This is a genomic window from Enterobacter cloacae complex sp. IR5403, assembly GCF_049238705.1.
GTDB classification, from domain to species: Bacteria; Pseudomonadota; Gammaproteobacteria; order Enterobacterales; family Enterobacteriaceae; genus Enterobacter; species Enterobacter hormaechei_C.
In genome coordinates, this window is record NZ_JBMKHP010000002.1 from 287,088 (window position 1) to 344,304 (window position 57,217).

Below are 57,217 nucleotides of genomic sequence, written 5' to 3' on the forward strand. Positions count from 1 at the left end.
ATCGCTGGTGGTCCCTTCAATATCCGTCACAATCGCGCGAATCATACTCTCTCCCATTGTCGTAAACGCATTTCGCATTCAAATAAGAATTCTAAACCTTCCAGATGACGGCGGGCTTCGGCCACGTCGCGTCCCCAGCAGGTTAAGCCATGGCCGCGCAGAAGAAAACCATAATTAAGCGGGCGTTCCTGCGCGTAATGGGCGATGCGTGAGGCGAGGGCGTCGATGTCCTGGTCGTTATCAAACACCGGGATGGCCACCGTATCCCGGTGCGTGGTCTGCCCGGTAAGGGATTTTTGCATCTCAAAACCGGTGATCTTCAGCTCGGCCTCGTTGACCAGACGCGACAGTACCGTGGCATTGACGGTGTGAACGTGCAGGACGGCGTTAGCCTCGGGGAACAGGCGATAGATGAGGGTATGCAGCCCGGTCTCTGCCGACGGTTTACGGCCAGACGGCGCACGGTTGGTGGCGATTTCAACCTGTAGGAAATCGGCGGTGGTCAGGCTGCCTTTGTCTTTTCCGGATTCGCTCAGCCAGCACAGGTGTTCATCCTGACGCACGGACATATTGCCGCCGGTAGCGGGCGCCCAGCCTTTAGCGCCAATCCAGCGGCAGGCCTCGACCAGGTGTGTGAGTTGCAGGTTGTCTGTCATTTCCTTTTACCCTCTCGGTCAGGAATATTTATATCGTTTAGACGTCTAAGCGTCTTGATTGCCAAAGACTAACATCGTGTTATAGTGTCAGCAACATAAGTATTACAGGCAGGCACACTACAATGAGCAATAACCCGTTGATCCCGCAGAGTAAACTTCCGAATCTCGGCACGACGATTTTTACGCAGATGAGCGCCCTGGCGCAGCAGCACAACGCCATTAACCTCTCACAAGGTTTCCCGGATTTTGACGGGCCGAAATATTTGCAGGAGCGTCTGGCGTACCACGTGGCGCAGGGAGCCAACCAGTACGCGCCGATGACCGGCGTGCAGGCGTTGCGTGAGGCCATTGCGGATAAAACGGCGGAGTTATACGGCCATAAGCCTGACGCGAACAGCGATATCACGGTAACCGCAGGGGCGACCGAAGCGCTGTATGCGGCGATAACCGCCCTGGTGCGTACCGGCGATGAGGTGATTTGTTTTGACCCAAGCTACGATAGCTACGCCCCGGCGATTGAACTAGCCGGCGGCGTGGTGAAACGCGTGGCGCTCCAGCCGCCGCATTTTCGTCCGGACTGGCAGGCGTTTGCCGCGCTGCTGAGCGATAAAACCCGGCTGGTGATCCTGAATACGCCGCACAACCCATCGGCGACGGTGTGGCTGAAGAGCGATTTTGCCGCCCTGTGGCAGGCCATCGCCGAACGTGAAATCTATGTTCTGAGCGACGAGGTGTATGAGCATATCTGCTTCGCCGAAGAGGGGCATGCCAGCGTGCTGGCGCATCCGCAGCTTCGTGAGCGTGCAATCGCGGTATCGTCATTTGGCAAAACCTACCATATGACCGGCTGGAAGGTCGGGTACTGCGTGGCGCCCGCCGCCATCAGCGCTGAGCTGCGTAAAGTGCACCAGTATCTGACGTTTGCGGTGAACACACCCGCTCAGCTGGCGCTGGCGGACATGTTGCGCAGCGAACCCGGACACTACCGTGAGCTACCGGATTTTTACCGTGCGCGTCGGGATCGGTTTGTGGCTGCGTTGAGCCAGAGTCGGCTGGAGATTTTACCCTGTGAAGGGACCTATTTCCTGCTGGCCGACTACAGCGCGATTTCCGATCTGGACGACGTGAGTTTCTGCCAGTGGCTGACGAAAGAGGTGGGTGTGGCGGCCATCCCGCTGTCGGTGTTCTGCGCCGATCCCTTCCCGCATAAGCTGATCCGGCTTTGCTTTGCGAAGCAGGAATCGACGCTGCTGGCAGCGGCTGCGCGGTTAAACGCGCTCTGACTATTTCACCGTCCAGGCTTCAGAAAAACGACGGTCTGCGAAGAGTTCGAGCAGACCGTTGATCTGCTTCAGACGCAGCACTTCATCGCTGTCCATACCCAATTCCTGACCAATTTTCTGCTCACTCCAGCCCATAAGCACCAGCTCGCGCACGATTTCTGACATGGCGTTGATCTGGTGGCGTCCGCGCGCGCGGTTGTGGCGAATGGTCGCAGCCATGCGGTCGAACTTTTCCTGCCGCGCTTTACGCAGGCAGGTGACAGGAAGGTAACCCTTAAGCTGGCGCTTCAGGGTCGCCCGGTTACTGCCGATATCATGACGATGAAAACCATCGACAATTTCGTAGTGCTGTGGCGCATTTTCCGTCACAACGATAGGCTGTGTGAATCCATCCAGCTCCAGTGACTTGCTGAGCAGCCGCTTTTCCGGCGGCGCGACGTTATTTGGGTTGTAATCGTTAGCGGTGATGTTTGTCTTTTTTATCCACAATACGCAATCGACGGGCTGATCGCGAAAAGGGCTGATTTCATGTAATGCCTGACGAAACGCATTAATGGCGGCTATTTGCTCTTCTTCAGAAAGTGCCTGAAGGTACGTTTCCATTTCGGTGATTATTCGTTGTTGCATAAAATCCCCCATTCCTTGCGTTTTGCTTTCACTCTGTCGCTGTAGCGCTGATAGTGTTTAGGCTTATTTGGGCTAAACGAAAGTGCCCGGCACCAATAGTCATTGTTGAGTAAAACCTTACAAATGCGTCGCCAGGAAGGGATATCTTTTGCACCAATGTCACCCTCCTGCGTATCGGGAATATCGTCCATGCCTCGCTTTTGATACCAGTGGAGATAAACCGCGATTTTATTGCGGTAATGTTCCGCCGTATTTTGCGGCATGCTGTCGAGTAACAGCATGGCGTATTCGCGCCAGCCAAGATGATCGGGTTTCAGGATCTTCCTGTGTCCATAAAAATGGTTATCGTGCCCGGCATAAATACCGCCGCTGCGCACCCCGCAGGCGCGTTCACACATCGCCGCCCAGCGTTCGGGTTCAATGACATGATAGAGCCACAAGCCCTGACGCTGTTCCGGGCCAAACGGTTCGCAGATGCGCATATAACGCGGCGGCACCCCCGCCTTGTACATCAGGTCGTATAACGGGTTATAGCAACATTTTGATTTCGCGAACCACGTCCAGATGTCGGCGGTTTTCCAGTCGTACAAAGGGTAGATATACCAGGTATGCCCGCCCGGTGCGACGGTCGTCCAGGGTTTATCGTCAGAAAAGCGCTGCTTGCGTGCCGACGCGATAGCCAGAAAGCGGTTGTAGGATTCATCGGCGCGAATGCCTATCATCATGGCTGCCGGACGATTGAGGGAAAACCAGTCAGAGAAGCTGCGAACGAAGGTTTCGAAGGTCATTCCCGGCTGGTAGAAAGGAAAAAAAGCGGGATCGGTAATGGCGTCGTCAGGGGGCTGTCGCACCCACGGCGTGTCGGGTTCCCAGCATTGCCACTCTGGTTGAAACTGCGACAACGAATTTTGCGTGGTGAGGGGAAGGGCCACCCACCAGAAGTGATCTATCACATCGCTGTAGAGTGAGCGCATATGCTCGATATGGACAATGGTATAGGTGAACTGCGCTTCCCAGTCTATAAACAGCACGTCAATTTTTCTTTTCATCTGCCTGGCGCGCAGCGCCGCGAGATGCAGCATGACGGTAGAATCTTTACCGCCTGAAAAGGAGACGCAGACCCGGGATATATTCTCAAGCGTCCACGCTATTCGTTCCTCGGTGGCGCTGAGGACATTTTGGGTCAACGGTATTTTATAGATTGACATGATCATTCTCTTCCTGAGTAATAATTACCTGAGACGGAGTCAATATGCGAAAGGATACAACAAGCTGGGGAAATAAAGGGAAATAAATTGTATGATTTTTTTAATTATCATTTTGATGAATATTTAGGGAAGTGTTCTGGCCGCACAGAAAACGGCCAGAATTCATTACTGTTGCAACTGTGATAATTCTTGAATAAAGCTGGAGAATACCGGGCTATTCAATGCGGAGCGATTATACATTGCGTAGAGTTTAACAGTTGGCAAATTTATATCGGTCTCGATTATCCGCAGGTTGAGAGCCTTGCCGTATTGTTCAAACGCTGGTATTGGGATTAGACCAATAATATCGCTGAAGCTGATCATCGACAGCAGTGATATAAAAGAATCACTGCGGAACACAATATTTCTTTCAGGAAGCACCATTTCTGCACTTTCCTGATAACTTTTCACGCTGGCTTCATCGCTTAAATAGGCCGTGAAATTTTCACGCAGGATTTCTTCAGTCGTCGCGTTAAGGCCGAGTCGCGGATGATCCTGATGGCAAACGAGCACAAAAGGCATCTCATAAAACAGGCTACAGGCCGTAGAACGACTGTTTAAAGGAGAGAATGAAAAGACAAGATCTGCCTTTCGATAGGCCAGCAGGTCTTCCGCTGAGTCTGGTGCGAGAAAAACATCATGCAGTTCAATATGATAATTATGCTTTTCCATTAAAAGCAACATCGGGCCAAGCATGATTTTTGGCGTCATAAATTGCGGACAGTAGATCACGAAACTTTTCTTCAGCCCGCTGGTATGCATCATGTTAATAGTCTGTTCCAGCTGGTTGAGGTTCTGTTCCAGATGATGATGCAGATTAACCCCCACGGTGGTTGGCGTAATGCCTTTGCCTGAACGAATGAACAGAGGGTCGTTAAGCTGCCCGCGCAGGCGTTGCAGCGACTGGCTTACGGCAGACGGCGTAATATACAGCGTCTCTGCCGCTTTACTTATGCTGAGGTGTTGATAAATGCATTCAAATATGACCAAAAGGTTAAGGTCAAATTTTTTAAGGTCGTAGAGATTTGCCATGATTCGTCCTGATGCTGCCGTGTCTGCTGAAGTTACCACATCACTGATAACTATAGATTGAAATTAGCCGTTTACAATCCGTGTGGCTAACTTACTTAATTAGTTTTTAAAACCACCTTAATATATCACGGTGTCGGATTAATGAAATAGATCTTCAAAGGAAGTTAAGATAATTTTATCTTTAGCAGTGTGACAGAGACCGGAAAATACAATTGACATCTATATTTCGATAGAGATATATAAACCGAGTGGATTTGTTCGCATTAATATTCATTCATTGTTCGATAAAACCTATCACAACCATAGGCAGGAATGCCGTCAGGGCGCATTGCCCTTCCTCTTCACTGGTGTTGTAATCAAAGCGCTGTTACGGCCTTGATACAAGGTATGTAGAGCGCAACGCAACGCCAGCTTCGGCTGGCACTGAATGTACCTGCGGGGGATTCAGGTATCAGGGCCGCCCGTTGAGGCGGCCTTTTTACTTTCAGGCTTTCCTGTAAAAGGTTCACCTTGCTGTCTTGTTGCTGTTGTAAGGTTTGGCTGATTGATTTGATAAAGCATACGCATTAGCCCCGATGAACAAAGTTGGTTACCTTACATCTCAACGAAAACACGGAGGAAGTACAGATGTCCTTGATTAACACCAAAATTAAACCTTTCAAAAACCAGGCGTTCAAAAACGGTGAGTTCATCGAAGTAACTGAGAAAGATACCGAAGGCCGCTGGAGCGTGTTCTTCTTCTATCCGGCTGACTTCACCTTCGTTTGCCCGACCGAACTGGGCGACGTGGCAGACCACTACGAAGAACTGCAAAAGCTGGGCGTAGACGTTTACTCTGTTTCTACCGATACCCACTTCACCCACAAAGCGTGGCACAGCAGCTCTGAAACTATCGCGAAAATCAAATACGCGATGATCGGCGACCCGACTGGCGCCCTGACCCGTAACTTCGACAACATGCGTGAAGATGAAGGCCTGGCTGACCGTGCGACCTTCATTGTTGACCCGCAGGGCATTATCCAGGCGATCGAAGTTACCGCTGAAGGTATCGGCCGTGATGCATCTGACCTGCTGCGCAAAGTGAAAGCGGCTCAGTACGTTGCTTCTCACCCAGGCGAAGTGTGCCCGGCGAAATGGAAAGAAGGCGAAGCGACGCTGGCTCCATCTCTGGACCTGGTCGGCAAGATCTAAATTTCCGTCGTCTTTCACGCCATAGCTGCGTTGGCGTCGCCTGCTCACCCCGGTCACTTACTTTAGTAAGCTCCCGGGGATTCTCAGGCTAGCCGCCTTGCTCTGACGCGAAATACTTTGGAAATTGTTTCAGTCATGGGCGCTCCCCGCGCCCATTTCATTCCAGCACCATGATGCAAGTTGCATTCAGGCAGCCCGTATAAGGCGGCTTGCATGATGACGTTTTAAGAGAGGGAAGAATAATGCTCGACACTAACATGAAAACCCAGCTCAAGGCCTACCTTGAGAAACTGACCAAACCTGTTGAGCTGATTGCCACGCTGGACGACAGCGCGAAATCGGCAGAAATCAAAGCACTGCTGACAGAGATTGCTGAGCTGTCGCCGAAAGTGACCTTCAAAGAAGACAACACCTTGGCAGTCCGTAAGCCTTCTTTCCTGATCGCCAACCCAGGGTCTGACCAGGGGCCACGTTTCGCGGGTTCTCCGCTGGGGCACGAATTTACGTCCCTGGTGCTGGCGCTGCTGTGGACCGGTGGTCATCCGTCAAAAGAAGCGCAGGCGCTGCTGGAGCAGATCCGCGATATCGACGGTGATTTTGAGTTTGAAACCTATTACTCACTCTCCTGCCACAACTGTCCGGACGTGGTGCAGGCGCTGAACCTGATGTCAGTCCTCAACCCGCGCATTAAGCACACGGCGATTGACGGCGGTACGTTCCAGAACGAAATCACCGAGCGCAACGTGATGGGCGTTCCGGCGGTTTACCTGAATGGTCAGGAGTTCGGCCAGGGGCGTATGACGCTGACCGAAATCGTCGCCAAAGTAGATACCGGCGCAGAAAAACGCGCGGCGGAAGAGTTGAACCAACGCGATGCGTACGACGTACTGATTGTTGGCTCCGGCCCGGCGGGTGCGGCAGCGGCGGTCTACTCCGCACGTAAAGGGATCCGTACCGGTCTGATGGGCGAGCGTTTCGGTGGTCAGGTTCTGGATACCGTAGACATTGAAAACTACATTTCCGTGCCGAAAACCGAAGGTCAGAAACTGGCCGGGGCGCTGAAGGCGCACGTCAGCGACTACGACGTGGATGTCATTGACAGCCAGAGCGCCAGCAAACTGGTTCCGGCCGCGGTCGAGGGTGGTTTGCACCAGATTGAAACGGCCTCCGGCGCGGTGCTGAAGGCGCGCAGCGTGATCATTGCCACCGGCGCGAAATGGCGCAACATGAACGTCCCGGGCGAAGATCAGTATCGCACCAAAGGCGTGACCTATTGCCCGCACTGTGACGGCCCGCTGTTCAAAGGTAAACGCGTCGCGGTGATCGGCGGCGGTAACTCCGGCGTGGAAGCGGCTATCGATCTGGCGGGAATTGTTGAACACGTTACCCTGCTGGAGTTCGCCCCGGAGATGAAAGCGGACCAGGTGTTGCAGGATAAAGTACGTAGCCTGAATAACGTCGATATTGTGCTCAATGCCCAGACGACAGAAGTGAAAGGCGACGGCAGCAAAGTGACCGGTCTGGAATACCGTGACCGCGTGAGCGGCGATATCCACAGCGTAGCGCTGGCAGGGATCTTTGTTCAGATCGGCCTGCTGCCAAACACCACCTGGCTGGAAGGTGCGATTGAACGCAACCGCATGGGCGAGATCATCATCGATGCGAAATGCGAAACCAGCGTGAAGGGCGTATTTGCGGCGGGCGACTGCACCACCGTGCCATACAAACAGATCATCATCGCCACCGGCGAAGGTGCGAAAGCGTCGCTGAGCTCGTTTGATTATCTGATCCGCACCAAAACTGCATAATAAAAGAAAGCAAGACGACACCTGCAATGCCAGAGGCCACCAAAAGGTGGCCTCTTTTTTTATCTCACGACCATCACCGGAATGTGGGTGTGGCGGATCACGCTTGAGGCGTTCGACCCCAGCAGGTGAGTGGTGATGGAAGGGTTACGTGAACCAATCACTACCACGTCGGCATTTAATTCCCCGGCAAGCTCATTAACGGCGTCGCGCACGCTACCGAACCGGACGTGGGTTTTGATGCGGGAAGGATCGATGCTGAAATGCCCGACCATGGTTTGCAGGCGTGTCTCGGCTTCATGCTGTAAATGCTCTTCAAAACGACGCACATCAGCAGCGAAACGATGCAGGCTCAGGCTGGCAGAGCCCGGTAAAACATGCAGAAGGTGAATAATTCCGTCCTGCTGCGCGAGAAATTCCGCGTGACGTACAGCCTTATCACTCAGTTCCATTTCGAAAACATCAACCGGCATAATGATTGTTTGATACATAACCGTTTCTCCTTGTTAATAAACGCTGAAATCATTCAACCACAAAATATAAATGGTTTCTGTAATCCCGACAGCACTTTTTTATCTCGCCAGGATAAATCTCAAAACAGCCGGATTCCGGGGCAGATCCCGAGAGGTAGCTACCCTTTTATAAGCTTACCCACACCCTTTCGGAGGTTGCATGAAAGCTCTCACCTATCACGGTCCACATCATGTTCGGGTCGATAATGTCCCCGATCCGGGTATCGAACAGCCTGACGATATCATCCTGCGCGTAACCGCCACGGCGATCTGTGGTTCTGATTTGCATCTTTATCGCGGAAAAATTCCCAAGGTCCAGCACGGCGATATCTTTGGTCATGAATTTATGGGCGAGGTGGTGGAGTGCGGGAGCGAAGTGAAAAACGTGCAGAAAGGTGACCGGGTGGTGATCCCGTTTGTGATTGCCTGCGGTGACTGCTTCTTTTGCCAGATGCAACAGTACGCGGCCTGTGAAAACACGAATCGTGGACAGGGCGCGGCGCTGAACAAAAAGCAAATTCCCGCCCCTGCCGCGCTGTTTGGCTACAGCCATCTTTACGGCGGCGTGCCGGGCGGACAGGCGGAGTATGTGCGCGTCCCGAAAGGCAACGTGGGGCCGTTTAAAGTGCCCCAGCTGCTGTCTGACGACAAAGCGCTTTTCCTGTCAGATATTCTGCCTACCGCCTGGCAGGCGGCAAAAAATGCGCAGATCCAGAAAGGCTCCAGCGTCGCCGTATTCGGGGCCGGGCCGGTGGGGTTACTGACCATTGCCTGCGCGCGGCTTCTCGGCGCAGAGCAGATTTTCGTGGTTGACCATCATCCCTATCGACTGCGGTTTGCCCAGGAGCGCTACGGCGCGATCCCGATTAACTTTGATGACGATAACGACGCGGCGGAGAAAATCATTGAGCAAACGGCCGGACAGCGAGGGGTGGATGCGGTGATTGATGCCGTCGGGTTTGAGGCCAAAGGCAGCACCACGGAAACGATCCTCAGTAACCTGAAAATTGAAGGCAGCAGCGGCAAAGCCCTGCGCCAGTGCATTGCTGCGGTGCGACGCGGCGGCGTGGTCAGCGTGCCGGGCGTGTACGCCGGTTTTATTCACGGCTTCCTGTTTGGCGATGCCTTCGATAAAGGGCTGAGCTTTAAGATGGGGCAGACCCACGTCCATGCCTGGCTGGGAGAGCTGCTGCCGCTCATCGAAAAAGGGCTGCTTACCCCAGAAGATATTGTGACCCACTATCTTCCGCTGGCTGATGCGGAACGCGCCTATAAGATCTTCGAAAAACGGGAGGAGGAGTGCCGCAAGGTGATCCTGGTGCCTGGCGCAGACACCCCGGAGGCAGCGCAGCAGAAAGTAAAGGGACTGGTGAATGCCTTCCCCGGCGGCGTTGTGTGAGGTTCCTCACTCACCAGTGGCGCTCAAGATACAGCACCGCCACGACGAGGATCGCCAGGATGATGAGAAAAACCAGTGTGATAACAAGTATCTCACCCATGACCGTCCCCACGGCACTACAACAGACTAAGCGTGGATTAAGCGGTTTTTGTCCGGTATAGCACAATAGGGTGAATTTGCGGAAAGAGGATGCGGGTGCATCCTCTGTGCAAAGCGGGGTCGCTTGTTCAGAAGGGATTAACGCAGGTAATCGCCAGCGGCTTCGGGCTGGTAGAGCAGCTCAAGCACTTCCAGGTGAGCTGAGGCGCCGCCCGGGAGTTCCCAGTGGATGGTATCGCCCGTGCGCAGTCCAAGCAGCGCTGCGCCCACGGGTGCCAGCACCGACAGTTGCATGCTGCTGTCGGTCATCTGCGCCGGATAGACCAGCGTACGGGTGAGCTCCTCTCCGGTGGTCAGGTTGCGGAACTTCACCTGGCTGTTCATGGTGACCACATCATGCGGCATGGTTTCAGGCGTACACATCTGCGCCCGGTCGAGCTCTTCGTTCAGCGCATCGGCTACCGGCAGCGAGGCGAATTCTGGTTTCTCCAACAGTCGGTCAATACGTTCTGCGTCGAGTTCATTGATGATAATCGTAGGTCTGGACATTTTTACTCCATGTCGTTAATGCTGCGTGTAACGCAGAAACCAATCCAAAAGAAAACCCTCGCCGTCTGGCAGCGAGGGTTTAACTTATCTGATGATACTGTCTGAAACCGTAAGTTTGAAGTGATGAAGGTCACAATCATGCGCCATATGAATTTTTGGCAATAAACCCGGCGTCCCGATTCACGCTGAACGGAAATTTCGTTACGCTGGAAAGACTGAACCCGGGCAATGCGCGTTGCAGCCCCAGCGTAGAGAGAGCGATATGTACTTTTACCAACCGTCTCAGGGGCACGGCCTGCCGCACGACCCGCTGAACGCCATTATCGGTCCACGTCCGATTGGCTGGATCTCATCCTGTGATAAGGCCGGTCAACTGAACCTTGCCCCGTACAGCTTCTTTAACTGCTTTAACTATCGCCCACCGATCATTGGTTTTTCCAGCAACGGCTGGAAGGATAGCGTGCGGAATATTACCGAAACGGGGGAGTTTGTCTGGAACCTCGCAACGCGCGATCTCGCCGAGGCGATGAATGAAACCTCCGCCACGCTCCCTCATGGCGAGGATGAATTTACCTTTGCCGGCCTGACGCCCGTTGCCAGCCAGCTTGTGAGCTCGCCGCGCGTGGCGGAAAGCCCGGTGAATTTCGAGTGTCGATTGTCACAGTGCATTCAGCTTACCGGCGCGGATGGGACGCCGATTGATACCTGGCTGGTGCTCGGCGAAGTCGTGGGCGTCCATATTGCCGAGAGTTTGCTGGAAGAGGGGATTTACCAGACCGCGAAAGCGCAGCCCATTCTGCGTGCGGGTGGACCGACGGCCTACTACGCCATCAGTGACAGCCATCGCTTCGACCTGGTACGCCCGGATGCGCGCAGGGGGTGATATGCGCGCAACCCTGTTGCCCGCCGATCAGCAGTTTTTTGCCGATCTGTTGAGCGGCCTGGTGCTCAACCCACAGCAGCTGGGACGAGTCTGGTTTGCTCAACGTGGCGCGTCTGACGCTGTCGGAAGCGTGAGCCGCGACTGGCCACGGCTTGACGTCGTTCTTCGCGGGGAATATGGCAACAGACTGGTTGCCGGGCAGCAGATCCTCCGCCAGGGGGAAATGCTGTTTCTTCCCGCCCAGGCCGCCAGCGTCCCGGTGTTTGAACGACCGGTCATGCTGCTGAGCATCCTTTTTGCGCCGTCGTGGCTGGGGCTGGTGTTTCATGATGCCCGTCACGGCCAGTCCGGGCCTGCACAGCGACACGTGGAGCTTCCTCACCCTGAACGAGGCGAATGTGCCGCGATGCTGATGGCCCTGACGCACCTGAGCGCTTCCCCGCAGGACCAGGCCATTATTCAACCGCTGGTGCTGAGCCTGCTGCACTGGTGCCGGAAAGTGGTGTCGTCGCTGCCTGAACCGGGCCTGTCGCGCGGGGATTTCCTCTATCAGAGCATTTGTAACTGGGTGCAGGAAAACTATGCTGAATCCCTGTCGCGGGAGAGCGTCGCCGCGCTGTTTAATATTTCGGCTAACCATCTGTCACGCCTGTTTTCCCAACAGGGGACGATGAGTTTTGTGGATTACGTTCGTTGGGTGCGTATGGCGAAGGCGAGAACCATCCTGCAAAAATACCATCTGCCGGTGGGGGAAGTGGCGAAGCGCTGCGGCTATGCCGATAGCGACTATTTTAGCCGTCTGTTCCGGCGTCAGTTTGGCCTGACGCCGGGGGAGTATCGCGCACGCTTTCAGTGACAGTCAGAACGTGATTTCAGCGTTCAACAGATCCAGGATACTTTGCGGCGTCGTTGCTGCAAACAGCGACTCGCGAAACGTTTTATTGACCAGCTTCCGCGCCAGCTGGGAAAAGACCTTCACGTGATTAATCCCTTCCTGAGCACCGAGCGTCAGCATGATCACCAGCTCGGCGTCGCCCAAATCCGACTCCCAGTCAATCGCCTTGTCCAGCCGGGCAATGCTGATGCTGGAGTGGCGTATCCATTGCGATTTGGTGTGAGGGATCGCCACGCCAAACCCGACGGCGGTGGTGACAATCTCTTCGCGTTGCCAGAGATCTTCTTCAAGCTCCAGCGGGTTTTCGGTCCTGCCATGAATCGCAAGATTTCCGCATAAGAACTGAAGCACCTGCTCTTTTGAGGTCAGCGGCTCATTGACCACGATAGTCTCCAGCGCCAGCAAGGGACGCGGCGGCGCTTCCGGTGTGAAATCCGCCAGCAGGGCTTCAATTTCCTCTGCGCTGCGGCTGTCGCAGGCCTTATCTGCCAGCGCCCGGCAGGCCGCCATGTCCAGCTGACGCAGCTGGGTTTTTACCGCAGGGATGCGCGGCCCACTCATGCTGAACTCATCTATACCCAGCCCAAGCAGAAGAGGGAAGTAGCGCTGCTCTCCGCCAAGTTCCCCGCAAATGCCGACCCATTTCCCGTGACGATGCGCTGCGGTGACAATCTGGCGAACCATGCGTAAAAAAGACGGTGTGATGGGGTTATACAGCGCCGAAACGCGCGGGTTGTTGCGATCGACAGCGTAGAGATACTGAGTCATATCGTTCGAGCCGATACTGAAGAAATCCACCTCTTCGCAGAAGTGATCGATGATAAAGCAGACTGAAGGCACTTCAACCATGATCCCCAGCGGCAGGTGCGCGGTGTGACGTAACCCCTGTGAGGCCAGGGCGTCACGAACGTTTTGCAGCTCCTGTTTGATCCATAAAATCTGATCGAGGCTGTGCACCATCGGGATCATCAACAGCGCATTGCCGCTGGCGCCTGCGCGTAAGATCGCGCGCAGCTGGGTGCGGAAGAGATCGGCAAATTCGGGATAAATGCGAACGGCGCGATAGCCGAGGAACGGGTTTTCTTCCTGGGGAATGTTCAGGTAAGGGATCTGCTTATCGCCGCCGATGTCCATTGTGCGAAAGATGACCGGCTTGCCCTGCGCGGAGAGCAGCACCTGCTGATAGGCTTCGAATTGCTCCTGCTCGTCCGGCGCAGTGTCTCTGTCCATATACAGCATTTCAGTGCGAAACAGCCCGATACCCTGCGCGCCGCAGGTAAACGCCCCGGGCGCTTCCAGCGCGCTGCCGATGTTGGCGGCAATCTCTACCGGTACGTTGTCGCGGGTGAGCGCAGGAAGACCCGCATCTTTGATCTGCTGCTGGTGGCGTCGGTCGGCAAGGCGCTGCGCCACGCTGTAGTAATCATTCACCGCGTCGTTGGGTTCAACGACCAGCACGCTACAGATGCCGTCCAGAATGACCTCTTTTCCCATCAACGGCGCCAGCGAGGCGACCGTTAAACCACTCAGCACAGGCACGGAGGCCGCGCGTGCCAGGATCAGCGTGTGCGACGTCCGGCCTGTTTTTTCAAGCACCATGCCTTTCAGGTACTGCGTGTCGAGGCTGAGAAACTGGCTGGGCGTCAGATCTTCCGCCACCAGAATAGTGGGGGCGCTGAGGGTGAATGCGGAGGTTTGCTGCAACTCCGGCCAGGTAATGGTAAGAAGCTGCTCGCTGATGTCGCGAATATCGCTGACGCGTTCACGCAGGTAGTCGCTGGCGGAGAGCGACAGCTTGTCGCAGATCAGCTCCATATTACGAATGATCGCCTCCGCAAGGCTTAGCCGCTCCTCGGCGATCAGTCGGCGTATGGTGCCGCCAAACTCCTCATCCTGGATCAGCGAAAGATGCGCGCTGAGAATGGTTTTACTCTCGCCGTCCAGCCCGCGCAGGCGGTGGTTGAGCTGTTCAGCCAGCGTCGCCAGGCTGTGTTCCAGGCGGGTAATATCTTCCGGTGAGGCGGGAATCTGACAATAACGTTTGAGGTTATCGCTCTGCCAGCCTCGCAGAGTGCCAGCCCCGATGCCACTGGCGAGCGTAATGCCGTGCTGAAGATGGGGAGCAAGCCTTACAAGCGAGCGGGGCAGGGGATGCGCAATGTGCGGCGCGTCGCCGGAGGGAATACTGTCGCTGTCGATAAACGCGCCGGTGAGATACGCCTCCAGCACGCGTCGGGCCTGCTCCTCGTCGCTGCCGTTAATTTCCAGTACACAGCTGTCATTAAACAGCGTACCGGTACTGATCAGCGCCAGCGAGCTTTTGGCATCCGCGTGAGTGTTAAGCCGTCTGTTGATAAAACGGATGTCGCTGCGCCATGCGCTGCACTGCTCTTTTAACGCCCAGGCCGGACGCGCATGCAGGCCGTTGGGCAGTGGGCAGAAAAATTCAATTGAAAGCATACTTCCTCCTGGCCGCGTGAGATCAGCATCTGAAGTCCGTCAGATGATCCACGGTCTCACGGTTCATGCCTGCCACAAGCGCGACAAGCAGTTGTTGGGTGTGATGAATGTCTTTTTCGTCGGCAATGGATGCCGCGCAGTGCCCGTGTCGGGTCGGGGGACCAAGCACAAGAGTCGGCACGCCAGTGCCGGAGAGATGGATCGCCCCGCCGTCCGTTCCGCCATTGCTGAACATGTCTTTTTGCAGCGGGATCCGCTGTGAGCGCGCGATCGTCTCCGCCAGCGCGATCAGTTTGGCTGGGGCGATGAGCGTTTTGTCGTACAGCACCAGCATCGGGCCCGCACCGATCTGGCGATGGTTGGCGCTGCCATAATCGAAATTTTTTGACCAGCAGGCGGTATCCAGCACCAGCGCGATATCAGGATGAATGGCGCGCGTGGCGGTCTGGCCGCCGCGCAGGCCGACCTCTTCACTTGAGCTGGCCACCAGCCAAAGCTCGCAGTCGAGCGGCGTCTGGTGCAGCTCGCGCAGCAGCGCGATCAGCAGGTAACAGCCGAGACGATCGTCGAAGGCTTTACCCATCACCCGATTATGGGGAAGGGTCTGAAAGGGCGTATCGAACGTCACGCGGTCGCCTGCGTCGATACCAGCGGCGAACACCTCCTCCGCCGACGTCGCGCCAATGTCGACACGCAAATTGTCAACGTTTTCTCCTTTCAAATCCCCATCCAGCAGTCCCGGTATTTTTTCCCCGTTACGCGTGGTGATGCGTACCGGCTGAAGGGTACGGGCCATCATGCGCACGTTGCCGATGGGCAGGACATCAATGGCCCCTTCGCGCGAGACGCTACGCACCATAAAACCAACTTCATCCATATGGGCGCAGACCATTACTTTCGGGCCCTGGCTCTGGTTGACGCGGATAAGCACGGAACCCAGCCCATCAAACTGAACCTCTTTATGGTATTTTTGCGCCTCACTAAGCAGGATGTCGCGCACCTCTTGCTCTGAGGCCGCAATGGCGTCTGCTTCGCTCAGGGCGCGCAGTAAATCTCTGTCCACTCTTGTTCTCCCGTCAGCAATAGCTGTTTGTGGAAGGTATAAAGCACCTCGGCGCCCGTTTCCGTCACCAGCACCACATCTTCAATTCGTACCCCGCCCAGGTGTTCAAGATAGATCCCCGGCTCAACGGTCAGCACCATGCCGGGCTGTAACAGGGTGCGGTCGGTGGGGGAAAAACGTGGATTTTCATGGACATCAATACCTATGGCATGGCCGGTGTTATGCCCGAACTGCGGGCCGTAACCTGCACGTTCAATCACGGAACGTGCGGCGCTATCGATCTGATGACAGGAAACGCCGGGGCGGATGGCATCAATGGCCGCCTGTTGTGCCGCCAGAACGATCTGGTACACCGCATAGAGAGGGTGCTCCTCCGGCGGCGTGTTTTGCCCGGCGACAAGAAAGGTCCTTGTCATATCCGAGCAATACCCCTGGTGTTGGGCGCCGAAATCAAGGGTGATCATCTCGCCAGGCATTATCACTTTGTCAGAGGCTTTGCCGTGGGGCAGCGCACCGCGCGGCCCGCTGGCGACAATGGTGTCGAAAGAGGGCTTGTCCGCACCCTCCTGCTTCATAAACCACTCCAGCTCGGCAGCGACTTCACGCTCGCGCATACCGGGCTGAATGAAACGCCGGATGTGCTGTGCGGCGCGGTCTGCAATGCCGCATGCTGCACGGATACGGTCGATTTCGTCAGCGGTTTTTATCTGCCGCAGCGCGTCGAGCGAGGTGCTGCAAAGCGTGGTATTCAGCGTATCGTGCCACAGCACGCCTGTTTGCCAGCTCACGTATTCACCCTCAAAGCCAAGACGGGTGAGATCTTCCTTCGCAATAATCTGATTCACCGCCTGCGCAAACGGGTTCTCCGTGTTAAGCAGGTGCATCTCATAGCCCGCCGCTCGTGAAGCGATATCGCTGTAGTAACGGAAATCCACCAGGATATGTGCCGCGGTTCGTGTCACCATCACATAGCCCGAACCGGTTGAAATGCCCAGGTGCGGCTGTTTATTCTGGCGCGAAGCGATGAGCACGCCGTCCAGTTTTTCCGCAGCCAGCCAGGCACGAAGCCTTCTCAGTAGTTCCATGGTTCACCCCGTTACAGCGTGTCGATAGCAAGTTTTCCGCGCTTGTGCAGACTGTTACGAATAATCACAACCAACAGCGCGGTGATCGCCGCCCCGACCACAATACTGAGCATGTACGCCCCCAGATTGGTGACCAGCGGCCACGCCCAGATCGCCGATTCAGGGAACCACTGCACGGCACCGAGCGCGGTGGCGGTCATCGCACCCGCGATCGCACCCGCCATATACGCTGGCAGCGTCGCAAGCGGATTTTCCAGCAGGAACGGGATGGCCCCTTCACTGATGCCCATAAAGGCGAGGAACATGGCCGTTTTGCCTTGCGGATAAAGCTGCGGACTGAACAGGCGTTTGCCGGTCAGACGATGGTCAATCAGTGTGGCCAGCCCCAGACCAATGGGCGGAATAACAATCGCCACGGCGCGGGAGGTGATGGGCAGGACATGATCGGTTGTCAGCCCCAGGCCAACAAATCCCGCCGCTTTGTTAATGGGGCCGCCAAGATCAATCGCCGTGGCCGCCGCCATCCCGATGGCATACATCATGGAGCCCGCCTGACCCGCCGCCAGCAGTACGGTCCGCATACCTGCATTCAGCCAGCCGCCAATCGGCGTGATGATGTAATACATCGCCAGCATCACAAACAGCGCCGAGAGGATTGGGATCAGAAAGGTGCTTTTAAAGGCCAGCAGATACTGCGGTACGTTAATACGGCTATTCAGCCATTTGACCAGATAGCCTGCGGCTATGGCGATAATCAGCGCGCCAATAAACGTGGAGGGCACGGGTTTGGTGGCAAGCCAGGTCAGTTTTTCCGCATCAAAGTTCAGCACCAGCGTCGGCTGCGTGGCGACAAGGCCACCGATAAACCCGGCCGGGAAGGCCAGCTTTCCGCCGATAGAGTTGGCGACAAAGGCGGCAAACATCGGGATGGCGAAGCTGAACAGCAGCCCGCCGAACGATTCGGTCAGATAGCCAAATTTCAATACCGAGAGATTGAAACCGGTGAATTTGCCAGAGTTAAGCGCGTCGAGAATACCGGTGTCAGGCGGGATCTCCAGCCAGACGTAGGCGATGAGCTGTGAAATGGCGAGGATAACCCCGCCCATGATAAGCGTTGGCACCATGCGGGATATCCCCGACATAATGTGCTGTGGAAGCTCTTTCCAGAAAGACGCACCGGCGGCAACCGGTGCGGATTTGATGGCAAGTGTGTCACCCTCGTGACTGTCCGGGCGAACCGCGCTGCGTTTTTTAATAGCCATGACGAAAACCCCTGGGTGTGAGGATTATTATTGTTCTGCTGCAATCATCTCTTCGATCTCTTTCAGGGTGCCTGCCGCGTTTTTAATGGCGTCCTGAAGCGTAATCTCATACACGTCGCGCGTTTCGAAGCGCTCATTGTCTTCCGGGGTGATCGCGATGGCGTGGATAATAATGTCAGCGTCGGCAATATCCTGCGGGGTCAGGCGATTCTGGATCCCGTCCGCGCCCTGGGTTTCAATTTTTACCTCATAACCGGCTTCCGTCGCCGCGTCTTCCAGCGCCTGGGCTGCCATGAAGGTATGTGCCAGGCCCATCGGGCAGGCGCACAGTGCAATCAGTTTTTTAGCCATGTGAAATTCCTCCTGTAGATAACGCCATGATTATGGCGGGGAGGTTTCAGTGATGTTTACCGGATTAATAATGCTTTAGCTGGAAAAATGATGCGTGTGAGCGGAAGTGTGAGGTTAATCGTCATATCACGGAAATCAATGAAAAACCGGGCAAAAAGGTGCCCGGCGCAGCATCAGTAACCGGCTTTATCAATGACAAACTGTTTGCCGCAGTTGCCCGGATGCGGCTGTGGCGCAAAGGAGCCGGCAGAGAGCGGGTTGTTGATGGTGCTGGCGTTCAGCGAGATCTGCATCTCGGTCAGATAAGCCGGATTGCCGTGGCAGGTAAGCTTGAACGCTTTTACGCTCTGTTTCCCCCAGCTTTTGGCCACGGCTGCATCGAAGTCGCTGCGGCGGACGGTTTTGCCATAATTTTCCGCCAGAAATTTTCCTGCCGCGCTGTGCTTCACTTCCTGGTTCATGCGCACCATGGTGCCGAAGTAAGCGTCGGGATCAAAACCAAAGCAGACGCCGTGTTTCGCGTATTCATAACGTTCAAGGCAGGAGTTGCCGCCCGCGCCGGGCATCACGCTGTTCAGCTTCGCCGCGCCGGTTAGCGATAGTCCGGTCTCTGCGGCGTCACATTTGCGGCTGGCTTTTGCTTCCGGCATATTTGGAACCGGACGAGTGGCACAGCCGAAGCGCATCCAGCGGCGTTCATCCACTCCGCGAGCGGCAATAGATTTCGGCAGCGCGGGCCATAAGCCGTGGACGGTCAGAAAATCGGTTTTGTTGCTGCTCTCTTTTTGCAGGCGGCACTCTTCCGGTTCGTCACGGTTACGTTCGACCATGCTCTGGCAAAATCCGGTTTGCCAGGAAAGGGCCAGAACGTAGCGATCGAAATCGCCGTACTGGGTTGGCTTAAGCGGATCTGCCTGAATTGAGAAGACACAGAGTGCAAGCGCTACTGCGCCAGACGGGATAACGATATCCTTCCTGAACATTTGCTTTCCTGATTGGTTGGGCGCGATTAATTTCTGGGGGTTATTAAAGCACAAAAAGCGCCCGCAGGCGCTTTTTGGAAATCAGGAATTTCGCTTAGGCAGCGCCGGGAACCAGCACTTCGGTGGCGATAATAACGATAATCAGGCCAACCAGCACCGGCACTGACGTGCGTTTTACCACTTCAAACGGAGAGATTTTCGCCATCCCCGCAACCGCAACCACCACGCCCGATACCGGAGAAATGGTACGACCCAGGTTGGAAGCCTGAAGCATCGGAATGGACAGGTAAGCCGGGTTGATGCCGGAGGAGTGCGCCAGCTTCGGGATCATCTCAACAAAGGCGTAGAACGGCGCGTTACCGGAGCCGGTGGTCATCGCCGCCAGCATGGTCAGCACCACCAGCACCAGCATCAGGATAATACTGGCCGAGCCGAACGAGGTGGCGATAGAGATCAGGCTCTGAATAAAGCCGATGGTGCTCAGCCCCTGGGCAAACACCCCCGCGGCAACCAGCAGCATCACCACGCCCGCGAAGGCATCCGCCATACCGCGGAAGGCAACTTCCAGACCCGTGAACACTTTCTGGGTGTTAAAACCACGAACGAATTCCAGGATGGCCGCCAGCAGCATACAGATCACCAGGATAGTGATGATGTGCAGCTGCGGGCCCCATTTGCCGTCGAAAATAAGCACGCCAATAATCGGCGTGAAGGGCAGGATGGAATAAAACGCCGGGGCGGTAGTGGTGATTTCGCTGACGTCCATCATTTCGTGGCTGACGTTCTCTTTCTTATCGAGATAGCGCTGCCAGAAGAAATGCGCCACGCCCATGCCGAGAATAGCGGTGATGGAGATCGGTAGTGTGGTTTTGAAGGCGAAGTCAATCAACGACATTTCCGCGGCTTTTGCGGCCAGCACTACGTCACCGGAAGTAGGGGAGAGAATAATCGCCGCCGGAGAGGCGCAAATAGCCGCCGCTGCGCCACGGCTGATCCCGACGTTAACCATTACCGGGAACAACGTTGCCATTAACAGCACGCCAAGGCCCGTTGCTGAGGAAACGGCTAATGACATCAGACAGGCCAGGAAATAGGCCGCGACCATCAGCAGATAGGGGGAATTAATATATTGCAGCGGCTTAGAAGCCAGCTTTACCACCATATCATTCGCGCCGATATGGGTCATATAGGCAGCAAATCCGCAGAGCATCATGATCATCATGCCCAGATCGCCGCCGCGGCTCATCAGCAGAATTTTTATATATTCCACAATATCGGTAGCGGTATATCCGGTGCTGGCTTCGCTGGCGGGTAAAACCTGATGACCCATTAGCGCGCTAATGATCAGCAGCGTCAGGCCGCCGACAAATAGCACGCCGGTGGCTGAGTAACCTTTAATGATGTAGCGTGCTACACCGACAATGACCACGACTCCAATGAGGAGTTCGAGAAAAGTAAGCATGATTTCCCCTGTATCCTTGCTGCCCGAGAGACAAATAATCAATAAAAAAGAAGCTGAAATGTGCCGAATAAATGTCCAGTCCTTGCTGATTAAAATCAAGAAAGAGACTACTAAAGGCACTGATGACGATATTTTTGCTAACCCTGCGTCATTTATATTAAGACGTTATTGACCTGATGAATAGATATTATATGTCATTAAATTGATGGTGAAGTGTTAAGGTTTTGAGTATTACTTGCCGACAATCGATTTAAAACGTAAATCTCTTTAAAACCACTTCTCTTTCATTCTTTTGCCTGCTTATACTCGGTTCACTTTCTCCTGTCCGACGATCTGAATATGCACGCCAGCTGGACATATCGCCTGCGCTTTATCAAAAAACATCTGCTGATGTTTTTGCTGGCGTTTGGCTGGCTGTTGATCCAGAGTCAGGTGGCCGTCGCCTCCCATCAATGTTCAATGGATTTGCGCGGCGAGGTGGCCACCATCCAGCATATGGAGATGATGGCGCAACCGGGGCCGCATTATGCTGCCGGTGCTTCACCGCTGTGTGAAAAACATTGTGTGCCGGATCAGGTACAAAAAGATCCTGCCCAGCCGCATCTGGTGGCGCTGCCTGCCGCCATGACCCTGACCTTAACGACGCCAGAGTGCTCCTCTGCGAGCCACTCTGCGTGGTCCGTTACCCCTCCTGCTGTGGGGCCGCCGGCAACGATCCGCTATTGCCGGTTTCGGGAGTAAAAACCTGTTAATTCGTTGATTTTATTTACTTAACGTTTAACAGGAGTTTTATCATGCGTACCGTATTCCTTTCCGCGCTGGTTGGCGCGTCCGTCTCTTTCGCTTCTTATACCGTTCAGGCAAACCAGACCTGGCAGGGCCACGGCGTGGTTCAGTCGATCTCTGACAGCGCCGTCATGCTCCGGCACGAGGCCATACCGGAACTAAAATGGCCAGCAATGACCATGCCGTTTACTTTATCTTCGGGCGCCACGCTGAACGGCGCCAAACCGGGGGATGAAGTGACCTTCACGCTTGAGCGTGCGGGTGACGGTTTCCAGATTATCTCGCTGACGCCAGCACGCTAAGCGAGGTCACCATGAAACAACACACACTGAGCCTGTGGCTCGGTGGGGTGTTGTTCGGCCTGTTAACCTCCGTCGCGCAGGCGGAGCCGTGGACGCTCGAACACACCCTGACCGAAGCCCAGCGCTACTCGGCAGAACTCTCCGCCAGCCGTAACGAAGCGCAGGCGCTGGATGCGATGGCGGATTCCGCCACGCAATTACCTGACCCAAAACTGAAATTCGGCATCGAAAACGTGCCGGTACAGGGCAGCAACGATCGGCGGCTGACGCGCGAAGGGATGACCATGCAGAAGGTTGGCATCATGCAAAGCTACGTCAGCTCAGAGAAGCGGGAACGTAAAGCGCAGACCTTTCAGGCGCAGGCGCGAAGCGTGCTGGCTAAATCCGAAGCCGTCCGCGCCGCGCTTCAGCGTGATACCGCCCAGGCCTGGCTGGATCTGGCGCTGGCCCAGCAGGCGCTGAATACGGCCAGAACGCTGGTACGCGAAACGGAACGCCAGCGCGGCGTGCAGAAGGCGAGCGTCGGGGCGGGAAGCGCAACGCCGGACAGCGTACTGGCCCTGCAAATGATCCTCAGCGCCATGCGTGACAAAGAGACGCTGGCGCAGCGGGATGTGCAGCTGGCGCAAAGCCGTCTGCTGGAGCTTACGGGGCACGCGATTACGGAGGTTAGCGGTCCGCTGCCGCGCTATCAGCGTCTTCCTGCCGATGAAAAAACGTTGCAGGAGGGGATCGTCAGGCACCCGGAAGTGGAAGCCGCACGACGTGAAGCCGAGACCGCGAAAGCGCGTTCGGCGCAATCTGCCGTGGCGGCGATACCCGATGTGGATGTAGAGGTCTATTACGCCCACCGCGCCGAAGGTTATGACGATATGGCTGGCGTGATGTTCAGCGTGGATCTGCCTCTGTTCCAGTCAAAACGCCAGGACAAGGATTACGCCGCCGATGTTTCCCGCTCAATGCAGGCGGTGGATCAACTGACGCTGCTCAAACGCGAACACATTGCCCAGGTGCAAACGCTGGTGGCGCAGTATCAGGCTGCGCAAACGGTGTGGCAGCGTCAGCGGGACGAGGTACTGCCGTTGCAACGTCAACGGCTGGCGGTGCTGACGGCGCAATATCGCTCTGGACAGTCGGCGCTTCCGGCCCTGCTGGAGGCGCGTCGTGGCGTACTGGATACGGAACTGGCGGTGAACCAGGCGGAGCGCGAAATGGCGCGAACCTGGGCTGCCGTGAACTGGCTGATCCCGCAGGAGCTGGCGCAATGAAAAAAACAATGTTAATGGCGATTGCCATCGCGATAGCTGCCGCTGGCGGCTATTTTGTCGGAAAGAAGCAGACGCATCAGCCGGCTGCGGCTGCACAACCCTCTGAACGTAAGGTGCTTTACTGGTACGACCCTATGGTGCCCGGTCAGCGCTTCGATAAGCCGGGTAAATCCCCCTTTATGGATATGGATCTGGTCCCGCGCTACGCCGATGAAGCACAGGCGGCGTCAGGCGTGGCCATCAGCACTCAACAGCAGCAAAACCTGGGGATGAAAACCGCCAACGTTGAGATGCGCCAGCTGGTTTCGCCGTTCTCGGCCTTTGCCACGGTTGCAACGGATGAACGTAACGTCTCGGTGGTGTCAGCCCCGGCCAATGGCGTGGTGTCAAAATTGTTTGTTAATGCGCCGCAGCAGCAGGTGAAAGCCGGGGAGGCGCTGGCGCAACTGTGGATCCCGCAATGGACCACCGCCCAGCAGGAGTATCTCGCGGTTCGTCAGCTTGGCGATGCCGCATTGACCCGCGCCGCACGCGAGCGGCTGGCGTTGCAGTTTATGCCGGAAGAGGTCATTCGTTTGCTGGAGCGTAGCGGTAAGCCGCAGACCACGCTCACCCTGCGCGCTGACCGGGCGGGCTATGTGGTGAAGCTGGATGTGCGGGAAGGGGCGCAAATCACCGCAACGGCGCCGCTGTTTGAGATCGCCAGCCTCGATCCGGTCTGGCTGGTGGTCGATTACCCGCAAACGCAGGCGCAGTCTCTGGCAGTGGGCAGCAACGTGGTCGCAACGTCAGAAAGCTGGCCGGGGGAGCAATTCCACGGCACGGTCAGCGAGTTGCTGCCGCAGATGGAGGCGACCACGCGAACCCTGAAAGCCCGTATCGTGCTGGAAAATACCGCACATAAGCTGAAGCCAGGCATGTACCTCTCCGTCAGGCGTGCGGAAGAGCTGAAAGGCCCGCCGGTGCTGGCGGTGCCGGAAGAGGCGGTAATTAACAGCGGAGAGTCTGCGCGTCTGCTGCTGGCCACCGGGAACGGTTATTTCCGGCCTGTGACGGTAAAAACCGGCCTGACGGCGCAGGGCTGGACGGCGATCCTGTCCGGGGTCAAAGAGGGCGATAAGGTGGTGACGTCCGGGCAATTCCTCATTGATTCCGAAGCCAGCCTGCGTAGCGTGATGCCGGAGGTGACGCCATGATTGCCGCTGTGATTCGCGCCTCGTTGAGTAACCGCCTGCTGGTGATCCTGGCCGCGCTGATGATGGCAGGCTGGGGCTGGTGGGCGGTGCAGCGCGCGCCGCTGGACGCGTTGCCCGATCTGTCTGATGTGCAGGTCATTATCAAAGCGAGTTACCCCGGAAAAGCGCCGCAGGTGATTGAAGATCAGGTGACCTGGCCGCTGACAACCTCCATGTTGTCTGTGCCGGGCGCCAAAACCGTGCGTGGTTTTTCAATGTTTGGTGACGCTTATGTGTATGTGCTGTTTGAGGATGGCACCGATCTCTACTGGGCGCGATCCCGGGTACTGGAATATTTAAGCCAGGTACAGGCGCAGTTTCCGCCGGGCGTGAAGGTGTCGCTGGGGCCGGATGCGACGGGCGTGGGCTGGATCTACGAATATGCGCTGATCGACCGTAGTGGAAAACACAGTCTGGCAGATCTGCGGGCCCTTCAGGACTGGACGCTTAAGTTCGAGCTCAAGACAGTACCGAATGTATCTGAAGTGGCAAGTATTGGCGGAATGGTGCGTCAGTATCAGATCGTGGCGGACCCGGCGAAGATGCGCGCGCTGAATATTACCCACAGCCAGCTATCCGGCGCGGTGCAGGCCGCCAATAAAGAGAGCGGCGGCGCCCTGCTGGAGATGGGCGAAGCGGAGTATATGGTGCGGACAACGGGCTATTTGCGCTCGCTGGAGGATTTTCGCAATGTGGTGATCGCCACCCGCAATGGCGTGCCTGTCCTGCTGAAAGATGTCGCCACCCTTGGCATTGGCCCGGAGATCCGCCGGGGCGTGGCGGAGCTTAACGGTGAAGGGGAGGTCGCTGGCGGCGTGATCGTGATGCGCTACGGGCAGAATGCGCTGGAAACGCTTCGTGCGGTAAAAGCGAAACTGAGCGAGCTGCAAAAAACGCTGCCGCAGGGCGTCGAGATTATTCCGGTCTACGATCGCTCCACGCTGATTGAGGACTCGGTCAAAACGCTGACGCACAAGCTGCTCGAAGAGTTTGCCGTGGTGGTACTGGTGTGCGCGCTGTTCCTGTTCCACCTGCGCTCCGCGCTGGTGGCGATGGTCTCGCTGCCGCTGGGGATCCTCGGGGCATTTGTGGTGATGCACTATCAGGGCATTAACGCGAATATGATGTCGCTCGGCGGGATCGCCATTGCCATCGGGGCGATGGTGGATGCGGCAATTGTGATGATTGAAAATATGCACAAGGTGCTGGAGCAGTGGCGGCATGATAATCCGGGCAAGGAGCCCGCGCCGGGAGAGTACTGGCGTCTGGCGGAAAAGGCGGCGGTTGAAGTGGGACCAGCGCTGTTTTGCAGCCTGTTAATCATCACGCTGTCATTTATACCGGTTTTTTCGCTGGAAGCGCAGGAGGGACGAATGTTCTCGCCGCTGGCGTTCACCAAAACCTGGTCGATGGCCGTGGCCGCCGGGCTTGGGATCACCCTGGTGCCGGTGCTAATGGGCTTTTTCATTCGCGGGAAAATCCCGGATGAGAAGGCAAACCCGATCAACCGCCTCCTGATCCGCCTGTATGAGCCACTGCTGGACAAGGTGCTGACCTTCCCGAAAACGACCCTGGCGCTGGCATGTCTGCTGCTGATCGCCACACTGTGGCCGCTGAGCCGCCTGGGCAGCGAATTTATGCCGCCGCTGGATGAAGGGGATTTGCTCTATATGCCCTCCACGCTGCCGGGGATCTCTGCTCGCGAGGCATCGCGGCTGCTTCAGCAGACGGACCGCTTGATCAAAAGCGTCCCGGAGGTGGCGAGCGTGTTTGGCAAAGCCGGTCGGGCGGAGTCGGCAACCGATCCCGCGCCATTAACCATGCTGGAAACAACCATCCACTTTAAGCCCCGCGAGCAGTGGCGGCCAGGAATGACGCCGCAAAAGCTGGTGGAGGAGCTCGATAAAACCGTGTCGCTGCCGGGCATTGCCAATGTGTGGGTGCCGCCTGTCCGTAACCGCCTGGACATGCTGGCAACCGGGATCAAAAGCCCGGTCGGCATTAAGGTGCACGGCAATAATATTGCCGACATTGAGCGCGTGGCCCGGCAGATTGAGCAGGTGGTGAAGGACGTTCCTGGCGTTTCCTCTGCGCTGGCGGAGCGTCTGGAAGGCGGGCGCTACGTGGATATTCGTATCGACCGGCAAAAAGCCGCGCGCTACGGCGTTTCCGTCGATGAACTGCAAAGCCTGGTCTCCACGCTGGTCGGGGGCGATAACATTGGCGAGGTGATCCAGGGACGCGAGCGGTATCCCATTAACCTGCGTTATCCCCGCGATTTGCGTGATAACGTCGACACGTTGCGGGTGTTGCCGGTAGTGACCGCCAGCGGTAGCCAGGTGGCGCTGGGGGAATTGGCCGATATCGTCGTGACGGAAGGCCCACCGATGCTCAAAAGTGAAAACGCGCGCCTTTCCAGCTGGATTTACGTGGACTTGCGCGGGCGCGATCTGAAGTCCGCCGTGGATGAAATGCAAAAACGGGTGGAGGAGAAGGTGGTATTGCCGCAGGGTGTGTCTCTCTCCTGGTCCGGGCAGTTTGAATATCTGGAACGGGCGACCGCGACGCTCAAAATAGTTTTACCTGTCACGCTGATGATTATATTCGTCCTTTTATGGTTACCCTTCAGGCGGATATCAAATGTCCTGATAATAATGGGGACATTGCCTTTCGCGCTTATTGGGGGCGTGTGGTTACTGTGGCTGCTTGAATATAATTTGTCAGTGGCGGGGGCCGTTGGTTTTATCGCCCTTTCCGGGGTGGCGGCAGAATTCGGCGTAATTATGGTTCTTTATTTGAATCATGCGCTTGATAAATATCACAGGCTGGAGCCAGAAGGGGGAAATACGGTGCTGATGCGGGCAATCCACGAAGGAGCCGTGCTGCGCGTGCGTCCGAAGGTGATGACGGTCGCCACTATTATGGCGGGACTGCTGCCCATCATGTGGGGCAGTGGGAGTGGCTCAGAGGTGATGCAACGTATTGCCGCGCCGATGATTGGTGGTATGGTAACGGCACCGTTATTGTCGATGCTAGTTATTCCCGCACTCTACAAGTTGTTACACCAACGTTAAATATGTCAACTGCATGTGCTTATTCAGGCATGCAGTTTATGTTTCCTCAGATTATTCCCAGAAACGGGAGGGTAATTAGGAATAACACCCATGCTGTTAAGCGTTCATTCAAGTATTCTGTGTTAAAGTCTGCACCGAATACTAAATATGGTAATGGCACTGTGATTGTACGAATTAAATTTCCCCTGATTTTATTGTTTATTATTGGGCAGTTATCATTTGCGTCTGCTGTTAATGCAGAGAGCAATACAGCGGATAAAGGCTGGTTCACCACCTTCACGGATAACGTCGCGCAAACATGGAATGAACCTGAGCATTACGATCTCTACATTCCGGCCATTACGTGGCATGCACGTTTTGCCTACGATAAAGAAAAAACTGACCGTTATAACGAGCGTCCGTGGGGGGCCGGCTTCGGTCAGTCTCGCTGGGATGAAAAAGGTAACTGGCATGGCCTGTACCTGATGGCGTTTAAAGACTCCTACAATAAATGGGAGCCTATTGGCGGCTATGGCTGGGAAAAAACCTGGCGTCCGTTATCGGACGACAACTTCCGTCTGGGGCTGGGCTATACGGCAGGGTTTACGGCGCGTGATAACTGGAAATACATTCCTGTTCCGGTACTGCTGCCGCTTGCCTCCATCGGCTACGGTCCGGCGACGTTTCAGATGACCTACATACCGGGTACGTATAACAACGGTAACGTTTACTTTGCCTGGATGCGGTTTCAGTTTTAACTGAATTTTTCTGGTAAATCGGCCAAAAAACGCACAGACATTGAAATGTAAAGGATAAAAATCGGACAGCGAAAATTAACGCGACTTTTGTCACTTTTTATCAAAGATCCGCTGGACAAAACGCCTCACAATTGTTGTACTGATACCCGACACAGCATTTGTGTCGTTTTTTAATGTAAAGGTAATTTTGATGTCTAAGATTAAAGGTAACGTTAAGTGGTTTAATGAGTCCAAAGGATTCGGTTTCATTACTCCTGAAGATGGCAGCAAAGACGTGTTCGTACACTTCTCTGCAATCCAGTCTAATGGTTTCAAAACTCTGGCTGAAGGTCAGCGCGTAGAGTTCGAAATCACTAACGGTGCCAAAGGCCCTTCTGCTGCTAACGTAATCGCTCTGTAATTCAGACGCGTCAGCAAGAATTTCAAAACCCGCTCAATGAGCGGGTTTTTTTCGTTCTGAATCAACCAATAAGATAGATCTTCAGGAAGCTGGCGACGATCGCGACGCTTAGCAATACCATACCTGCGCCTAAGAGATTTTCTTTCATGCTATCACCCTCGTTCAATATTGAGCCAAGAGTGACAGAGAAAAATTAAGCCAACATTAAGGTTGCCGCGCTTAATGTCCGCTGGCGGAGGAAAATAACCAGAATGCGATCGCAGTCATCGCAAACGAGCCAAGCATGTTAACGGCAATGTTCGTCAGCGCCCAGCCCATCCGGCCTTCCTGAAACAGAAACACCACCTCCGCAGAGAAGGTAGAAAACGTTGTTAAGCCGCCGCAGAAACCGGTTGTAATCAGAACCTTCCACATAGGGTCGATGTTGGTCATACGATTAAACCAGGCCAGCCCCATCCCAATAATAAACGCCCCAATCAGGTTTGCCGCCAGTGTTCCCATCGGAATGGCCTGATGCAGGGGGTTAAACCGCATGCTTAAGAGCCACCGCGCAACGCTACCCGTGCCTCCACCAATAAAAACGGCTATAAGTAGTTGTAACACTGTCAATACCTGCTATTTGCTGTGTAAGTGCGTCGAGTGTAACGCTGTTTTTGACCGGGAGACAATTATGTATGTTGCAGTAGGGCAGTTCGCGGTGACGCCGGACTGGAATGAAAACGCGGAAAAATGCGTCTCCCTGATGCATCAGGCGAAGCAAAAGGGGGCGTCGTTGCTGGTACTTCCCGAGGCGTTACTGGCCCGTGATGATACCGATCCGGACCTGTCGGTAAAGTCTGCACAAACGCTGGAAGGGGCGTTTCTGAAACGACTGCTGGCCGAAAGCGTCGGCAGCGCGCTCACCACCATCTTGACGATCCATGTTCCGTCCTCGCCGGGGCGCGCGGTAAACACGCTGGTGGCGATACGTGAAGGTGCCATTATCGCGAGCTACGCCAAACTTCATCTGTATGATGCGTTCAGCGTTCAGGAGTCGCGCCTGGTCGATCCGGGGAGTGTAATTCCGCCGCTGATTGAGGTGGAGGGCTTTAAGGTTGGTCTGATGACCTGCTACGACATTCGTTTTCCCGAGCTGGCGCTAAACCTTGCATTGCAGGGGGCCGAGGTGCTGGTGCTGCCTGCCGCCTGGGTCAAAGGACCGCTTAAGGAGCATCACTGGGCGACGCTGCTGGCAGCACGCGCGCTGGATACCACCTGTTACGTGGTAGCCGCCGGTGAATGTGGTAACAAAAATATCGGGCAGAGCAGGGTTGTCGATCCGCTGGGGGTGACGGTTGTTGCGGCAGCGGAGACGCCTGCGTTATTGCTGACGGAGATAATTTCAGCCCGAATAGCGCTTGCGCGGCAGCAATTACCTGTTCTGCGCAATCGCAGGTTTGCGCCACCGCAATTAATGTGATGTTTTTTTCAACAATGCTTGATTCACCTTGTTACAGATTGCTATTGTGTGCACGCGCCAAATGACCGTTAATACGTTCAGGTTTTTTGGCGGAATGCAGCCTGTTTCATGTAAAGAAGGTATTTATGGGTGAGATTAGTATTACCAAACTGCTGGTGGTTGCCGCACTGGTCGTCCTGCTGTTCGGTACCAAGAAGTTACGCACGCTGGGTGGAGACCTGGGTGCTGCCATTAAGGGCTTTAAGAAAGCAATGAACGATGACGACGCGGCAGCGAAGAAAAGTGCCGAAGATGACATCACTGCACAGAAGCTTTCACACAAAGAGTAATGGCAATGCTGCAAGGCTTGCATAAAAAACCGGCTCACGAGGCCGGTTTTTTGTTTTACTGTAAATAAATTTTACAGCTTTATTTCACTTCTTCGCCCTTCGCCTGCATATCGGCGTGATAAGAGGAGCGAACAAACGGACCGCACGCGGCATGGGTAAAGCCCATTGCCATCGCTTCGGCTTTCATTTCATCGAACTCATCCGGGCTCACGTAACGCTGTACAGGCAGGTGGTGACGGCTAGGCTGGAGGTACTGGCCCAGCGTCAGCATGGTGACGCCGTGGCGGCGCAGATCGCGCATCACTTCAATGATCTCAGCGTTGGTTTCACCCAGGCCGACCATCAGGCCGGACTTGGTTGGAATATGCGGATGGGCTTCTTTAAAGCGCTCCAGCAGCTTCAGCGACCAGTTGTAGTCTGCACCGGGACGTACCTGACGGTAGATACGCGGTACGTTCTCCAGGTTGTGGTTGAACACGTCTGGTGGCGTCGCGGTCAGGATATCGAGCGCGCGATCCATACGGCCACGGAAGTCCGGCACCAGCGTCTCAATCTTAATGTGCGGGCTTTTTTCGCGGATGGCGGTAATACAGTCAGCGAAATGCTGAGCACCGCCATCGCGCAGATCGTCACGGTCAACGGAGGTGATAACAACATAACGCAGCGCCATATCAGCAATCGTCTGCGCCAGTTTTTGCGGTTCGTTAGCGTCAGGCGCAACAGGACGACCATGGGCAACGTCACAGAACGGACAGCGGCGGGTGCAGATGGCACCCAGAATCATAAATGTCGCGGTACCGTGATTGAAACATTCAGCAAGGTTAGGGCAGGAGGCCTCTTCACAGACAGAGTGAAGGCCATTTTTGCGCATCGCCGCTTTGATCCCCTGGATACGCGAAGAGTCGGCCGGAAGTTTGATTTTCATCCATTCCGGTTTTCTTAACAGCGCCTCGCGCTCTGTAGCCACGTTTTTAACCGGGATAAGGGCCATTTTATCGGCATCGCGGTATTTAACACCGCGTTCCATCACAATGGGTTTACTCATAGCGTGCGTGTTCCAGTTGCGAATATCGAAGGAAAGCGTTTCAATTCAAGGGAATGTTGTAATTATCAACTATTTTTGAACGAACGACAGGCAGTATATCATTTAAAGGGGCGATAAAGCAGCCTGCCAGGTCGCCAATTTGTAAAATAGTTGTTGTTTTGTGCCTTTTGCCCCGCATGCGGCAGGGGCTTGTGCTGAAAGGCGGGATCAGAACGCCTGGCGGATCACGTTAATGACGTTTTCCAGCACCGGATCGCGCAGGCTTAGCTTGTTGTAATGCAGTGAGATTTCAACAGATTCCGTCGTAAGTTGACTCAATGGAATACTCTCCAGCGGCCAGCACTTTTGAAGCAGAGTGAAGAGACGCACAGGCATAATACAGAGCAAATCGCTGCTGCCAATCAGGGCCGCGAGGGTAAACATATTGTAACTGCTGAAGCTGATCAGGCGGTCCGGGAACAGTTCGTCAATACGCTGGCGCAGCGGATCCGGACCCTGCCCCTCGGACATAAAGGTTGCATGTTCGTAATGACGCAAATTTTCAGGCGTCAAAGGTGCGCCCAATGCAGGATGATTCTGACGACACACGAGCGCCAGAGAGTCGGTATAGAGAACGTTATGCCCTAATGCCCTGGCTGCGAAGCTATTGCTGTCGATGATCAGGTCCGTCTGGAATTGTGCCAGCTGAGTTTCCGGATCGTTAACGGGCACGTTGCGGATCAGCAGCTGTGGCGCATGCTGTTTAACAGCCTGGTAAATAGCGGGCATGACCAGAACGCCCACAGAGGGAGAGGTGCCTATGGTGATGGTTCGTTGCTTATCGTAACTGCCGGTGAGATCCAGCGCGCCCAGAATCGATTCCAGACCCTGGCTGATGTACTCATGCAGATGGGTGGCGTACGCGGTGGGGGTTACGCCCTGGCCTTTACGAATAAATAAGGGATCGGGAAATATCGCGCGCAATTTTTGAATTGACTGGCTAATTGCAGAGGGCGTGAGATTAAGAATTTTCGCAGCATTAACGATCCCTTTGTGGACATATACCGCCTCAAAAATAGTCAATAAATTGAGATCAATATTACGTAAAGTCCGGAAAATTTGCGGCTTATCTTCGCCGCTGGTTTCATTCAGGCGTTTGGCTGGTAAATTAGTAGGCTCCACGCTCTTACTCCGTATCCATTCACAATATGAATGATAGTTGAATTTATTTATTATGCTTGCAGAGATTCGTAAAGTGTTTCGTAAGTTTCCCTTGTTTATCGAAAACAAGCAGTTGGGTGATTATCACGCACGTTACACGATACCCGGTGATGGTACTATTAAGGTTATAATTAATATGGGACGCTAATATATGGGCGACTCGAAAATATAGAATATGCGGTTTATTGTAAAGCGTAAATGCGGCAATTAAGCAGTGGCTGGTCAAATAACCGAGCCACTGCCGGAAGTGTGTTAAGCAGCAATATATTCGTAGTCAGGATTGTTAAGCAGCGCTAAAAACTTCTTCAGAAGCACGGGGCGGATATTCTCAGGGGTGGCGGTATCGACCCACTGGCGCATTTGCGTCATTTCCATACCGGCATACCCGCATGGGTTGATGCGCTGGAAAGGGGTCAGATCCATATTGATATTCAGCGCCAGCCCGTGGAACGAGCAGCCTTTACGGATACGCAGCCCCAGCGAACAGATTTTCATCTCTCCCACGTAGACACCCGGGGCATCGGCGCGAGGGTGAGCGTCAATACCGTACTCAGCGAGCGTGTTCACCACGGTCTGTTCCAGTAAGGTCACGAGCTCACGCACGCCCAGCTTTCTGCGTTTCAGGTTAAGCAGGACATACATGACCTGCTGGCCCGGGCCGTGGTAGGTTACCTGTCCACCGCGATCGCTCTGGATCACCGGGATATCACCCGTCATCAATAAATGTTCGGCTTTTCCTGCCTGGCCTTGAGTAAAGACCGGCAGGTGTTCAACCAGCCAGATTTCATCAGGGGTGGTGTCATCGCGCATATCGGTAAAGTCATGCATAGCCTGAGAGACTGGCTCGTAAGGCTGTAGCCCAAGATGGCGGACAAGAATTTTATCCTGGTACAAAAGGACGTCTCCGAAGACAAGGGAGAATAGGTAACGGGGAGTATATCACAGCGGGGAAGTGGGTTACCCGGCAAACCGGGTAACCGCTGAGGGACTACAGCACCATACGAACAATTTCGATATTGCCGAGCTCTTCGTACAGCGTCTCAACCTGCTCAATGTGTGTCGCAGTGATGGTGATTGAGACCGAGTGGTAGTTACCTTTGCTGCTCGGTTTGACTGATGGAGAGTAGTCGCCCGGCGCATGGCGCTGTACCACTTCAACCACCTGATCAACCAGCTCAGGTTTCGCCAGACCCATTACTTTGTAAGTAAAAGGGGTAGGGAATTCAAGCAGTTCGTTAAGTTTGGTTTTCATGTCAGCTCCGGCGTGTGTGTAAAAAATAATAACTCCCGCCACGGGGCGGGAGTTTTACTGATACGTAGTATATGGGGATCAAAATCACACTTTCAAGTGTTCAATTTTTAACCAAACCAGTGATGGAACATCAGCTTAATGTAATCAATGATTTTGCCGAAGAAATTGCCTTCAGGAATTTCCTCCAGCACCACCAGCGGGCGCTGATCGATGGTTTTGCCATCCAGCTGGAAGTTGATAGTACCCACGACCTGATTCTTTTGCAGCGGGGCGTGCAGCTCGGTGGTATTCAGCACGTAGCTGGCTTTCAGATCTTTCATACGACCACGTGGGATCGTCAGATAGAGATCTTTGTCCACGCCCAGGGAAGCGCGGTCGTTATCGCCAAACCAGACAGGTTCAGAGGCAAATTCTTTACCGGCTTTCAGCGGGTTCACGGTTTCGAAGAAGCGGAAGCCCCAGGTCAGCAGTTTTTTGCTTTCCGTTTCGCGACCTTTAAACGTACGTCCCCCCATCACGGCAGAGATCAGACGCATCTGGCCTTCAGTGGCGGAGGCCACCAGGTTATAGCCGGCTTTGTCGGTGTGGCCGGTTTTGATACCGTCGACGTTCAGGCTGTTGTCCCACAGCAGGCCGTTACGGTTGGTCTGACGAATGCCGTTGAAGGTGAACTCTTTCTCTTTGTAGATAGAGTACTCGTTTGGCACATCGCGGATCAGCGCCTGGCCGATCAGCGCCATATCACGCGCGGAGCTGTACTGACCCTCGGCGTCCAGGCCGTGAACGGTCTGGAAGTGGCTGTTTTTCAGGCCCAGGGCGGAGACGTAGCTGTTCATCAGGCCCACAAACGCGTCCTGGCTGCCTGCGGCAAAATCGGCCATGGCCACGCAGGCGTCGTTACCGGACTGCAAGTTGATGCCACGGATAAGCTGAGAGACCGGAACCTGCATGCCAGGCTTCAGGAACATCAGCGATGAACCTTTGAACACCGGGTTGCCGGTTGCCCACGCATCGTTACCGATGGTCACCAGGTCGGTTTCTTTGAATTTGCCTGCTTTCATGGCCTGACCGATAACATAGCTGGTCATCATTTTGGTCAGGCTGGCCGGATCGCGGCGGGCATCGGCGTTCTGTTCTGCCAGAACTTTGCCGGAGTTGTAATCAATCAGGATGTAGGATTCCGCGTCGATCTGCGGAACGCCAGGGATCATGGTCTTGATGTTCAGGTCGTCCGCGTGAGCTGCGGAGAACGCAGCAGCGCAAAGGGCCGTGGTCAGCGCCATGCGCTGCACAAAACGAGCAGAAAAAGTGGTCTTCATGGTCAGAACTACGACATCCGTGATGGAATTAAAAAAAGTGCCTTACTATAGCAAATGCTATACGGGCAGGCATCCGACTTTCATCATGAGAGTGTTAACGTGCTTTACACAAACTGACATTTCGGATACCACCGATTAATTATTTTGCAACAGCGATAAACGACTGGAGCTGCGCCTCGCTCTGCAAACGCTGTTGCAGGGATGCTGCCTGCGATTTGCTGGCAAACGGACCCATCTGGATACGCCATACCGCACCGTTTTGCTCAACGCGGCCTGGCACGCCAAACTGCTTGCTTAAACGCTGCTGATATTGTTCTGCACGGGTCCGATCGCTGACGGCGCCAACCTGAACCACGTAGCTGCCGCTCGCCGTCGCAGGCGCCGCAGTCTGCGTAGCAGCAGGCGCGGTTACCGGGGCGGGTTGTGTAGCGGGTGCAGCAACGACGGGCGCAGGCGCTGGGGCAGGTTCATTTGATTCAATCACGCCCGGCGCTAACGTGGTGGGTGCGCCAAGGAAACCACTGCTTTTCACCGGGGCGCCTGTCGCGTCTTCACTTTGCAGCGTATCGTTGCTGATAGCACGCACTTCACCCTGCGGCTGTGTGGGCTCTGCCGGCGTTGAAGCGCCCCCCATACCACCGCTCAGATCCGGACGCGCAGGCAGGGCATAGGTCTGTTTCGCGACCGTGGTACAGGCCGTGCCCGGGCCAGACAGCGAACCATCCTGCGCCACGATAATCGGGTCGATACGCACTTTAGTATTGTTTGAGGTGTTCAGACGGTCGGCCGCCGCGCGGGACAGGGAGATCACGCGATCGCTGCCGTAAGGACCGCGATCGTTGATACGCACCACGATCATTCGGCCATTCGCCAGGTTAGTGATGCGTGCATAGCTCGGGACAGGCAACGTCGGGTGTGCCGCCGTGATCTGCATCGGATCGAAGGTTTCACCCGACGCGGTCAGATTGCTGCCGGGCTCAGCGTCATAGATGGCAGCAAAGCCAGCCTGGCTGAAACGGGAAGGGTCCTGAACGATTTTATAGCTTTTACCGTCGCGCTGATAATCCTGATTCACGCTGGCGTTCAGCGGTTCATAAACGGGATCGGCACCGCTAATCTCAACAATCGGGCCATTACAGACCGCAGGCTGCGGCGGCGCGACGGTTGCCTGTTGCTGACCATCATCACTTGTACAGGCGGCAAGTAAACTTGCTGCGATGCAGATCCCCAGCCACTGCTTACGCATTGCGATCCCCTTATTTTTATACGCTTTTGGACAACATTTTCCTGTGGGTATGGATCGACATGACGATACCAAACCCGGCCATCAACACGATCAGTGCCGAGCCCCCGTAACTCACCAGCGGCAGCGGTACGCCAACAACCGGCAGGATCCCACTCACCATACCAATATTTACGAAGACATAAACGAACAAAATCAACATTAATCCGCCTGCCATCACGCGACCAAAGGTGGTTTGCGCGCGCGCGGCAATCCACAAACCTCGCATGATCAGCAGCACGTAGAGTGCAAGCAGCACCAGGATGCCTACCAGCCCCAACTCCTCAGCCAGAACGGCAAAGATAAAGTCGGTGTGGCGTTCCGGTAAAAATTCGAGCTGCGACTGCGTACCGTGCAGCCAGCCTTTACCACGCAGGCCGCCGGAGCCAATCGCAATCTTCGACTGAATAATATGATAGCCTGCGCCCAGCGGATCGGTCTCGGGATCGAGCAGCATCATAACGCGCTGACGCTGGTAATCATGCATCAGGAAGAACCAGAGGATAGGGATAAACGCGGCAACCAGCACCACGGCGATACCGATCAAACGCCAGCTCAGGCCGGACAGGAACAGGACGAACAGGCCGGAGAGGGCGATAAGAATTGAAGTACCGAGGTCCGGCTGTGCGGCCACGAGCAGCGTCGGCAGGAAAATCAGCACCAGCGCAATGGCGGTATTTTTCAACGACGGCGGGCAGACGTCGCGGTTAATAAAGCGCGCCACCATCAGCGGGACGGCGATTTTGGCGATTTCCGACGGCTGGAAGCGAACAATCCCCAGATCCAGCCAGCGTTGCGCCCCTTTCGAGATGGCGCCGAAAGCATCTACTGCCACCAACAAAATGATACAGAAAATATAGAGATAGGGCGCCCAGCCCTCGTACACGCGCGGCGGTATTTGCGCCATCACCACCATAATGACCAGACCCATGGCGATCTGGCCGATTTTACGCTCCATCATGCCGATATCCTGGCCGCTGGCGCTCCAGATAACGAGGGCGCTATAGACCAGCAGAGCCAGCAGGATCAGCAGCATGGCTGGATCGATGTGGATCTTGTCCCACAGCGATTTTTTATTCGGATTATCCGTCATGATTATTGGTCCTCCGCCGCAGCGGCTGCCGGGTTTTCAGCTGGCAGTTCGGTGTTGTTGTCACCCAGCATGATGTGGTCGAGGATTTGACGCATGATGGTACCCACCGCCGGGCCTGCGCCGCCGTTCTCCAGAATCATCGCCACCGCAACCTGCGGGTTATCATAAGGGGCAAACGCCGTCATGAGCTTGTGGTCACGCAGACGTTCGGCAATTTTATGTGCGTTATAGGTTTCATTCGCTTTCAGACCGAAGACCTGAGCCGTACCTGATTTCGCGGCTACCTTATACGGTGCGCCAGCGAAATATTTGTGCGCCGTCCCGTTAGGGCGGTTGGCTACACCGTACATGCCGTCTTTCGCGATTTCCCAGTACCCGGAATGAATGTCACCCACCGGCGGCTCGTGCGGCTGTATCCACGGCACTTTTTTGCCGTCTTCAACGGTGCTTTGCAGCAGGTGCGGCACTTTCACGACGCCATCGTTAATGAGGATCATCATCGCCTTGTTCATTTGCAGCGGCGTTGCCGTCCAGTAGCCCTGGCCGATCCCCACCGGAATGGTGTCACCCTGATACCAGGGTTTTTTAAAGCGCTTCAGCTTCCATTCGCGGGTTGGCATGTTGCCGGAACGCTCTTCCGCCAAATCTATACCGGTGTAATGCCCGTAGCCGAATTTGCTCATCCATTCAGACAGACGGTCAATACCCATGTCGTAGGCGACCTGATAGAAGAAGGTATCCGCCGACTCCTCCAGTGATTTGGTCACGTTCAGATGGCCGTGGCCCCATTTTTTCCAGTCGCGGTAGCGTTTCTCAGAGCCAGGCAACTGCCACCAGCCGGGGTCAAACAGACTGGTATTACGGGTGATGACGCCCGCACTCAGCGCAGACACGGCGACATACGGTTTAACCGTTGAAGCTGGAGGATAAACCCCCTGCGTTGCGCGGTTTACCAGCGGCGTGTTTGGATCGTTGAGCAGGCCGGAGTAATCCTTGCTGGAGATGCCATCCACGAAGAGGTTCGGATCGTAGCTTGGCATGGAAACCATCGCCAGAATGCCGCCGGTACGCGGGTCGGTCACGATAACCGCCGCACGGCTACCCGCCAGCAGCGTCTCGATATACTGCTGTAGCTTCAGGTCGAGCGTCAGATAGACGTCATGTCCCGCCTGCGGGGGAACCTCTTTCAGCTGACGGATCACGCGGCCACGGTTGTTAACTTCAACCTCTTCATAACCGGTCTGACCGTGCAGCACATCTTCGTAATAACGTTCGATCCCCAGCTTGCCAATATCATGGGTTGCGGCGTAGTTAGCCAGCTTGCCGTCTTTATCAAGGCGTTCGACGTCTTTATCGTTGATTTTGGAGACGTAACCGATGACGTGCGTCAGCGCGGAGCCGTAAGGATAGTAGCGGCGTTTATAGCCTTTGACTTCCACACCGGGGAAACGGTACTGGTTAACGGCAAAACGGGCGACCTGCACTTCTGTCAGGTTGGTTTTTACCGGAATGGAGGTGAATCGGTGAGAACGTGCGCGCTCTTTTTTGAACGCAGCGATATCGTCATCAGTCAGGTCGACAACGCTTCTCAGCGCGTTCAGCGTATCCTGCACGTTATCCACTTTCTCGGGCATCATCTCTATCTGGTAGATGGTGCGATTAAGCGCCAGCGGCGTGCCGTTACGATCGTAGATAATGCCGCGGCTGGGCGCGATGGGCACCAGCTTGATACGGTTTTCGTTTGAGCGGGTCTGGTAATCGGTATAGCGGACAATTTGCAGATTATAGAGGTTGGCGATCAGCACGCCGGTAAGCAGCAAAATCCCCGTAAAGGCGACCAGCGCCCGGCGCACAAACAGCGCGGACTCAGCCGTATAGTCGCGAAAAGAATTCTGTAGTTTCATCCGCTGCTTAAATTACCCTGGTCAGTCATTACTCGCGGTGATAAGGGTGGTTGGTAGTGATGCTCCATGCGCGATACAAACTTTCTGCCACGAGAACCCGTACAAGCGGGTGGGGCAGCGTCAGCGCCGAGAGTGACCAACTTTGTTCTGCTGCCGCTTTGCAGGCGGGAGATAACCCCTCTGGTCCGCCAATCAACAGACTGACGTCCCGACCATCCTGCTTCCAGCGCTCCAGTTCGTGCGCCAGCTGCGGCGTATCCCAGGGTTTGCCCGGGATATCGAGGGTCACGATGCGGTTTTTGCCTGCGGCAGCCAGCATCAGCTCTCCCTCTTTATCGAGAATACGTTTGATATCTGCGTTCTTGCCGCGCTTTCCTGCTGGGATCTCCACCAGTTCGAACGGCATATCTTTTGGGAAACGACGCAGATACTCAGTAAAACCGGTTTGTACCCAGTCCGGCATTTTGGTGCCGACGGCGACCAGTTGCAACTTCACGCATTAACCCCAGAGTTTTTCCAGCTCATACAGGCGACGGCTCTCTTCCTGCATGACGTGGACAATCACATCGCCGAGATCGACAACCACCCAGTCAGCGGTCGCTTCACCTTCAACGCCCAGCGGAAGCAGCCCTGCCGCGCGCGATTCCTGAACAACATGGTCAGCAATCGAAACAACGTGACGAGTTGAGGTCCCGGTGCAGATGATCATGCAGTCGGTGATGCTGGATTTACCCTTAACGTCGATAGCGATGATGTCCTGACCTTTCAGGTCATCAATTTTGTCGATAACAAAATCCTGGAGTGCTTTACCCTGCAAGTTTTCCCCCTGGGTGAATGAGATTATACAACTATGATTTCGTGGCCAGTCAGTATACCTGAACTGACGCCAGTCGCGGGACAAATGTCACCGCCCGGCTTTTGAAGGCGGGTATCATCCCACCCTCCGCCTGAGATTGCATCGCCATTTTTGTAAAACAATTTCTGTAAAGCAGCGATCGGCGGGAAAGTCTGGCAGCGGAGGATATCAGTATGGCTTAGCCTGTCAAGGCAGGATAATCATTAACGGACAATTTCGCCGGCGATGATCAGACATCTGTACTTTTCTGATACAGACCGTGCGCATGGATATAGGCCAGCACGGACGAGGGGAGGAGATCGTCACAGTCTAAACCCTGCTGGAGACGCTCGCGGATGAGGGTTGCGGAAATATCAAACCACGGCGTTTCAGCGAGGTAAATTTTCCCGGCGGGGAGACTGTGCAGGTCTTCTATATTGTCCGTCAGATGCGCGTCAAGCCACTGCTGATGCTGCGCCTCGCGCATGGTCAGCGGGTAGCCCGGACGGCGGCAGACCAGCAGATGACTGTTTTCCAGGATGGTTTCGTACTGGTACCAGCTGGGAAAGTTGAGCAAGGAATCCTGGCCGATGATAAACGCCAGCGGTTTCATGGGCCCTTGCTCAGCGCGCCACTCCCGCAGCGTTTGCGATGTCCAGGAAGGGGTATCCCTGCGCAGTTCACGCTCATCCAGCGTGAAGAGAGGCTTATCGGCTATAGCCAGTGCGAGCATCGCTTTACGCTGCTCGCTGGTTGCTTCTGGCTGAGGACGGTGCGGCGGAACATTGTTGGGCATGATGATTACCCGCTGCAACCCAATCAAATTCGCGAGGATTTCTACCGGCTTAAGATGTCCATAGTGTACCGGGTCGAAGGTCCCGCCATACATGGCCTGTAAAGAATGCATATCACCCATCGATAAATACGTCTGCCAGCGCCTTATGGCAGAGCAGCAAAGAGAGGCTCTCCAGCTCCGCCCAGACAGACTGGCCGTAATCCTGTTTTAACGTCAGTTCGGCGCGCATCAGAAGTTGCACTGCCTGACGCAACTGCTCCTGGCTCAGGCGGTTTATCGCCTCCGTGGTCATCGCCCGACGGTTTTGCCAGACGCGATGTTTGTCGAATAAGGCGCGCAGGGGTGTATGTGCCGACTGGCGTTTAAGGTTGTTCAGCAGCAGTAATTCGCGCTGGAGCGTACGGAGCAGGATGACCGGCTCACTCCCTTCCAGGCGCAGCTGTTGCAGGATGTGCAGAGCACGCTTACTTTTCGCCGACAGCAGCGCATCAACCCAGTGGAAGGGGGTAAAGTGCGCGGCATCATTCACCGCCTGTTCCACGCGCGGCAGCGTCAGCTTGCCATCGGGCCACAGCAGGGCTAGCCTGTCCAGCGCCTGCGCCAGTGCCAGAAGGTTGCCTTCGTAGCAGTAGCACAGGAGCTGACTGGCGGCCTCATCCAGCTGCAAATTGTGCTGCCTGGCTCGCGCGGCAACCCATTTTGGCAGATGTGCCTGCTCTGGCGTCTGGCAGGTGATCAGCACCGCACTGGGGGCAAGCCGGGTAAACCAGGCCGCGTTTTCCTGCGCTTTTGTGAGTTTGTTGCCGCGTACGATAAGCAGCAGATCGCCGTGTAACAAACTCACGAGCATAGCCAGCTGTTCATTGATGGCAGCGTTAGGTCCATTCTCCGGCAGCAGGATCTGGATTGTCTGACGAGAGGCAAACAGGCTCATGGCCTGACAAAGCGAGAAGATAGCGTTCCAGTCGGTACTGTTATCGATCTGGAACGTATGATGCTCATCGAAACCCTGCGCGGCTGCCGCATGGCGAACCGCATCAAGGCTTTCCTGAAGTAACAGGGGGTCATTGCCGAGTAGCAGATAGGCCGCGCGCAGCCCTTCGTTGAGCTGCGCGCGGAGTTGTTCAGGATACAACCTGATCATCAGTTACCCAGCGACGTTGGCATATCCGGCGTGCTGGCATCCGGTGTTTCGATGACGTCAGCGCCTTTTTTCGTCGACGCGGCAATGGCAGGCAGTCTGCGGATCAGCTGTTCCGCGGCCTTATCGTACATTTCCTTGATGATAATCTGCTGTTCGGCGTCTTTTGCCAGCGCCGTCTGCGGGTTATCAAAGAACGAGCGGTAGACTTTGGTACTGATAGGGTAAATATCTTTACCTGGCATCAAGACGGCCGCATCAACGGTAAGCACCATCTGATATTCCGCCGTCCGCCCATCCTGGAAGATCGAGGCCGTATCTTGTGACAGCGTTGATTTCAGGACGCGAAGCGAAGGAACATCCTGACGCAGGGTTTCCTTCTCGATCAGCTCAACATCGTTCAAACGCAGCTGGTTACGAATGGCCCGGCTCAGCGGTCCGTTCGGATCGGATGAGTCGAAGATCATTGTTTTCATCTGAGCAGGCACTGCCGTGGTGTTGCGCAGGTGCCAGCCACAGCCAGCGGTGACCAGCACCGCCAGAGATAAGAGTATTGTTGCCAGTTGTCGCACGTTTCCTCCCGCGCTTAGCCAACGACCAGATTCAGCAGTTTACCCGGTACGTAGATCACTTTACGTACGGTAACGCCCTCAAGGTATTTCGCGACCAGATGCTCCTGGCCTGCGCGCTCGCGAACCTGTTCTTCGGTTGCGTCGACCGCGACGGTAATTTTACCGCGCACTTTACCGTTAACCTGCACCACCACCAGCGTGGTATTTTCCACCATAGCGGATTCATCCGCCACTGGCCACGGCGCGTTGTCGATATCGCCTTCGCCTTTCAGTTCCTGCCACAGGGTGAAGCTAACGTGCGGCGTGAACGGGTTCAGCATGCGAACGACCGCCAGCAGCGCTTCACGCATTAACGCGCGATCCTGCTCGCCATCCTGCGGAGCTTTCGCCAGCTTGTTCATCAGTTCCATAATAGCCGCAATTGCGGTATTGAAGGTCTGACGACGACCAATATCATCGGTGACTTTCGCAATGGTTTTATGAACATCACGACGCAGCGCCTGCTGATCTTCGCTCAGTGCAGCCACGTTCAGCGCTGGCGCATCACCCTGAGAGGTGTGCTCGTACACCAGTTTCCAGACGCGCTTCAGGAAGCGGTTTGCCCCTTCAACGCCGGATTCCTGCCATTCCAGCGTCATATCTGCCGGGGAAGCGAACATCATGAACAGACGCACGGTGTCAGCGCCGTAACGCTCAACCATTACCTGCGGGTCGATACCGTTATTTTTCGACTTGGACATCTTGCTCATGCCGGTATACACCAGTTCATGACCTTCGGCGTCTTTCGCCTTCACGATACGGCCTTTCTCGTCGCGCTCCACAATCGCATCAACCGGAGAAACCCAGTTACGCTCGCCGTTCGCGCCAACGTAGTAGAACGCATCTGCCAGCACCATACCCTGACACAGCAGCTGTTTTGCCGGCTCGTCGGAGTTGACGAGGCCTGCGTCACGCATCAGTTTGTGGAAGAAGCGGAAGTAGAGCAGGTGCATGATGGCGTGTTCAATGCCACCGATGTAGATGTCTACCGGCAGCCAGTAGTTTGCTGCATCGGAATCCAGCATGCCTTCTTTGTACTGCGGGCAGGTGTAGCGCGCATAGTACCAGGAGGATTCCATAAAGGTGTCAAAGGTGTCGGTTTCACGCAGCGCAGGCTGACCGTTGACGGTGGTTTTCGCCCACTCAGGATCGGCTTTGATCGGGCTGGTGATGCCGTCCATGACCACGTCTTCCGGCAGGATCACCGGCAGCTGATCTTCCGGCGTTGGCATCACGGTGCCATCTTCCAGAGTCACCATTGGGATTGGCGCACCCCAGTAACGCTGACGGGAAACGCCCCAGTCGCGCAGACGGTAGTTCACTTTACGCTCGCCCACGCCCAGGGAGGCCAGCTTGTCGGCGATGGCGTTGAAGCCCTCTTCGAAGCTCAGGCCGCTGAACTCACCGGAGTTAAACAGGGTGCCTTTTTCAGTCAGCGCTTGCTCAGAGAGATCCGGTTCAGAGCCGTCAGCAGCAAGAATAACAGGCTTGATGGTCAGGCCGTATTTGGTGGCAAATTCGTAGTCGCGCTGGTCGTGACCCGGCACGGCCATCACGGCGCCTCTGCCGTATTCCATCAGTACGAAGTTGGCGGCCCAGACAGGGATCGCTTCGCCCGTCAGTGGGTGAATGGCTTTAAAGCCGGTATCAACGCCTTTTTTCTCCATCATCGCCATGTCGGCTTCGGCCACTTTAGTATTGCGGCATTCGTCGATGAAGGTCGCCAGTTCCGGATTGTTTTCTGCCGCTTTCTGCGCCAGCGGGTGACCTGCGGCCACGGCCAGGTAGGTCGCGCCCATAAAGGTGTCCGGACGGGTGGTGTAGACGGTCAGGGTCTGGTCGTAGTTCTCAACGTTGAAGGTAATTTCCACACCTTCGGAACGGCCGATCCAGTTGCGCTGCATGGTCTTAACGGTATCTGGCCAGTGGTCCAGATTATCCAGATCGTTCAGCAGTTCGTCAGCGTAGGCAGTGATTTTGATAAACCACTGCGGGATCTCTTTACGCTCTACTTTGGTGTCGCAGCGCCAGCAGCAGCCATCGATAACCTGTTCGTTCGCGAGAACGGTCTGGTCATTCGGGCACCAGTTAACGGCAGAGGTCTTCTTGTACACCAGGCCTTTTTTATACAGCTCGGTGAAGAATTTCTGCTCCCAGCGGTAGTATTCCGGGGTACAGGTTGCCAGCTCGCGGCTCCAGTCATAGCCGAAGCCCAGCATTTTCAGCTGGTTTTTCATGTACGCGATGTTGTCGTACGTCCACGGCGCCGGTGCCGTGTTGTTTTTCACCGCCGCGCCTTCAGCAGGCAGGCCGAACGCATCCCAGCCGATAGGCTGAAGCACGTTTTTGCCCAGCATACGCTGGTAGCGCGCAATCACGTCACCGATGGTGTAGTTACGCACGTGGCCCATGTGTAGTCGACCAGAAGGATAGGGAAGCATCGACAGGCAGTAATACTTCTCTTTGCTCTCGTCTTCGGTTACTTCAAAGGTGCGCTTCTCGTCCCAGTGTTGCTGGACTTTTGATTCTATCTCTTCCGGGCGGTATTGCTCTTGCATGGCAGCCAGTGGTCCTGTGTTCAATACAGCTACAAATGTAGCCAATGGATGTGGTAATTCAGATCCGCATAGCATAGCCCAAACGCCCGCGTCAAAACAGCCTTTCACGCAAATGCACTTTGCAGGAATTTACCGGGTCTGTGCTTCACCTGACAAAGCGGCGGCGAAATAAGGTCTATTATTAGAGACAGTTACTTACCCGGGAGGCAAAATGATGAACAAGGTTGCTCAATTTTACCGTGAACTGGTAGCGACTCTGACGGAACGGCTGCGTAACGGCGAGCGTGATATCGACGCGCTGGTCGAACAGGCACGCGCACGCGTGACGCAAACGGGTGAGTTAACGCGAACCGAAGTGGAAGAGGTAACGCGCGCCGTGCGTCGCGATCTGGAGGAGTTTGCGCGAAGCTATGAAGAGAGCCAGGACGAGATCGCCGACAGCGTTTTTATGCGGGTCATTAAAGAGAGCCTGTGGCAGGAGCTGGCGGATATTACCGATAAAACTCAGCTGGAATGGCGTGAGGTGTTTCAGGATTTAAACCACCACGGTGTCTATCACAGCGGCGAAGTAGTGGGGTTGGGGAATCTGGTGTGTGAGAAGTGCCACCACCATATAGCCGTTTATACGCCAGAGGTGTTGTCGCTGTGTCCGAAGTGCGGGCACGACCAGTTCCAGCGTCGGCCATTTGAGCCATAAGTAAAAGCGCAGGTTTATTCCCTCTCCCACAGGGAGAGGGTCGGGGTGAGGGCATCAGGCCGCAGAATAATAAGCCAGCCGCTCCGCCAGCAAATCCACAAACGCTTCCCGATCGATATCCACCATCACCGTGGTATTCGGCTTGTTTCCCGTCAGCGAGTAATAGTCCACCACCGTCATTCCCTGGGTATATTTCCCCTGTGTTTCCACACCAACCCAACGCTCGACCGTGGTAAACATCTCCGGCTTCAGCAGCCAGGCGATGGTGCATGGGTCATGCAGCGGGGCGCCGTGGAAGCCCCACTTCTCGGCTTTGTGATACTCCATAAAGAAGTCGAGCAGCTCTGCCACGGTCGTTGCAACCGGGTTGCCCACAGAACGGAATCGTTCGATGTCCTGCGCCATAATTTGTGCGCGGTGGGTAACGTCCAGCCCCGCCATCACAATCGGCAGGCCAGACTGGAAGACGATTTCCGCGGCTTCCGGGTCAACGAAGATGTTGAATTCCGCGGCTGGCGTCCAGTTTCCCAGCCCCATTGCCCCGCCCATGATGACGATACGGGCGATGTTGCTGTGCAGTTCAGGATGGCTGTTCAGCAGCAGCGCAACGTTGGTCTGCGGGCCGGTCGCCACCAGCGTCACGGGCTCGGCGCTTTCACGTAGCACCTTCGCCATGAGCTCGACGGCAGTGCAGTTTTGCGGTGCGAAATCCGGCTCCGGCAGCGCCGGACCATCCAGCCCACTTTCACCGTGAACGTTATCCGCAATGATCAGCTCGCGCATCAGCGGCTTAACGGCGCCACCAGAGACCGGAATATCGGTGCGTTTCAGCAGCGTCAACATGCGCAACACGTTTCGCAAGGTTTTATCCGGCGTCTGGTTTCCGGCGGAGGAGGTGACAGCTTTTACGTCCAGTTCAGGGGAAGCAAGAGCAAGGACGAGTGCGATCGCGTCATCATGACCCGGATCGCAGTCGAGAATAATTGGCTGTGCCATAGCGTTCTCCATTCTCAGCATTATTTGTGACAAGGTTAACGCTGCGATGTGACGCCGAATAGAAAAAGAGATCTAAAGCGTGAAGCAGTGCGCAATCCGCAGATTGCGCACTAAAAAGATTAATGCAGGATTTTGGCGAGGAAGTCTTTTGCTCGTTCAGATTTAGGATTGGCGAAGAACTCTTCTTTCGGTGAGTCTTCAACAATTTTCCCTTCATCCATGAAGATCACGCGGTTGGCCACTTTACGGGCGAAGCCCATTTCGTGCGTCACCACCATCATGGTCATCCCTTCGTGCGCCAGCTCCACCATGACGTCCAGCACTTCGTTGATCATCTCAGGGTCGAGCGCCGACGTCGGCTCATCAAACAGCATCGCCACCGGATCCATGCACAGCGCACGCGCGATTGCCACACGCTGCTGTTGCCCGCCCGAAAGCTGCGCCGGGAACTTATCCGCATGCGCAGACAGCCCGACGCGTTCCAGCAGCTTCAGCCCCTTTTCGCGCGCCGCTTTTTTGTCGCGCTTCAGCACTTTGACCTGCGCCAGCGTCAGGTTCTCAATGATGGACAGGTGAGGGAACAGCTCAAAATGCTGGAACACCATCCCTACGTGGGAGCGAAGCTGGGCAAGGTTGGTTTTGCGGTCATTCACTTTGGTGCCGTTAACGACAATCTCGCCCTGCTGGACAGGTTCCAGCCCATTAACGGTTTTGATAAGCGTCGACTTACCGGAACCGGACGGGCCGCAAACTACCACCACATCGCCTTTTTTCACTTCTGTTGAGCAGTCGGTCAGCACCTGAAAGTGCCCATACCATTTAGAAACATTTTTCAGGGAAATCATTATACCGTCCTTTTCTTCAGCCAGCTGACCAACAGCGATGCGCTTAAACTAATCACAAAATAGACCCCGCCCGCGAAGAGGATCATCTCAACCTGCGTTCCGTCACGTTCGCCAATGGTGGAGGCGGTACGGAAGAAGTCTGCCAGACTCAGCACGTAGACCAGGGAGGTATCCTGGAACAGGACGATGCCCTGCGTCAGCAGCAGCGGAACCATGGCGCGAAACGCCTGCGGCAGAATTATGAGCTTCATGGACTGCCAGTGCGTCATACCGAGCGCCAGCGCAGCGCTGGACTGCCCGCGAGAGATACTCTGAATACCTGCGCGGATGATCTCTGAGTAGTAGGCGGCTTCAAACATGGAAAACGCCACCATGGCAGAGATCAGGCGGATATCGGTCTTTGGCGACAGTCCCAGTACGTTCTGTAAAAAGCCGGGAACAATCAGGTAAAACCACAGCAGCACCATGACCAGTGGAATGGAGCGGAACACGTTAACGTAAGCCGTGGCAAACCAGGCGAGCGGCTTAAAGCTCGACAGGCGCATCACTGCCAGCAGGGTGCCCCAGACAATACCGACGATAATGGCGATAACGGTGATCTTTAAGGTGATTGCCAGTCCATCCAGCAGATAGGGCATGGAGGGAACAATAGAACTCCAGTCAAAATCGTACATTTATTTGCCCCCCAGATTGCCCGGCAGGCGTACTTTGCGTTCAACCAGGTTCATCACCAGCATGATGAATGCGTTAATCAGAACATAGGCGAGCGTGATCGCCGTGAAGGATTCCCATGCGTGAGCGGAATAATCCAGCAGTTTGCCCGCCTGCGCCGCCATATCTACCAGACCAATGGTTGAGGCGATAGCCGAGTTTTTTACCAGGTTCATCATCTCGGACGTCATCGGCGGAACGATGACGCGGTAAGCGTTCGGCAGCAGTACGTAACGGTAGGCCTGAGGCAGAGTCAGGCCCATCGCCAGTGCCGCATTCTTTTGCCCGCGCGGCAGTGACTGTATGGCGGCACGTACCTGCTCGCAGACGCGCGCAGCGGTGAACAGCCCCAGACACAGCATGGAGGAGACAAAAAATTGTACGTTAGGATCCAGCTCGGCCTTAAACCACATGCCGAGATCTTCCGGCAGCAGTTCCGGGATCACCAGATACCAGGTAAAGAACTGCACGATCAGCGGAACGTTACGGAACAGTTCCACATAGAGCGTGCCAATCGAAGAGAGAAAACGGTTAGGGACGGTACGCAGAATACCGAACAGCGAACCGACAAGAAACGCGATAATCCACGCCGTTATCGATAACGCAACGGTAACCTGAAAGCCGCTCCACAGCCAGCCGAGATAGGTGGTGTTGCCGAACGGGGCTTGTTGCAGAAAGATGCCCCAGTTCCAGTCAATTGACATAGTAAACTCCAGAAAAAAAAGGGTAGCAGCGCTACCCTCGAAGATTGGTGAGAAGCTCAATTTTTGCGCTGAGTGGGGAACGACCACTCAACGTATAGTCTGTCCATGCTTCCCGACAATCGAGAGGGCAGGAGAGCCCGCCCCTGTCGTTCTAATTAGTTAAGAGCTTTGTCGTTTGGTGATTTGAACAGCGCTTTCATGTCGTCAGACAGTTCAAAGTTCATGTTCAGGTTTTTTGGTGGAATTGGGTTTTTGAACCATTTGTCGAACCATTTTGCCGCTTCGCCAGAGGTTTGCGCCTGAGCGATGGTGTCATCGATCAGTTTCTTGAAGTCCTCGTCACCTTTACGCAGCATACAGCCGTAGGCTTCTTTCGACTGGGCGGTACCGACGATTTCCCAGTTGTCTGGTTTCTTCGCTTTCGCGCGCTCGCCTGCCAGCAGGGCGTCATCCATCATAAACGCAACAGCACGGCCGCTTTCCAGGGTACGGAAGGAGTCGCCATGGTCTTTCGCGCTGATGATGCGCATGTCCATTTTCTTCTCGTCGTTCAGCTTGTGCAGCAGCACTTCGGACGTGGTACCGGAGGTCACGACAACCGCTTTGCCTTTCAGGTCAGCAAAATCTTTGATATCGCCGCCTTTCTTCGTCAGCAGGCGGGTGCCCACAACGAAGATGGTGTTCGAGAAAGCGGCCTGTTTCTGACGCTCAAGGTTGTTGGTGGTTGAGCCACATTCAAAATCAAATGTGCCGTTTTGCAGCAGAGGAATACGGTTTTGTGAAGTGATGGGGATCAGCTTCACTTGCAGGTCAGGTTTGTTCAGCTTTTTCTTCACGGCTTCAACGATGGCGTTGGAGTAATCCTGTGAATAGCCCACGACTTTTTGCGTGTTGTCGTAGTAAGAGAACGGGACAGAAGATTCACGGTGGCCGACCACGATCACGCCGTTTTTGGCAATCTTGTCGAGAGTGCTTCCTGCTGCCGGAGCGTCTTCAGCGTGGACAACCCCCGCAGACATTCCCATAACCAGCATTGCTGTGGCCAGTTTACGTAATTGCATACCCAACTCCTTTCTTATCAGCGCCAGTGACGCATAGATACCCATTGTGATGTTGTTATATCTCGCGCAATGCGAGTGCAGTGTTATGCAAGCTTGTTAACATTTAGTCTGGCTTAATGTAAAGATTTTGCTGCGTTATTGTTTATTTTTGCGAAGCGCGCCGCACCATTCAGAGGCAATAATCCCTCGTTGCACCTTTTCGGTGCTACCGATGATCTACGCTGGTGCGACAAGGTTGCACGTTAAGCCAGACAGCGTTTGCGTGAATAAATAAAGCAACAGGCGTGCCAGAATTGCAGTTTGGGAGGAAATTGTTGGGTGGCGGCGGTGCCGGAAAGTTGGCCGGGTAAGGCGTAGCCGCCACCCGGCAACAGAAGGTAAGGTTATTTACGACGCTGACGCAGGCTCATCAGTACGGCGGCAAAACCGAACAGCGTAGTCAGGATCCACAGCGGCCAGTTCCCGGTGCGCGCGTAAGGGGTAAGCCCGGTAGTTGGCGTGACGTTAGTGGTCAACACCTCACGGGTAAACTGCGGGATCATGGCCTGGATTTCACCCTGCGGACCAATCACAGCGGTAATGCCGTTATTGGTGCTGCGCAGCAACGGACGCGCCAGCTCCAGAGAACGCATTCGCGCCATCTGGAAGTGCTGCCACGGGCCAATCGATTTACCGAACCACGCATCGTTTGAGATGGTCAGCAGATAGTCGGTGTCCGGGCGGAAATTATCGCGCACCTGCTCGCCGAGGATAATCTCGTAGCAAATGGCGGCCGTCAGGGCAAAACCGTGCGCATGCAGCTGCGGCTGAACGTAAGGGCCCCGGCTGAATGAGGACATCGGCAAATCAAAGAACGGTGCCAGTGGGCGCAGAATTGATTCCAGCGGAACAAATTCGCCAAACGGTACAAGGTGGTTTTTGTTGTAGCGATTGGTGGAGGTATAGCTGTATTCGCTGTCCTTACCGAGCGTAATGATCGTGTTGTACGTGTCATAGCGGTTCTGCTGATTGAGACGCGCATCCACAATTCCGGTGATCAGCGTACTGCCGCGCGCGCGCAGCAGATCGTCCATCATCTTCAGGAAGGGCTGCTGATTGATCTCCAGGTCCGGGATCGCAGACTCAGGCCAGATGATGAGCTGCGATTTGCCCATCACCTTTTCAGTGGCGTTGGCGTAGATTTTCAGCGTGTTCAGCAGCTGATTCTCATCCCATTTCAGGGACTGCGGGATATCGCCCTGGACCAGAGAAACCTGCGTGGCGCGCGCGGGCTCCAGCGTAAACCACTGGATATAACGCAGCGGGAAGGGCAGGGCAAACAGGATTAACGCGGCAACCAGCGGCTTCCAGTTACGTGTCACCAGAGCCAGCACCAGAAGGCCGCTGACCGCCATGAGCAGGAAGTTGATCGCCTCCACGCCCATGACCGGGGCCAGGCCTTTCAGCGGGCCGTCTACCTGGCTATAGCCGAACTGCAACCACGGGAAACCGGTCAGTACCCAGCCGCGCAGAAATTCGGTGATTTGCCAGACAACGGGTGCCGCTATCGCCACGCGCAGCCAGGTCGTTTTTGGCCACAGGCGAGAGAGGATGCCCGCGAACAGGCCGGTGTAGAGCGAGAGATAGGCGGCGAGCAGCACAACCAGGAAGACGTTAACCGGCCCCGGCATTCCGCCAAATTGCGCGATACTGACGTAGACCCAGTTGATACCAGAGCCAAACAGCCCCAGCCCCCAGAAGTAGCCAATGGCCGCGGCCTGTACCGGACGGCGGTTCAGGGTAAGACCCTGTAGCCCCATCAGGGAGAGAATAGCGGCCGGCCAGATATCGTAAGGAGAAAAAGCCAGCGTACCGCTGGCTCCGAGTAACAGCGCCAGCAGCAAACGGACGCGCTGGCGTTCAAAGAGTGGGGCAAATGCCATTTACATTAATCTTCCAGTTTTGGCACCGGTGAGTCGTCCGGCATTCTGACATGAACCTGAATAATACGTCGGCTGTCAGCCATTGCGACCTTGAACTGGTAACCATCGATGTCAACGGTTTCACCGCGGGCCGGAAGATGGCCGAAGGCCTGCATCACCAGACCACCAATGGTGTCCACTTCTTCATCGCTGAAGCTGGTGCCAAAGGTATCGTTGAAGTCTTCAATGGAGGCCAGCGCGCGCACGGTCCAGGTGTGGCGGCTCAGCTGACGGAAGTCGATATCCTCTTCTTCGTCATACTCATCTTCGATTTCGCCCACGATCAGCTCAAGGATGTCTTCGATTGTGACCAGACCGGAAACGCCACCAAATTCATCAATAACAATCGCCATGTGATAGCGCTGGGAGCGAAACTCCTTCAGCATCCGATCCACACGTTTACTTTCCGGCACAACCACGGCCGGGCGTAACACCTTTTCCATACTGAAGGCTTCGGCATCGCTGCGCATAAACGGCAGCAGATCTTTCGCCATCAAAATCCCTTCAATGTGATCTTTGTCTTCGCTGATGACCGGGAAACGTGAGTGAGCCGATTCGATAATCACATCGAGGCACTCGTCCAGCGTCTGGTTGCGTTTCAGGGTAATCATCTGCGAGCGGGGGATCATGATGTCGCGGACGCGCTGGTCGGCGATGTCCATCACCCCTTCGAGCATTTCGCGCGTATCTTCGTCGATAAGGTCGTTCTGCCCGGAATCACGAATCAGCTCCAGCAGTTCATCACGGTTTTTCGGTTCGCCGTGGAAAAGCTGGTTCAGAATGAGAGAGAAAAATCCCTTTTTAGTGGTTGTCGTGTCGCTACTGTGTGAATTGTCGTCGCTCATGGCGTTTGTTAAGGGTTCTCTTGTTAGTTCAACGTTAACCGCCGCGCTATGTCCCTGCGCGGCGGCATGGTAGTCAGTGACTGACTATTCTTTCTCGGCAATGTACGGATCCTCATAGCCCAGAGCAAGCATTATCTCTGTCTCGAGGGATTCCATCTCTTCTGCTTCGTCATCTTCAATATGGTCGTAACCCAGAAGATGCAGGCTACCGTGCACCACCATGTGTGCCCAGTGCGCTTCCAGCGGCTTTTGCTGCTCTTTGGCTTCCTGCTCAACCACCTGACGGCAGATGATCAGATCGCCCAGCAGCGGCATCTCAATGCCCGGAGGGGCTTCGAACGGGAAAGAGAGCACGTTGGTCGGCTTATCTTTCCCGCGGTAGGTCAGGTTGAGCTCATGGCTTTCTGCTTCATCCACCAGGCGAATCGTGACCTCTGATTCTTCCTGAAACTGGGGGATAACGGCATCCAGCCATTTCTGAAACTGTGCCTCTTCTGGCATGCCGGAATTATCTTCACAGGCCAGCTGTAAATCGAGGATCACCTGACTCATTTCTGTTCTTGCTCCTGCGCTTCGCGCTTACGTTCTGCGGCCAGTTCGGCCCTGCGCTTCTGATCTGCCTCTTCCCAGGCCTCATAAGCGTTAACGATACGCGCGACCACCGGGTGGCGTACCACGTCTTCACTGTGGAAGAAGTTAAAGCTGATTTCCTCTACCTCGGCCAGGACTTCGATGGCGTGACGCAGACCCGATTTGGTGTTACGCGGCAGGTCAATCTGGGTGACGTCACCGGTGATAACCGCTTTCGAGTTAAAGCCAATACGCGTCAGGAACATCTTCATCTGTTCGATAGTGGTGTTCTGGCTCTCATCCAGAATGATGAACGCGTCGTTAAGCGTACGGCCACGCATGTAGGCGAGCGGGGCCACTTCAATCACGTTACGCTCGATGAGCTTTTCAACTTTCTCGAAGCCGAGCATTTCGAACAGCGCGTCATACAGCGGGCGCAGGTAGGGGTCCACTTTCTGACTTAAATCGCCTGGCAGGAAGCCGAGTTTCTCACCGGCTTCAACAGCAGGGCGGGTCAGCAGGATACGGCGGATCTCCTGACGCTCAAGCGCATCGACCGCAGCAGCAACGGCCAGATAGGTTTTACCCGTACCCGCCGGGCCCACGCCGAAGGTGATGTCATGGTCGAGAATATTGGCGATGTACTGCGCCTGGTTCGGGGTACGAGGCTTAATCACGCCGCGTTTAGTTTTGATGTTGATGGCTTTGCCATAGTCCGGCACGCTTTCCGCGCTCTGCTCAAGCACGCGCGCCTCTTTGATGGCCAGGTGGATCTGTTCAGGTTCAATATCCTGGATCTCACCGCGCATCGGGGCGGTATCAACATACAGGCTGCGGAGAATATCTGCCGCGGCGTTGACGCAGATTGGGCGTCCGGTGAGTTTGAAATGGTTATCGCGACGATTGATTTCGATACCCAGACGTCGCTCCAGTTGTTTGATGTTGTCATCAAACGGCCCGCACAGGCTCAGCAGGCGAGCGTTGTCTGCGGGCTCAAGGCTAATTTCACGCGTATCTATGTTCAAACTGTTCCTCTTTGAGTAGTTAACTGACTCGCCGCCACACGGCGTAATAAAACGGTCATTACCGAAATTATTCACGCCACAGAATAAAGGCGCAAGCGTTGCGGTAGATATTGGGGGTGATGAGAGGAAATACAAGGCCTGCCGGACAGGCAGGCCAGGAGGATCACGGCTGGTAAATGCCCACGCCAGAGTCGTTGACTTTGCGGGTGCGAGAGATAACAGACTCAGGCGTCTCGGCAATTCGCAGACCCATTTCGTCCTCAGTGCGTACCACCTTCCCGCGCAGCGAGTTCGTGAGCACTTCGACAATCTCGACGTCCACAAACTTACCGATCATGTCCGGGGTGCCTTCAAAATTCACCACGCGGTTATTTTCGGTTCGACCAGACAGTTCCATGATGCTCTTACGGGAAGTGCCTTCCACCAGAATACGCTGGACAGTGCCGAGCATACGACGACTCCAGGCGTTGGCCTGCTGGTTGATACGTTCCTGTAGAATATACAGACGCTGCTTTTTCTCTTCTTCCGGCACATCGTCAACCATATCGGCCGCAGGGGTGCCCGGGCGCGCAGAGAAGATGAAGCTGTAGCTGACGTCGAAATTCACCTCGCCGATGAGCTTCATGGTGCGCTCGAAGTCATCAGCGGTTTCGCCAGGGAAGCCGACGATAAAGTCGGAGCTAATCTGGATATCCGGGCGCGCTTCACGTAGCTTGCGGATGGTGGACTTATACTCGAGCACCGTATGTGGACGGCCCATCAGGTTCAGCACGCGGTCAGAGCCGCACTGGATCGGCAGGTGCAGGAAGCTCACCAGCTCTGGCGTATCGCGATAGACGTCAATAATGTCGTCGGTAAATTCCATCGGATGGCTGGTGGTAAAGCGAATACGGTCGATGCCGTCTATCGCCGCCACCAGACGCAGCAGTTCAGCAAAGCTGCCGGTGGTGCCGTCGTAATTTTCCCCGCGCCAGGCGTTCACGTTCTGACCCAGCAGGTTCACTTCGCGAACGCCCTGCGCGGCAAGCTGCGCGATTTCAAACAGAATATCGTCTGCCGGGCGGCTCACTTCTTCACCGCGGGTATAAGGCACCACGCAGTAAGTACAGTATTTGTTGCAGCCTTCCATGATGGAGACGAAGGCGGTCGGGCCATTAGCGCGCGGCTCTGGCAGTCGGTCAAATTTCTCGATCTCCGGGAAGCTCACGTCAACCACCGGGCTACGGCTGCCGCGAACCTGATTAATCATCTCTGGCAGGCGGTGCAGGGTCTGAGGGCCAAAAACGATATCCACATAGGGGGCTCTCTGGCGGATCAGCTTACCTTCCTGCGATGCGACGCAGCCACCCACGCCAATGATCAGGTCCGGATTTTTCCGTTTGAGAAGCTTCCAGCGGCCTAACACATGAAAGACTTTTTCCTGTGCTTTTTCACGAATTGAACAGGTGTTCAGCAGCAGCACATCGGCTTCTTTCGCATTTTCAGTCAGCTGGTATCCGTGGGTGGTATCCAGCAGATCGGCCATCTTCGATGAATCGTATTCGTTCATCTGACAGCCCCAGGTTTTTATATGGAGTTTTTTAGTCATCGACTTGCTCAGCTCAGGATTGCAAGCCGCGTATTGTAATGCTTTGGTGCGGTTGTGACCAGTATGAAGGTTGTCAACCTCAGGGCCGCAAAAATCCGGTAAACTTAAGGTATTCTTCAATAAGGAATAGTGACCATGACACTCCTGAACACCGAAGTTGCCGTTGTTGGCGGCGGTATGGTCGGCGGCGCACTGGCGCTGGGGCTGGCGCAGCAGGGATTTGACGTAACCGTTATTGAACAGGCGGCTCCGCCGGCATTCGATCCTGCCAGCCAACCGGACGTGCGTATTTCCGCCATCAGCGCGGCCTCTGTTGATCTGCTTCGCGGGCTGGGCGTCTGGGAGGCGGTGCTGGCGATGCGCGCGCACCCTTACAGCCGTCTTGAAACCTGGGAGTGGGAAAATGCTCACGTGTCGTTTGATGCCGCCGAGCTGAAACTGCCGCGCCTGGGCTATATGGTGGAAAACAACGTGCTCCAGCAGGCACTCTGGCAGGCGCTGGAGGCGCACCCGAAGGTGACGCTGCGCGTTCCGGACTCGCTGAAAGGCCTGCATCGTCATGAGGGCGGGTATCTCCTGACGCTGGATAACGACGATGAGCTGGCCGTGAAGCTGGTGGTGGGGGCGGATGGCGCGAACTCGCAGGTCAGGCAGATGGCAGGCATTGGGATCCATGCCTGGCAGTACCAGCAGTCCTGCATGCTGATCACCGTGCAGTCAGAAAACGCGCCGGGCGAAAGCACC

57 protein-coding genes (2 of these 57 only partly in view) are annotated in these 57,217 nt (G+C 55.2%); 17 read left to right on the top strand and 40 right to left on the bottom strand.

Features of this window, described 5'->3' with window-relative positions:
* Both mtnC and ACOTW6_RS04315 read right to left on the bottom strand, forming a co-directional pair.
* A protein-coding gene (mtnC, locus tag ACOTW6_RS04310) for an acireductone synthase (protein WP_047052951.1) crosses the window boundary here: on the bottom strand, positions 1-45 show its start. The gene continues 645 nt to the left of window position 1, outside the view; only the first 45 of its 690 coding nucleotides appear in the window; its start codon is at positions 43-45; its stop codon lies off the left edge, out of view.
* Complete coding sequence (locus ACOTW6_RS04315; RefSeq protein ID WP_022650583.1) at positions 42-656, bottom strand: methylthioribulose 1-phosphate dehydratase; 615 nt, start codon at positions 654-656, stop codon at positions 42-44. The genes mtnC and ACOTW6_RS04315 overlap by 4 nt, the downstream gene beginning before the upstream one ends.
* A gap of 122 nt (positions 657-778) precedes the next feature.
* Between ACOTW6_RS04315 and ACOTW6_RS04320 the strand changes: the two genes are divergently transcribed.
* Entirely contained in the window at positions 779-1,939 is a 1,161-nt protein-coding gene (locus ACOTW6_RS04320; protein ID WP_116329817.1) for a pyridoxal phosphate-dependent aminotransferase, read from the top strand.
* Here ACOTW6_RS04320 and ACOTW6_RS04325 read toward each other — a convergent pair whose 3' ends face one another.
* The 3 genes from ACOTW6_RS04325 to citR all read right to left on the bottom strand — a co-directional run bounded on the left by ACOTW6_RS04325 (position 1,940) and on the right by citR (position 4,845).
* A complete protein-coding gene (locus tag ACOTW6_RS04325; RefSeq protein WP_047052954.1) occupies positions 1,940-2,566 on the bottom strand; it encodes an IbrB-like domain-containing protein in 627 nt (208 codons plus the stop codon).
* Positions 2,551-3,774, bottom strand: a complete 1,224-nt coding sequence (locus ACOTW6_RS04330; RefSeq protein ID WP_121479463.1) for a phosphoadenosine phosphosulfate reductase — start codon at positions 3,772-3,774, stop codon at positions 2,551-2,553. Before ACOTW6_RS04330 ends, ACOTW6_RS04325 begins: the two co-directional genes overlap by 16 nt.
* A gap of 165 nt (positions 3,775-3,939) precedes the next feature.
* Positions 3,940-4,845 (bottom strand): DNA-binding transcriptional repressor CitR, encoded by a 906-nt coding sequence (gene citR / locus ACOTW6_RS04335; protein WP_121479205.1) that lies wholly within the window; start codon positions 4,843-4,845, stop codon positions 3,940-3,942.
* Between the two features lie 627 nt (positions 4,846-5,472).
* On the opposite strand from citR, the gene ahpC reads away from it, so the two are divergent.
* Both ahpC and ahpF read left to right on the top strand, forming a co-directional pair.
* Positions 5,473-6,036: an alkyl hydroperoxide reductase subunit C gene (gene ahpC, locus ACOTW6_RS04340; protein WP_121479204.1), complete on the top strand. Its 564-nt coding sequence runs from the start codon at positions 5,473-5,475 to the stop codon at positions 6,034-6,036.
* 242 nt (positions 6,037-6,278) lie between these two features.
* Positions 6,279-7,844, top strand: a complete 1,566-nt coding sequence (gene ahpF / locus ACOTW6_RS04345) for an alkyl hydroperoxide reductase subunit F (protein WP_022650587.1) — start codon at positions 6,279-6,281, stop codon at positions 7,842-7,844.
* A 59-nt stretch (positions 7,845-7,903) separates the two neighbouring features.
* Here the strand turns inward: ahpF and uspG are convergent, their stop codons facing one another.
* Positions 7,904-8,332, bottom strand: a complete 429-nt coding sequence (gene uspG / locus ACOTW6_RS04350; RefSeq protein WP_047052967.1) for a universal stress protein UspG — start codon at positions 8,330-8,332, stop codon at positions 7,904-7,906.
* A 181-nt stretch (positions 8,333-8,513) separates the two neighbouring features.
* On the opposite strand from uspG, the gene ACOTW6_RS04355 reads away from it, so the two are divergent.
* Complete coding sequence (locus tag ACOTW6_RS04355) at positions 8,514-9,752, top strand: zinc-dependent alcohol dehydrogenase (RefSeq protein WP_015571156.1); 1,239 nt, start codon at positions 8,514-8,516, stop codon at positions 9,750-9,752.
* Positions 9,753-9,762: 10 nt separating this feature from the next.
* Here ACOTW6_RS04355 and yldA read toward each other — a convergent pair whose 3' ends face one another.
* Together yldA and rnk are read right to left on the bottom strand one after the other, a co-directional pair.
* Positions 9,763-9,852: a small membrane protein YldA gene (gene yldA, locus ACOTW6_RS04360; protein WP_015571155.1), complete on the bottom strand. Its 90-nt coding sequence runs from the start codon at positions 9,850-9,852 to the stop codon at positions 9,763-9,765.
* A gap of 137 nt (positions 9,853-9,989) precedes the next feature.
* Entirely contained in the window at positions 9,990-10,400 is a 411-nt protein-coding gene (rnk, locus tag ACOTW6_RS04365; protein WP_022647414.1) for a nucleoside diphosphate kinase regulator, read from the bottom strand.
* 262 nt (positions 10,401-10,662) lie between these two features.
* Here rnk and ACOTW6_RS04370 point away from each other — a divergent pair, with 262 nt between their 5' ends.
* Positions 10,663-11,283 (top strand): flavin reductase family protein, encoded by a 621-nt coding sequence (locus ACOTW6_RS04370; RefSeq protein ID WP_003858756.1) that lies wholly within the window; start codon positions 10,663-10,665, stop codon positions 11,281-11,283.
* Between the two features lies 1 nt (position 11,284).
* On the top strand, positions 11,285-12,139 hold the full coding sequence (locus ACOTW6_RS04375; protein ID WP_176691872.1) for a helix-turn-helix domain-containing protein: 855 nt from the start codon (positions 11,285-11,287) through the stop codon (positions 12,137-12,139).
* Between the two features lie 3 nt (positions 12,140-12,142).
* Here the strand turns inward: ACOTW6_RS04375 and ptsP are convergent, their stop codons facing one another.
* From ptsP to dcuC, 7 genes are all read right to left on the bottom strand, one after another.
* Positions 12,143-14,638 carry a phosphoenolpyruvate--protein phosphotransferase gene (gene ptsP / locus ACOTW6_RS04380; RefSeq protein ID WP_121479202.1) on the bottom strand — a complete coding sequence of 832 codons (2,496 nt, stop codon included), beginning with the start codon at positions 14,636-14,638 and terminating at the stop codon, positions 12,143-12,145.
* 22 nt (positions 14,639-14,660) lie between these two features.
* The gene (gene ypdE / locus ACOTW6_RS04385) at positions 14,661-15,701 is read right to left on the bottom strand and encodes an aminopeptidase (RefSeq protein WP_121479201.1); all 1,041 of its coding nucleotides are present in this window, start codon (positions 15,699-15,701) and stop codon (positions 14,661-14,663) included.
* The gene (ypdF, locus tag ACOTW6_RS04390; protein ID WP_062932210.1) at positions 15,674-16,786 is read right to left on the bottom strand and encodes an aminopeptidase; all 1,113 of its coding nucleotides are present in this window, start codon (positions 16,784-16,786) and stop codon (positions 15,674-15,676) included. The genes ypdE and ypdF overlap by 28 nt, the downstream gene beginning before the upstream one ends.
* 11 nt (positions 16,787-16,797) lie before the next feature.
* Positions 16,798-18,048, bottom strand: coding sequence for a PTS fructose transporter subunit IIC (locus ACOTW6_RS04395; RefSeq protein ID WP_017382484.1), 1,251 nt, complete (start codon positions 18,046-18,048; stop codon positions 16,798-16,800).
* Between the two features lie 27 nt (positions 18,049-18,075).
* Positions 18,076-18,399, bottom strand: a complete 324-nt coding sequence (locus ACOTW6_RS04400; protein WP_017382483.1) for a PTS fructose transporter subunit IIB — start codon at positions 18,397-18,399, stop codon at positions 18,076-18,078.
* A gap of 173 nt (positions 18,400-18,572) precedes the next feature.
* A complete protein-coding gene (gene rna, locus ACOTW6_RS04405) occupies positions 18,573-19,382 on the bottom strand; it encodes a ribonuclease I (RefSeq protein WP_003858741.1) in 810 nt (269 codons plus the stop codon).
* A 94-nt stretch (positions 19,383-19,476) separates the two neighbouring features.
* The gene (gene dcuC / locus ACOTW6_RS04410; RefSeq protein WP_017382481.1) at positions 19,477-20,844 is read right to left on the bottom strand and encodes an anaerobic C4-dicarboxylate transporter DcuC; all 1,368 of its coding nucleotides are present in this window, start codon (positions 20,842-20,844) and stop codon (positions 19,477-19,479) included.
* Positions 20,845-21,183: 339 nt separating this feature from the next.
* Between dcuC and ACOTW6_RS04415 the strand changes: the two genes are divergently transcribed.
* The 7 genes from ACOTW6_RS04415 to cspE all read left to right on the top strand — a co-directional run bounded on the left by ACOTW6_RS04415 (position 21,184) and on the right by cspE (position 28,646).
* Positions 21,184-21,585 carry a hypothetical protein gene (locus tag ACOTW6_RS04415; protein WP_032620077.1) on the top strand — a complete coding sequence of 134 codons (402 nt, stop codon included), beginning with the start codon at positions 21,184-21,186 and terminating at the stop codon, positions 21,583-21,585.
* Between the two features lie 53 nt (positions 21,586-21,638).
* Complete coding sequence (locus ACOTW6_RS04420; protein WP_062932209.1) at positions 21,639-21,932, top strand: copper-binding protein; 294 nt, start codon at positions 21,639-21,641, stop codon at positions 21,930-21,932.
* Positions 21,933-21,943: 11 nt separating this feature from the next.
* Positions 21,944-23,200, top strand: a complete 1,257-nt coding sequence (locus ACOTW6_RS04425) for a TolC family protein (RefSeq protein WP_062932208.1) — start codon at positions 21,944-21,946, stop codon at positions 23,198-23,200.
* Positions 23,197-24,396 (top strand): efflux RND transporter periplasmic adaptor subunit, encoded by a 1,200-nt coding sequence (locus tag ACOTW6_RS04430; protein WP_062932207.1) that lies wholly within the window; start codon positions 23,197-23,199, stop codon positions 24,394-24,396. The genes ACOTW6_RS04425 and ACOTW6_RS04430 overlap by 4 nt, the downstream gene beginning before the upstream one ends.
* Positions 24,393-27,509: an efflux RND transporter permease subunit gene (locus ACOTW6_RS04435; RefSeq protein ID WP_213788914.1), complete on the top strand. Its 3,117-nt coding sequence runs from the start codon at positions 24,393-24,395 to the stop codon at positions 27,507-27,509. Before ACOTW6_RS04430 ends, ACOTW6_RS04435 begins: the two co-directional genes overlap by 4 nt.
* Positions 27,510-27,670: 161 nt before the next feature.
* Positions 27,671-28,246 carry a lipid IV(A) palmitoyltransferase PagP gene (gene pagP / locus ACOTW6_RS04440; protein WP_032647688.1) on the top strand — a complete coding sequence of 192 codons (576 nt, stop codon included), beginning with the start codon at positions 27,671-27,673 and terminating at the stop codon, positions 28,244-28,246.
* A 190-nt stretch (positions 28,247-28,436) separates the two neighbouring features.
* A complete protein-coding gene (gene cspE / locus ACOTW6_RS04445) occupies positions 28,437-28,646 on the top strand; it encodes a transcription antiterminator/RNA stability regulator CspE (protein WP_002439184.1) in 210 nt (69 codons plus the stop codon).
* A gap of 219 nt (positions 28,647-28,865) precedes the next feature.
* On the opposite strand, the gene crcB is transcribed toward cspE, so the two are convergent.
* Positions 28,866-29,249: a fluoride efflux transporter CrcB gene (gene crcB / locus ACOTW6_RS04450; protein ID WP_017382474.1), complete on the bottom strand. Its 384-nt coding sequence runs from the start codon at positions 29,247-29,249 to the stop codon at positions 28,866-28,868.
* Positions 29,250-29,316: 67 nt separating this feature from the next.
* Between crcB and ACOTW6_RS04455 the strand changes: the two genes are divergently transcribed.
* Complete coding sequence (locus ACOTW6_RS04455; protein WP_213788913.1) at positions 29,317-30,105, top strand: deaminated glutathione amidase; 789 nt, start codon at positions 29,317-29,319, stop codon at positions 30,103-30,105.
* Between the two features lie 125 nt (positions 30,106-30,230).
* Positions 30,231-30,434 carry a twin-arginine translocase subunit TatE gene (gene tatE, locus ACOTW6_RS04460; protein ID WP_003858723.1) on the top strand — a complete coding sequence of 68 codons (204 nt, stop codon included), beginning with the start codon at positions 30,231-30,233 and terminating at the stop codon, positions 30,432-30,434.
* A gap of 79 nt (positions 30,435-30,513) precedes the next feature.
* Here the strand turns inward: tatE and lipA are convergent, their stop codons facing one another.
* From lipA to leuS, 14 genes are all read right to left on the bottom strand, one after another.
* Entirely contained in the window at positions 30,514-31,479 is a 966-nt protein-coding gene (gene lipA, locus ACOTW6_RS04465) for a lipoyl synthase (protein ID WP_213788912.1), read from the bottom strand.
* Positions 31,480-31,686: 207 nt separating this feature from the next.
* Complete coding sequence (locus tag ACOTW6_RS04470; protein WP_063133821.1) at positions 31,687-32,640, bottom strand: YbeF family transcriptional regulator; 954 nt, start codon at positions 32,638-32,640, stop codon at positions 31,687-31,689.
* A gap of 291 nt (positions 32,641-32,931) precedes the next feature.
* A complete protein-coding gene (lipB, locus tag ACOTW6_RS04475) occupies positions 32,932-33,573 on the bottom strand; it encodes a lipoyl(octanoyl) transferase LipB (RefSeq protein ID WP_017382471.1) in 642 nt (213 codons plus the stop codon).
* Between the two features lie 94 nt (positions 33,574-33,667).
* A complete protein-coding gene (gene ybeD, locus ACOTW6_RS04480) occupies positions 33,668-33,931 on the bottom strand; it encodes a DUF493 family protein YbeD (RefSeq protein ID WP_003858718.1) in 264 nt (87 codons plus the stop codon).
* Positions 33,932-34,038: 107 nt separating this feature from the next.
* Positions 34,039-35,250 carry a D-alanyl-D-alanine carboxypeptidase DacA gene (gene dacA, locus ACOTW6_RS04485; RefSeq protein WP_003858714.1) on the bottom strand — a complete coding sequence of 404 codons (1,212 nt, stop codon included), beginning with the start codon at positions 35,248-35,250 and terminating at the stop codon, positions 34,039-34,041.
* A gap of 139 nt (positions 35,251-35,389) precedes the next feature.
* Positions 35,390-36,496, bottom strand: coding sequence for an endolytic peptidoglycan transglycosylase RlpA (gene rlpA, locus ACOTW6_RS04490; protein WP_213788911.1), 1,107 nt, complete (start codon positions 36,494-36,496; stop codon positions 35,390-35,392).
* Between the two features lie 16 nt (positions 36,497-36,512).
* On the bottom strand, positions 36,513-37,625 hold the full coding sequence (gene mrdB / locus ACOTW6_RS04495; protein WP_015571139.1) for a peptidoglycan glycosyltransferase MrdB: 1,113 nt from the start codon (positions 37,623-37,625) through the stop codon (positions 36,513-36,515).
* A 2-nt stretch (positions 37,626-37,627) separates the two neighbouring features.
* Complete coding sequence (mrdA, locus tag ACOTW6_RS04500; protein ID WP_015571138.1) at positions 37,628-39,529, bottom strand: peptidoglycan DD-transpeptidase MrdA; 1,902 nt, start codon at positions 39,527-39,529, stop codon at positions 37,628-37,630.
* A 28-nt stretch (positions 39,530-39,557) separates the two neighbouring features.
* A complete protein-coding gene (gene rlmH / locus ACOTW6_RS04505) occupies positions 39,558-40,025 on the bottom strand; it encodes a 23S rRNA (pseudouridine(1915)-N(3))-methyltransferase RlmH (protein WP_003858701.1) in 468 nt (155 codons plus the stop codon).
* Positions 40,026-40,028: 3 nt separating this feature from the next.
* Positions 40,029-40,346 (bottom strand): ribosome silencing factor, encoded by a 318-nt coding sequence (gene rsfS / locus ACOTW6_RS04510; protein ID WP_003858696.1) that lies wholly within the window; start codon positions 40,344-40,346, stop codon positions 40,029-40,031.
* Positions 40,347-40,614: 268 nt separating this feature from the next.
* On the bottom strand, positions 40,615-41,280 hold the full coding sequence (gene nadD / locus ACOTW6_RS04515; protein ID WP_062932202.1) for a nicotinate-nucleotide adenylyltransferase: 666 nt from the start codon (positions 41,278-41,280) through the stop codon (positions 40,615-40,617).
* Positions 41,273-42,304 carry a DNA polymerase III subunit delta gene (gene holA, locus ACOTW6_RS04520; RefSeq protein WP_062932201.1) on the bottom strand — a complete coding sequence of 344 codons (1,032 nt, stop codon included), beginning with the start codon at positions 42,302-42,304 and terminating at the stop codon, positions 41,273-41,275. The genes nadD and holA overlap by 8 nt, the downstream gene beginning before the upstream one ends.
* Entirely contained in the window at positions 42,304-42,873 is a 570-nt protein-coding gene (lptE, locus tag ACOTW6_RS04525) for an LPS assembly lipoprotein LptE (RefSeq protein WP_062932200.1), read from the bottom strand. The genes holA and lptE overlap by 1 nt, the downstream gene beginning before the upstream one ends.
* 14 nt (positions 42,874-42,887) lie before the next feature.
* Entirely contained in the window at positions 42,888-45,470 is a 2,583-nt protein-coding gene (gene leuS, locus ACOTW6_RS04530; protein ID WP_213788909.1) for a leucine--tRNA ligase, read from the bottom strand.
* A 214-nt stretch (positions 45,471-45,684) separates the two neighbouring features.
* Between leuS and ACOTW6_RS04535 the strand changes: the two genes are divergently transcribed.
* On the top strand, positions 45,685-46,167 hold the full coding sequence (locus ACOTW6_RS04535) for a zinc ribbon-containing protein (protein WP_003858689.1): 483 nt from the start codon (positions 45,685-45,687) through the stop codon (positions 46,165-46,167).
* A gap of 54 nt (positions 46,168-46,221) precedes the next feature.
* Here the strand turns inward: ACOTW6_RS04535 and rihA are convergent, their stop codons facing one another.
* From rihA to miaB, 10 genes are all read right to left on the bottom strand, one after another.
* Positions 46,222-47,163, bottom strand: a complete 942-nt coding sequence (rihA, locus tag ACOTW6_RS04540) for a pyrimidine-specific ribonucleoside hydrolase RihA (protein ID WP_062932198.1) — start codon at positions 47,161-47,163, stop codon at positions 46,222-46,224.
* 119 nt (positions 47,164-47,282) lie between these two features.
* The gene (locus ACOTW6_RS04545) at positions 47,283-48,008 is read right to left on the bottom strand and encodes an amino acid ABC transporter ATP-binding protein (RefSeq protein WP_006809622.1); all 726 of its coding nucleotides are present in this window, start codon (positions 48,006-48,008) and stop codon (positions 47,283-47,285) included.
* On the bottom strand, positions 48,008-48,682 hold the full coding sequence (gene gltK, locus ACOTW6_RS04550; RefSeq protein WP_003858686.1) for a glutamate/aspartate ABC transporter permease GltK: 675 nt from the start codon (positions 48,680-48,682) through the stop codon (positions 48,008-48,010). Before gltK ends, ACOTW6_RS04545 begins: the two co-directional genes overlap by 1 nt.
* Complete coding sequence (gltJ, locus tag ACOTW6_RS04555; RefSeq protein WP_015571133.1) at positions 48,683-49,423, bottom strand: glutamate/aspartate ABC transporter permease GltJ; 741 nt, start codon at positions 49,421-49,423, stop codon at positions 48,683-48,685.
* Positions 49,424-49,578: 155 nt separating this feature from the next.
* A complete protein-coding gene (locus ACOTW6_RS04560) occupies positions 49,579-50,484 on the bottom strand; it encodes an amino acid ABC transporter substrate-binding protein (RefSeq protein WP_047052994.1) in 906 nt (301 codons plus the stop codon).
* Positions 50,485-50,867: 383 nt separating this feature from the next.
* Positions 50,868-52,406: an apolipoprotein N-acyltransferase gene (gene lnt / locus ACOTW6_RS04565; RefSeq protein ID WP_063133828.1), complete on the bottom strand. Its 1,539-nt coding sequence runs from the start codon at positions 52,404-52,406 to the stop codon at positions 50,868-50,870.
* Between the two features lie 5 nt (positions 52,407-52,411).
* Positions 52,412-53,290, bottom strand: coding sequence for a CNNM family magnesium/cobalt transport protein CorC (gene corC, locus ACOTW6_RS04570; RefSeq protein WP_003858679.1), 879 nt, complete (start codon positions 53,288-53,290; stop codon positions 52,412-52,414).
* A gap of 84 nt (positions 53,291-53,374) precedes the next feature.
* Positions 53,375-53,842, bottom strand: coding sequence for an rRNA maturation RNase YbeY (gene ybeY, locus ACOTW6_RS04575; protein ID WP_003858677.1), 468 nt, complete (start codon positions 53,840-53,842; stop codon positions 53,375-53,377).
* Positions 53,839-54,885 carry a PhoH family protein gene (locus ACOTW6_RS04580; RefSeq protein ID WP_045334353.1) on the bottom strand — a complete coding sequence of 349 codons (1,047 nt, stop codon included), beginning with the start codon at positions 54,883-54,885 and terminating at the stop codon, positions 53,839-53,841. The genes ybeY and ACOTW6_RS04580 overlap by 4 nt, the downstream gene beginning before the upstream one ends.
* A 163-nt stretch (positions 54,886-55,048) precedes the next feature.
* A complete protein-coding gene (gene miaB, locus ACOTW6_RS04585) occupies positions 55,049-56,473 on the bottom strand; it encodes a tRNA (N6-isopentenyl adenosine(37)-C2)-methylthiotransferase MiaB (RefSeq protein ID WP_121479196.1) in 1,425 nt (474 codons plus the stop codon).
* 135 nt (positions 56,474-56,608) lie between these two features.
* Here miaB and ubiF point away from each other — a divergent pair, with 135 nt between their 5' ends.
* Positions 56,609-57,217, top strand: partial view of a 3-demethoxyubiquinol 3-hydroxylase gene (gene ubiF, locus ACOTW6_RS04590; RefSeq protein ID WP_062932196.1) — the 5' portion only. 567 nt of this gene lie beyond the right edge of the window; only the first 609 of its 1,176 coding nucleotides appear in the window; its start codon is at positions 56,609-56,611; its stop codon lies off the right edge, out of view.

Bases quoted from the DNA above. Each gene is read 5' to 3' on its own strand.
- ACOTW6_RS04315 (WP_022650583.1), bottom strand. From the start codon at position 656: ATGACAGACAACCTGCAACTCACACACCTGGTCGAGGCCTGCCGCTGG.
- ACOTW6_RS04320 (WP_116329817.1), top strand. From the start codon at position 779: ATGAGCAATAACCCGTTGATCCCGCAGAGTAAACTTCCGAATCTCGGC.
- ACOTW6_RS04325 (WP_047052954.1), bottom strand. From the start codon at position 2,566: ATGCAACAACGAATAATCACCGAAATGGAAACGTACCTTCAGGCACTT.
- ACOTW6_RS04330 (WP_121479463.1), bottom strand. From the start codon at position 3,774: ATGTCAATCTATAAAATACCGTTGACCCAAAATGTCCTCAGCGCCACC.
- citR (WP_121479205.1), bottom strand. From the start codon at position 4,845: ATGGCAAATCTCTACGACCTTAAAAAATTTGACCTTAACCTTTTGGTC.
- ahpC (WP_121479204.1), top strand. From the start codon at position 5,473: ATGTCCTTGATTAACACCAAAATTAAACCTTTCAAAAACCAGGCGTTC.
- ahpF (WP_022650587.1), top strand. From the start codon at position 6,279: ATGCTCGACACTAACATGAAAACCCAGCTCAAGGCCTACCTTGAGAAA.
- uspG (WP_047052967.1), bottom strand. From the start codon at position 8,332: ATGTATCAAACAATCATTATGCCGGTTGATGTTTTCGAAATGGAACTG.
- ACOTW6_RS04355 (WP_015571156.1), top strand. From the start codon at position 8,514: ATGAAAGCTCTCACCTATCACGGTCCACATCATGTTCGGGTCGATAAT.
- yldA (WP_015571155.1), bottom strand. From the start codon at position 9,852: ATGGGTGAGATACTTGTTATCACACTGGTTTTTCTCATCATCCTGGCG.
- rnk (WP_022647414.1), bottom strand. From the start codon at position 10,400: ATGTCCAGACCTACGATTATCATCAATGAACTCGACGCAGAACGTATT.
- ACOTW6_RS04370 (WP_003858756.1), top strand. From the start codon at position 10,663: ATGTACTTTTACCAACCGTCTCAGGGGCACGGCCTGCCGCACGACCCG.
- ACOTW6_RS04375 (WP_176691872.1), top strand. From the start codon at position 11,285: ATGCGCGCAACCCTGTTGCCCGCCGATCAGCAGTTTTTTGCCGATCTG.
- ptsP (WP_121479202.1), bottom strand. From the start codon at position 14,638: ATGCTTTCAATTGAATTTTTCTGCCCACTGCCCAACGGCCTGCATGCG.
- ypdF (WP_062932210.1), bottom strand. From the start codon at position 16,786: ATGGAACTACTGAGAAGGCTTCGTGCCTGGCTGGCTGCGGAAAAACTG.
- ACOTW6_RS04395 (WP_017382484.1), bottom strand. From the start codon at position 18,048: ATGGCTATTAAAAAACGCAGCGCGGTTCGCCCGGACAGTCACGAGGGT.
- ACOTW6_RS04400 (WP_017382483.1), bottom strand. From the start codon at position 18,399: ATGGCTAAAAAACTGATTGCACTGTGCGCCTGCCCGATGGGCCTGGCA.
- rna (WP_003858741.1), bottom strand. From the start codon at position 19,382: ATGTTCAGGAAGGATATCGTTATCCCGTCTGGCGCAGTAGCGCTTGCA.
- dcuC (WP_017382481.1), bottom strand. From the start codon at position 20,844: ATGCTTACTTTTCTCGAACTCCTCATTGGAGTCGTGGTCATTGTCGGT.
- ACOTW6_RS04415 (WP_032620077.1), top strand. From the start codon at position 21,184: ATGCACGCCAGCTGGACATATCGCCTGCGCTTTATCAAAAAACATCTG.
- ACOTW6_RS04420 (WP_062932209.1), top strand. From the start codon at position 21,639: ATGCGTACCGTATTCCTTTCCGCGCTGGTTGGCGCGTCCGTCTCTTTC.
- ACOTW6_RS04425 (WP_062932208.1), top strand. From the start codon at position 21,944: ATGAAACAACACACACTGAGCCTGTGGCTCGGTGGGGTGTTGTTCGGC.
- ACOTW6_RS04430 (WP_062932207.1), top strand. From the start codon at position 23,197: ATGAAAAAAACAATGTTAATGGCGATTGCCATCGCGATAGCTGCCGCT.
- ACOTW6_RS04435 (WP_213788914.1), top strand. From the start codon at position 24,393: ATGATTGCCGCTGTGATTCGCGCCTCGTTGAGTAACCGCCTGCTGGTG.
- cspE (WP_002439184.1), top strand. From the start codon at position 28,437: ATGTCTAAGATTAAAGGTAACGTTAAGTGGTTTAATGAGTCCAAAGGA.
- ACOTW6_RS04455 (WP_213788913.1), top strand. From the start codon at position 29,317: ATGTATGTTGCAGTAGGGCAGTTCGCGGTGACGCCGGACTGGAATGAA.
- tatE (WP_003858723.1), top strand. From the start codon at position 30,231: ATGGGTGAGATTAGTATTACCAAACTGCTGGTGGTTGCCGCACTGGTC.
- lipA (WP_213788912.1), bottom strand. From the start codon at position 31,479: ATGAGTAAACCCATTGTGATGGAACGCGGTGTTAAATACCGCGATGCC.
- ybeD (WP_003858718.1), bottom strand. From the start codon at position 33,931: ATGAAAACCAAACTTAACGAACTGCTTGAATTCCCTACCCCTTTTACT.
- dacA (WP_003858714.1), bottom strand. From the start codon at position 35,250: ATGAAGACCACTTTTTCTGCTCGTTTTGTGCAGCGCATGGCGCTGACC.
- rlpA (WP_213788911.1), bottom strand. From the start codon at position 36,496: ATGCGTAAGCAGTGGCTGGGGATCTGCATCGCAGCAAGTTTACTTGCC.
- mrdB (WP_015571139.1), bottom strand. From the start codon at position 37,625: ATGACGGATAATCCGAATAAAAAATCGCTGTGGGACAAGATCCACATC.
- mrdA (WP_015571138.1), bottom strand. From the start codon at position 39,529: ATGAAACTACAGAATTCTTTTCGCGACTATACGGCTGAGTCCGCGCTG.
- nadD (WP_062932202.1), bottom strand. From the start codon at position 41,280: ATGGGTGATATGCATTCTTTACAGGCCATGTATGGCGGGACCTTCGAC.
- holA (WP_062932201.1), bottom strand. From the start codon at position 42,304: ATGATCAGGTTGTATCCTGAACAACTCCGCGCGCAGCTCAACGAAGGG.
- leuS (WP_213788909.1), bottom strand. From the start codon at position 45,470: ATGCAAGAGCAATACCGCCCGGAAGAGATAGAATCAAAAGTCCAGCAA.
- ACOTW6_RS04535 (WP_003858689.1), top strand. From the start codon at position 45,685: ATGAACAAGGTTGCTCAATTTTACCGTGAACTGGTAGCGACTCTGACG.
- rihA (WP_062932198.1), bottom strand. From the start codon at position 47,163: ATGGCACAGCCAATTATTCTCGACTGCGATCCGGGTCATGATGACGCG.
- ACOTW6_RS04545 (WP_006809622.1), bottom strand. From the start codon at position 48,008: ATGATTTCCCTGAAAAATGTTTCTAAATGGTATGGGCACTTTCAGGTG.
- gltK (WP_003858686.1), bottom strand. From the start codon at position 48,682: ATGTACGATTTTGACTGGAGTTCTATTGTTCCCTCCATGCCCTATCTG.
- gltJ (WP_015571133.1), bottom strand. From the start codon at position 49,423: ATGTCAATTGACTGGAACTGGGGCATCTTTCTGCAACAAGCCCCGTTC.
- ACOTW6_RS04560 (WP_047052994.1), bottom strand. From the start codon at position 50,484: ATGCAATTACGTAAACTGGCCACAGCAATGCTGGTTATGGGAATGTCT.
- lnt (WP_063133828.1), bottom strand. From the start codon at position 52,406: ATGGCATTTGCCCCACTCTTTGAACGCCAGCGCGTCCGTTTGCTGCTG.
- corC (WP_003858679.1), bottom strand. From the start codon at position 53,290: ATGAGCGACGACAATTCACACAGTAGCGACACGACAACCACTAAAAAG.
- ybeY (WP_003858677.1), bottom strand. From the start codon at position 53,842: ATGAGTCAGGTGATCCTCGATTTACAGCTGGCCTGTGAAGATAATTCC.
- miaB (WP_121479196.1), bottom strand. From the start codon at position 56,473: ATGACTAAAAAACTCCATATAAAAACCTGGGGCTGTCAGATGAACGAA.